Source organism: Amnibacterium sp. CER49, assembly GCF_029846255.1.
GTDB lineage: Bacteria > Actinomycetota > Actinomycetes > Actinomycetales > Microbacteriaceae > Amnibacterium.
The window spans coordinates 1,069,283-1,124,997 of record NZ_JARVWQ010000002.1 but is presented as its reverse complement, the minus strand read 5'-3'; the positions used below and the strand labels follow the sequence as shown (position 1 = coordinate 1,124,997).

The 55,715-nt window shown below is 74.3% G+C and carries 51 protein-coding genes and 2 tRNA genes (1 of these 53 cut by a window edge); 31 read left to right on the top strand and 22 right to left on the bottom strand.

Annotated features, from left to right (window positions below):
- A protein-coding gene (locus QDR37_RS15390) for a citrate synthase (RefSeq protein ID WP_279714657.1) crosses the window boundary here: on the top strand, nucleotides 1-1,129 show its 3' portion. Its footprint begins 161 nt before the window's first position; only the last 1,129 of its 1,290 coding nucleotides appear in the window; its start codon lies beyond the left edge, outside the window; the stop codon is at nucleotides 1,127-1,129.
- A gap of 99 nt (nucleotides 1,130-1,228) precedes the next feature.
- On the opposite strand, the gene dapD is transcribed toward QDR37_RS15390, so the two are convergent.
- The gene (gene dapD, locus QDR37_RS15385; RefSeq protein ID WP_279714656.1) at nucleotides 1,229-2,161 is read right to left on the bottom strand and encodes a 2,3,4,5-tetrahydropyridine-2,6-dicarboxylate N-succinyltransferase; all 933 of its coding nucleotides are present in this window, start codon (nucleotides 2,159-2,161) and stop codon (nucleotides 1,229-1,231) included.
- Nucleotides 2,162-2,219: 58 nt separating this feature from the next.
- Here dapD and dapE point away from each other — a divergent pair, with 58 nt between their 5' ends.
- The 3 genes from dapE (at nucleotide 2,220) to QDR37_RS15370 (ending at nucleotide 4,774) form a co-directional block, all read left to right on the top strand.
- Entirely contained in the window at nucleotides 2,220-3,296 is a 1,077-nt protein-coding gene (dapE, locus tag QDR37_RS15380) for a succinyl-diaminopimelate desuccinylase (protein ID WP_279714655.1), read from the top strand.
- Nucleotides 3,278-4,519, top strand: coding sequence for a hypothetical protein (locus QDR37_RS15375; RefSeq protein WP_279714654.1), 1,242 nt, complete (start codon nucleotides 3,278-3,280; stop codon nucleotides 4,517-4,519). Before dapE ends, QDR37_RS15375 begins: the two co-directional genes overlap by 19 nt.
- A gap of 87 nt (nucleotides 4,520-4,606) precedes the next feature.
- Nucleotides 4,607-4,774, top strand: coding sequence for a DUF3117 domain-containing protein (locus QDR37_RS15370; RefSeq protein WP_279714653.1), 168 nt, complete (start codon nucleotides 4,607-4,609; stop codon nucleotides 4,772-4,774).
- 35 nt (nucleotides 4,775-4,809) lie between these two features.
- Here the strand turns inward: QDR37_RS15370 and QDR37_RS15365 are convergent, their stop codons facing one another.
- On the bottom strand, nucleotides 4,810-5,433 hold the full coding sequence (locus QDR37_RS15365) for a class I SAM-dependent methyltransferase (protein WP_279714652.1): 624 nt from the start codon (nucleotides 5,431-5,433) through the stop codon (nucleotides 4,810-4,812).
- A gap of 88 nt (nucleotides 5,434-5,521) precedes the next feature.
- Between QDR37_RS15365 and QDR37_RS15360 the strand changes: the two genes are divergently transcribed.
- Complete coding sequence (locus QDR37_RS15360; RefSeq protein ID WP_279714651.1) at nucleotides 5,522-5,890, top strand: twin-arginine translocase TatA/TatE family subunit; 369 nt, start codon at nucleotides 5,522-5,524, stop codon at nucleotides 5,888-5,890.
- A gap of 13 nt (nucleotides 5,891-5,903) precedes the next feature.
- On the opposite strand, the gene QDR37_RS15355 is transcribed toward QDR37_RS15360, so the two are convergent.
- The 3 genes from QDR37_RS15355 to QDR37_RS15345 are packed head-to-tail and all read right to left on the bottom strand — an operon-like array spanning nucleotide 5,904 to nucleotide 8,891.
- Nucleotides 5,904-7,034: a P-loop NTPase gene (locus QDR37_RS15355; protein WP_279714650.1), complete on the bottom strand. Its 1,131-nt coding sequence runs from the start codon at nucleotides 7,032-7,034 to the stop codon at nucleotides 5,904-5,906.
- On the bottom strand, nucleotides 7,031-7,543 hold the full coding sequence (locus tag QDR37_RS15350; protein WP_279714892.1) for a DUF1003 domain-containing protein: 513 nt from the start codon (nucleotides 7,541-7,543) through the stop codon (nucleotides 7,031-7,033). Before QDR37_RS15350 ends, QDR37_RS15355 begins: the two co-directional genes overlap by 4 nt.
- 22 nt (nucleotides 7,544-7,565) lie before the next feature.
- Entirely contained in the window at nucleotides 7,566-8,891 is a 1,326-nt protein-coding gene (locus QDR37_RS15345; RefSeq protein ID WP_279714649.1) for a CBS domain-containing protein, read from the bottom strand.
- Between the two features lie 64 nt (nucleotides 8,892-8,955).
- Here QDR37_RS15345 and QDR37_RS15340 point away from each other — a divergent pair, with 64 nt between their 5' ends.
- Complete coding sequence (locus QDR37_RS15340; RefSeq protein WP_279714648.1) at nucleotides 8,956-9,501, top strand: general stress protein; 546 nt, start codon at nucleotides 8,956-8,958, stop codon at nucleotides 9,499-9,501.
- 35 nt (nucleotides 9,502-9,536) lie between these two features.
- Here QDR37_RS15340 and QDR37_RS15335 read toward each other — a convergent pair whose 3' ends face one another.
- Nucleotides 9,537-10,949: an aminopeptidase P family protein gene (locus QDR37_RS15335; protein WP_279714647.1), complete on the bottom strand. Its 1,413-nt coding sequence runs from the start codon at nucleotides 10,947-10,949 to the stop codon at nucleotides 9,537-9,539.
- 121 nt (nucleotides 10,950-11,070) lie between these two features.
- On the opposite strand from QDR37_RS15335, the gene QDR37_RS15330 reads away from it, so the two are divergent.
- Entirely contained in the window at nucleotides 11,071-11,856 is a 786-nt protein-coding gene (locus QDR37_RS15330) for a phosphotransferase (protein ID WP_279714646.1), read from the top strand.
- 72 nt (nucleotides 11,857-11,928) lie between these two features.
- On the top strand, nucleotides 11,929-12,801 hold the full coding sequence (locus tag QDR37_RS15325) for a PHP domain-containing protein (protein ID WP_279714645.1): 873 nt from the start codon (nucleotides 11,929-11,931) through the stop codon (nucleotides 12,799-12,801).
- Here the strand turns inward: QDR37_RS15325 and QDR37_RS15320 are convergent.
- Entirely contained in the window at nucleotides 12,798-13,472 is a 675-nt protein-coding gene (locus QDR37_RS15320; RefSeq protein ID WP_279714644.1) for a GNAT family protein, read from the bottom strand. The genes QDR37_RS15325 and QDR37_RS15320 overlap by 4 nt on opposite strands.
- A gap of 46 nt (nucleotides 13,473-13,518) precedes the next feature.
- A complete protein-coding gene (locus tag QDR37_RS15315; RefSeq protein WP_279714643.1) occupies nucleotides 13,519-15,006 on the bottom strand; it encodes a DEAD/DEAH box helicase in 1,488 nt (495 codons plus the stop codon).
- 159 nt (nucleotides 15,007-15,165) lie between these two features.
- Here QDR37_RS15315 and QDR37_RS15310 point away from each other — a divergent pair, with 159 nt between their 5' ends.
- Complete coding sequence (locus QDR37_RS15310) at nucleotides 15,166-15,891, top strand: ferritin-like fold-containing protein (protein WP_279714642.1); 726 nt, start codon at nucleotides 15,166-15,168, stop codon at nucleotides 15,889-15,891.
- A gap of 23 nt (nucleotides 15,892-15,914) precedes the next feature.
- Nucleotides 15,915-16,964, top strand: a complete 1,050-nt coding sequence (locus QDR37_RS15305) for an LLM class flavin-dependent oxidoreductase (RefSeq protein WP_279714641.1) — start codon at nucleotides 15,915-15,917, stop codon at nucleotides 16,962-16,964.
- Here QDR37_RS15305 and QDR37_RS15300 read toward each other — a convergent pair.
- Together QDR37_RS15300 and QDR37_RS15295 are read right to left on the bottom strand one after the other, a co-directional pair.
- Nucleotides 16,961-17,281 (bottom strand): hypothetical protein, encoded by a 321-nt coding sequence (locus tag QDR37_RS15300; protein ID WP_279714640.1) that lies wholly within the window; start codon nucleotides 17,279-17,281, stop codon nucleotides 16,961-16,963. The two genes, QDR37_RS15305 and QDR37_RS15300, sit on opposite strands and share 4 nt — an antisense overlap.
- 1 nt (nucleotide 17,282) lies before the next feature.
- Nucleotides 17,283-17,507 carry a DUF3107 domain-containing protein gene (locus QDR37_RS15295; protein WP_279714639.1) on the bottom strand — a complete coding sequence of 75 codons (225 nt, stop codon included), beginning with the start codon at nucleotides 17,505-17,507 and terminating at the stop codon, nucleotides 17,283-17,285.
- Between the two features lie 93 nt (nucleotides 17,508-17,600).
- Here QDR37_RS15295 and QDR37_RS15290 point away from each other — a divergent pair, with 93 nt between their 5' ends.
- Both QDR37_RS15290 and QDR37_RS15285 read left to right on the top strand, forming a co-directional pair.
- On the top strand, nucleotides 17,601-20,672 hold the full coding sequence (locus tag QDR37_RS15290) for a UrvD/REP family ATP-dependent DNA helicase (protein ID WP_279714638.1): 3,072 nt from the start codon (nucleotides 17,601-17,603) through the stop codon (nucleotides 20,670-20,672).
- Complete coding sequence (locus tag QDR37_RS15285) at nucleotides 20,665-23,850, top strand: ATP-dependent DNA helicase (protein WP_279714637.1); 3,186 nt, start codon at nucleotides 20,665-20,667, stop codon at nucleotides 23,848-23,850. The genes QDR37_RS15290 and QDR37_RS15285 overlap by 8 nt, the downstream gene beginning before the upstream one ends.
- Here the strand turns inward: QDR37_RS15285 and QDR37_RS15280 are convergent.
- Complete coding sequence (locus QDR37_RS15280; protein ID WP_279714636.1) at nucleotides 23,769-24,848, bottom strand: phosphotransferase; 1,080 nt, start codon at nucleotides 24,846-24,848, stop codon at nucleotides 23,769-23,771. The genes QDR37_RS15285 and QDR37_RS15280 overlap by 82 nt on opposite strands.
- Nucleotides 24,849-24,930: 82 nt before the next feature.
- On the opposite strand from QDR37_RS15280, the gene nudC reads away from it, so the two are divergent.
- Both nudC and QDR37_RS15270 read left to right on the top strand, forming a co-directional pair.
- Nucleotides 24,931-25,893 carry an NAD(+) diphosphatase gene (gene nudC, locus QDR37_RS15275; RefSeq protein ID WP_279714635.1) on the top strand — a complete coding sequence of 321 codons (963 nt, stop codon included), beginning with the start codon at nucleotides 24,931-24,933 and terminating at the stop codon, nucleotides 25,891-25,893.
- A gap of 13 nt (nucleotides 25,894-25,906) precedes the next feature.
- The gene (locus QDR37_RS15270) at nucleotides 25,907-27,610 is read left to right on the top strand and encodes an ATP-dependent helicase (RefSeq protein ID WP_279714891.1); all 1,704 of its coding nucleotides are present in this window, start codon (nucleotides 25,907-25,909) and stop codon (nucleotides 27,608-27,610) included.
- Here the strand turns inward: QDR37_RS15270 and QDR37_RS15265 are convergent.
- Complete coding sequence (locus QDR37_RS15265) at nucleotides 27,597-28,352, bottom strand: hypothetical protein (protein ID WP_279714634.1); 756 nt, start codon at nucleotides 28,350-28,352, stop codon at nucleotides 27,597-27,599. The two genes, QDR37_RS15270 and QDR37_RS15265, sit on opposite strands and share 14 nt — an antisense overlap.
- Before the next feature lie 63 nt (nucleotides 28,353-28,415).
- On the bottom strand, nucleotides 28,416-29,741 hold the full coding sequence (locus QDR37_RS15260) for a zinc-dependent metalloprotease (protein ID WP_279714633.1): 1,326 nt from the start codon (nucleotides 29,739-29,741) through the stop codon (nucleotides 28,416-28,418).
- Nucleotides 29,742-29,820: 79 nt separating this feature from the next.
- On the opposite strand from QDR37_RS15260, the gene QDR37_RS15255 reads away from it, so the two are divergent.
- The 4 genes from QDR37_RS15255 (at nucleotide 29,821) to QDR37_RS15240 (ending at nucleotide 34,858) form a co-directional block, all read left to right on the top strand.
- Entirely contained in the window at nucleotides 29,821-30,915 is a 1,095-nt protein-coding gene (locus QDR37_RS15255; RefSeq protein ID WP_279714632.1) for a S16 family serine protease, read from the top strand.
- Complete coding sequence (locus tag QDR37_RS15250) at nucleotides 30,912-33,812, top strand: UPF0182 family protein (protein WP_279714631.1); 2,901 nt, start codon at nucleotides 30,912-30,914, stop codon at nucleotides 33,810-33,812. The genes QDR37_RS15255 and QDR37_RS15250 overlap by 4 nt, the downstream gene beginning before the upstream one ends.
- 40 nt (nucleotides 33,813-33,852) lie before the next feature.
- Nucleotides 33,853-33,926: transfer RNA gene (locus QDR37_RS15245), tRNA-Met, on the top strand.
- Nucleotides 33,927-34,063: 137 nt separating this feature from the next.
- Nucleotides 34,064-34,858: a carbon-nitrogen hydrolase family protein gene (locus tag QDR37_RS15240; RefSeq protein ID WP_279714630.1), complete on the top strand. Its 795-nt coding sequence runs from the start codon at nucleotides 34,064-34,066 to the stop codon at nucleotides 34,856-34,858.
- Here the strand turns inward: QDR37_RS15240 and QDR37_RS15235 are convergent.
- Nucleotides 34,834-36,057, bottom strand: coding sequence for an aminotransferase class I/II-fold pyridoxal phosphate-dependent enzyme (locus QDR37_RS15235; RefSeq protein ID WP_279714629.1), 1,224 nt, complete (start codon nucleotides 36,055-36,057; stop codon nucleotides 34,834-34,836). The two genes, QDR37_RS15240 and QDR37_RS15235, sit on opposite strands and share 25 nt — an antisense overlap.
- Before the next feature lie 109 nt (nucleotides 36,058-36,166).
- On the opposite strand from QDR37_RS15235, the gene QDR37_RS15230 reads away from it, so the two are divergent.
- Together QDR37_RS15230 and QDR37_RS15225 are read left to right on the top strand one after the other, a co-directional pair.
- The gene (locus tag QDR37_RS15230; RefSeq protein WP_279714628.1) at nucleotides 36,167-37,621 is read left to right on the top strand and encodes a trypsin-like peptidase domain-containing protein; all 1,455 of its coding nucleotides are present in this window, start codon (nucleotides 36,167-36,169) and stop codon (nucleotides 37,619-37,621) included.
- A gap of 112 nt (nucleotides 37,622-37,733) precedes the next feature.
- Nucleotides 37,734-39,620 (top strand): amylosucrase, encoded by a 1,887-nt coding sequence (locus QDR37_RS15225; protein ID WP_279714627.1) that lies wholly within the window; start codon nucleotides 37,734-37,736, stop codon nucleotides 39,618-39,620.
- Between the two features lie 25 nt (nucleotides 39,621-39,645).
- On the opposite strand, the gene QDR37_RS15220 is transcribed toward QDR37_RS15225, so the two are convergent.
- Complete coding sequence (locus QDR37_RS15220; RefSeq protein ID WP_279714626.1) at nucleotides 39,646-40,404, bottom strand: hypothetical protein; 759 nt, start codon at nucleotides 40,402-40,404, stop codon at nucleotides 39,646-39,648.
- A 122-nt stretch (nucleotides 40,405-40,526) separates the two neighbouring features.
- Between QDR37_RS15220 and QDR37_RS15215 the strand changes: the two genes are divergently transcribed.
- Nucleotides 40,527-40,976, top strand: a complete 450-nt coding sequence (locus QDR37_RS15215) for a hypothetical protein (RefSeq protein WP_279714625.1) — start codon at nucleotides 40,527-40,529, stop codon at nucleotides 40,974-40,976.
- A gap of 16 nt (nucleotides 40,977-40,992) precedes the next feature.
- Here the strand turns inward: QDR37_RS15215 and QDR37_RS15210 are convergent, their stop codons facing one another.
- The gene (locus tag QDR37_RS15210) at nucleotides 40,993-41,730 is read right to left on the bottom strand and encodes an ABC transporter ATP-binding protein (protein ID WP_279714624.1); all 738 of its coding nucleotides are present in this window, start codon (nucleotides 41,728-41,730) and stop codon (nucleotides 40,993-40,995) included.
- Between the two features lies 1 nt (nucleotide 41,731).
- Nucleotides 41,732-42,541 carry an ABC transporter permease gene (locus QDR37_RS15205; protein ID WP_279714623.1) on the bottom strand — a complete coding sequence of 270 codons (810 nt, stop codon included), beginning with the start codon at nucleotides 42,539-42,541 and terminating at the stop codon, nucleotides 41,732-41,734.
- 202 nt (nucleotides 42,542-42,743) lie between these two features.
- Here QDR37_RS15205 and QDR37_RS15200 point away from each other — a divergent pair, with 202 nt between their 5' ends.
- From QDR37_RS15200 to QDR37_RS15190, 3 genes are read left to right on the top strand one after another with little or no spacing between them, the layout of a single operon-like run.
- Nucleotides 42,744-44,258, top strand: coding sequence for an ABC transporter ATP-binding protein (locus QDR37_RS15200; RefSeq protein WP_279714622.1), 1,515 nt, complete (start codon nucleotides 42,744-42,746; stop codon nucleotides 44,256-44,258).
- Nucleotides 44,234-45,805, top strand: a complete 1,572-nt coding sequence (locus tag QDR37_RS15195; protein WP_279714621.1) for an ABC transporter permease — start codon at nucleotides 44,234-44,236, stop codon at nucleotides 45,803-45,805. Before QDR37_RS15200 ends, QDR37_RS15195 begins: the two co-directional genes overlap by 25 nt.
- 41 nt (nucleotides 45,806-45,846) lie before the next feature.
- Complete coding sequence (locus QDR37_RS15190) at nucleotides 45,847-46,113, top strand: DUF3039 domain-containing protein (protein WP_279714620.1); 267 nt, start codon at nucleotides 45,847-45,849, stop codon at nucleotides 46,111-46,113.
- 21 nt (nucleotides 46,114-46,134) lie between these two features.
- On the opposite strand, the gene QDR37_RS15185 is transcribed toward QDR37_RS15190, so the two are convergent.
- A complete protein-coding gene (locus QDR37_RS15185; protein WP_279714619.1) occupies nucleotides 46,135-47,442 on the bottom strand; it encodes a nicotinate phosphoribosyltransferase in 1,308 nt (435 codons plus the stop codon).
- A 168-nt stretch (nucleotides 47,443-47,610) separates the two neighbouring features.
- Here QDR37_RS15185 and QDR37_RS15180 point away from each other — a divergent pair, with 168 nt between their 5' ends.
- The 4 genes from QDR37_RS15180 to rdgB are packed head-to-tail and all read left to right on the top strand — an operon-like array spanning nucleotide 47,611 to nucleotide 50,009.
- A complete protein-coding gene (locus QDR37_RS15180; protein WP_279714618.1) occupies nucleotides 47,611-47,775 on the top strand; it encodes a hypothetical protein in 165 nt (54 codons plus the stop codon).
- 58 nt (nucleotides 47,776-47,833) lie between these two features.
- A complete protein-coding gene (gene murI / locus QDR37_RS15175; protein ID WP_279714617.1) occupies nucleotides 47,834-48,679 on the top strand; it encodes a glutamate racemase in 846 nt (281 codons plus the stop codon).
- On the top strand, nucleotides 48,676-49,431 hold the full coding sequence (gene rph, locus QDR37_RS15170) for a ribonuclease PH (protein ID WP_279714616.1): 756 nt from the start codon (nucleotides 48,676-48,678) through the stop codon (nucleotides 49,429-49,431). The genes murI and rph overlap by 4 nt, the downstream gene beginning before the upstream one ends.
- A 2-nt stretch (nucleotides 49,432-49,433) precedes the next feature.
- A complete protein-coding gene (rdgB, locus tag QDR37_RS15165) occupies nucleotides 49,434-50,009 on the top strand; it encodes an RdgB/HAM1 family non-canonical purine NTP pyrophosphatase (RefSeq protein WP_279714615.1) in 576 nt (191 codons plus the stop codon).
- On the opposite strand, the gene QDR37_RS15160 is transcribed toward rdgB, so the two are convergent.
- Together QDR37_RS15160 and QDR37_RS15155 are read right to left on the bottom strand one after the other, a co-directional pair.
- Entirely contained in the window at nucleotides 50,006-50,686 is a 681-nt protein-coding gene (locus QDR37_RS15160; RefSeq protein WP_279714614.1) for a VTT domain-containing protein, read from the bottom strand. The two genes, rdgB and QDR37_RS15160, sit on opposite strands and share 4 nt — an antisense overlap.
- 44 nt (nucleotides 50,687-50,730) lie before the next feature.
- Nucleotides 50,731-50,813, bottom strand: a tRNA-Leu gene (locus QDR37_RS15155).
- A 117-nt stretch (nucleotides 50,814-50,930) separates the two neighbouring features.
- On the opposite strand from QDR37_RS15155, the gene QDR37_RS15150 reads away from it, so the two are divergent.
- From QDR37_RS15150 to QDR37_RS15140, 3 genes are read left to right on the top strand one after another with little or no spacing between them, the layout of a single operon-like run.
- Nucleotides 50,931-52,160 carry an ATPase, T2SS/T4P/T4SS family gene (locus QDR37_RS15150; RefSeq protein WP_279714613.1) on the top strand — a complete coding sequence of 410 codons (1,230 nt, stop codon included), beginning with the start codon at nucleotides 50,931-50,933 and terminating at the stop codon, nucleotides 52,158-52,160.
- A complete protein-coding gene (locus QDR37_RS15145; RefSeq protein WP_279714612.1) occupies nucleotides 52,157-53,014 on the top strand; it encodes a type II secretion system F family protein in 858 nt (285 codons plus the stop codon). The genes QDR37_RS15150 and QDR37_RS15145 overlap by 4 nt, the downstream gene beginning before the upstream one ends.
- Nucleotides 53,011-53,946: a type II secretion system F family protein gene (locus tag QDR37_RS15140; RefSeq protein ID WP_279714611.1), complete on the top strand. Its 936-nt coding sequence runs from the start codon at nucleotides 53,011-53,013 to the stop codon at nucleotides 53,944-53,946. Before QDR37_RS15145 ends, QDR37_RS15140 begins: the two co-directional genes overlap by 4 nt.
- A 26-nt stretch (nucleotides 53,947-53,972) precedes the next feature.
- On the opposite strand, the gene QDR37_RS15135 is transcribed toward QDR37_RS15140, so the two are convergent.
- The gene (locus tag QDR37_RS15135) at nucleotides 53,973-54,278 is read right to left on the bottom strand and encodes a GNAT family N-acetyltransferase (RefSeq protein WP_279714610.1); all 306 of its coding nucleotides are present in this window, start codon (nucleotides 54,276-54,278) and stop codon (nucleotides 53,973-53,975) included.
- 15 nt (nucleotides 54,279-54,293) lie between these two features.
- Nucleotides 54,294-55,676 (bottom strand): HNH endonuclease signature motif containing protein, encoded by a 1,383-nt coding sequence (locus tag QDR37_RS15130; RefSeq protein WP_279714609.1) that lies wholly within the window; start codon nucleotides 55,674-55,676, stop codon nucleotides 54,294-54,296.
- Between the last annotated feature and the right edge of the window lie 39 nt (nucleotides 55,677-55,715).

Sequence of the window (55,715 nt, the reverse complement as noted above, 5' to 3'; positions counted from 1 at the left end):
CTCCTCGACGGCGTCCGCGATCACCTTCATCGACGGCGACCGCGGGGTCCTCCGATACCGCGGCTACCCGATCGAGGAGCTCGCGCAGCACTCGACCTACCTCGAGGTGGCGTGGCTGCTCATCCACGGCGAGCTGCCGACCGAGCACGAGCTCGAGGAGTTCGACGCGAAGATCCGCCGGCACACGCTGCTGCACGAGGACCTCCGCCGCTTCTTCACGGCGCTGCCGCACAACGCGCACCCGATGACCGTGCTCTCGAGCGCCGTCAGCGCGCTGTCCACCTACTACGAGGACGACCTGTCGCCGCACGATCCCGAGCAGGTCGAGGTGTCGACGATCCGGCTCCTCGCCAAGCTGCCGGTCATCGCCGCCTACGCGCACAAGAAGGCGCTCGGGCAGGCGTTCCTCTACCCCGACAACCGCCTGTCGTTCGTCGACAACTTCCTCCGCCTCAACTTCGGCACCATGGCCGAGCCGTACGAGGTGAACCCGGTGCTCTCTCGTGCGCTCGAGCGGCTGCTCATCCTGCACGAGGACCACGAGCAGAACGCGTCCGCCTCGACCGTGCGGCTCGTCGGCTCGACCGAGGCGAACATGTTCGTCTCCATCGCCGCGGGCATCGCGGCCCTGTCGGGGCCGCTGCACGGTGGTGCGAACGAGGCCGTGCTCGGCATGCTCGCCCGCATCCGCGACTCGGGCGAGGGCGTCGGCGCCTTCGTCGAGCGCGTGAAGAAGAAGGAGGCGGGTGTCCGCCTCATGGGATTCGGGCACCGCGTCTACAAGTCGTACGACCCGCGCGCGAAGCTCGTGAAGGAGAGCGCCGACGAGGTGCTCGACTCGCTGGGTGTGCACGACCCGCTGCTCGACCTCGCCCGCGAGCTCGAGCAGATCGCGCTGAACGACGACTACTTCGTCGAGCGGCGCCTCTACCCGAACGTCGACTTCTACACGGGCGTCCTCTACAAGGCGATGGGGTTCCCGGCCCGCATGTTCACGGTGCTCTTCGCGATCGGCCGGCTGCCCGGGTGGATCGCCCACTGGCGCGAGGCGAACGCCGACCCGGCGACGAAGATCGGCCGCCCGCAGCAGCTCTACGTGGGCCCGACGGAGCGCCACCTCGACCGCTGACCCGGCTCCCGCGCCCGATTCCGGGGGCGTTGCGACGAAGCGGGCGCGAGACGACGCCCGGGATGTCGGGAGTCGCCCGGATCTCGGGAGGGGCCCGGGTCAGTGGAGGGCCGGGTTCAGACGGATGCCCGCGCCGCTGCGCTCCACCGCCTCGACCGCGCCCGAGAGCGAGTTGCGGCGGAACAGCAGGTTCGACAGCCCCGAGAGCTCGCGCGCCTTCACGATGCGGCCGCCCTCCCCGGGCAGCGCGACCTTCGTGCCGGCGGTGAGGTACAGACCCGCCTCGATGACGCAGTCGTCGCCGATCGCGATGCCGAGGCCGGCGTTCGCGCCGAGCAGGCATCGGCGCCCGATCGAGACGCGCTCGGTGCCGCCGCCCGAGAGCGTGCCCATGATGGACGCGCCGCCACCGATGTCGGAGCCGTCGCCGACGACGACGCCCTGCGAGATCCGGCCCTCGACCATCGAGGCGCCGAGGGTGCCCGCGTTGTAGTTGACGAAGCCCTCGTGCATGACCGTCGTGCCGGGCGCGAGGTGCGCGCCGAGGCGCACGCGGGAGGCGTCGGCGATGCGGACCCCCTTCGGCACCACGTAGTCGAGCAGCCGCGGGAACTTGTCGAGTCCCAGGATCTCGACGCCGTCGCGCCCGAGGAGCTCGCGGCGGAGCGCCGGGGCCTGCCCGGGTGCCGCGGGTCCGCGGCTCGTCCACAGCACAACGGGCAGCACGCCGAAGATCCCGTCGAGCGAGATCGTGTTCGGTTCGGCGAGCAGGTGCGACAGCAGGTGCAGCCGCAGGTAGGCGTCGGCCGTGGAAGCCGGCGGCACGTCGAGGTCGATCGCGACCCGCACCACCGTCCGCTGCACGCCGAGCCCCTCGTCGGTTCCCGACAGGCGCTGCAGGTCGACCGGCGCCGCCGCCTCCGGCGGCGCCTCGCCGAGCGCGGGGGAGGGGAACCACGTGTCGAGCACGCCGCCCGCGAGCGTCGTCGTCGCGAGGCCGAAGCCCCAGGCCTGCCGCGCGGCGTCCGTCATCCCGCCAGGCTATCGGCGGCGCCGGGAGCGCTCCGGGGCCGCTCGCTACACTTCGGCGATGGCCGGTCTCGACCTCACCCAGGACGTCGTCGGGATCACGCGGCAGCTCTGCGACGTGTTCTCCGTCTCCGGCGCGGAGGGACCGCTCGCCGACGCGATCGAGCAGGCGGTCGCGCCGCTGCCGCACCTCGACGTCCGGCGGTACGGAGACACGGTCGTCGCCCGGACCGGGCTCGGGCGGCCGGCACGGGTCGTGATCGCCGGGCACATCGACACCGTGCCGGTGAACGACAACCTGCCGACCAGGTTCCTCGAGGAGGACGGCGAGCGCGTGCTCTGGGGACGGGGCACCGTCGACATGAAGGCCGGGGTCGCCGTGCAGCTGAAGCTCGCCGCCGAGGTCGCCGAGCCGCGGAACGACGTGACCTGGATCTGGTACGACCACGAGGAGGTCGGCGAGGACCTGAACGGCCTGAACCGGCTGCTCCGCGAGCATCCCGAGGAGCTCCGCGGCGACTTCGCGATCCTCGGCGAGCCGACCGTCGCCGGGATCGAGGGCGGCTGCAACGGCAACCTCCGCGCCGAGGTGCGCACCTTCGGCCGCCGCTCGCACTCCGCGCGCGGCTGGGTGGGCGTGAACGCGATCCACCTCGCCGCGCCGATCCTCGACCGGCTCGCCGCCTACGAGGCGGCGAGCGTCGAGGTCGACGGCCTCGTCTACCGCGAGGGGTTGAACGCGGTCGGCATCCGGGGCGGCGTCGCGGGCAACGTGATCCCCGACGAGTGCATGGTGCACGTGAACTACCGCTTCGCACCGAGCCGATCGGCCGACGAGGCCGTCGCGCACGTCCGCGAGGTGTTCGACGGCTTCGACGTGCGCATCGTCGACCTCGCCGCCGGGGCGCGTCCCGGCCTCGACGCCGCAGTCGCCCGTGCCTTCGTGGAGGCGGTCGGCGCCGAGCCGCGGCCGAAGTACGGCTGGACCGACGTGGCCCGCTTCTCGGGCCTCGGCGTGCCGGCCGTGAACTACGGCCCCGGCGACCCGCTGCTCGCGCACGCCGACGACGAGCGGGTGCCCGTCGCGCAGATCCTCGCCGTCGAGGCGGGCCTGCGGGCGTGGCTGACCGGGACGTGACCGGCACCGTCGCGCCCGCTCGGGCCGCCACCGACCGCGGGACGCGGCTCGCGGCGCTGCCGTGGTGGGCGTCGGTGCTCGCCGTGTTCGCCGCGTCCCGCGTCGTCACGACGCTGCTGTTCCTCTGGGTCGGCACGCAGGCCACGAGCGCATCGCGGGCGGGCGCGCATCCGGATCTCGTCGCGCTGGGCACCGCTTGGGACGGTCAGTGGTACTGGCTCGTCTCGGAGTCCGGCTACCCGAGGACGCTGCCCACGGGCGCCTCCGGCGCGGTCGACACGAACCAGTGGGCGTTCCTGCCGCTCTACCCGTACCTGGTGCGGCTGCTCTCGTTCGGCGTGGGGCCCGCCTGGCCGCCGGTCGCCCTGATCGTCTCGACGGCGTTCGGCTTCGGCAGCGCCCTGCTGCTCGCCGCGCTGCTCCGCCGGCGCCTGCCCGACCGCGACGTGGTGTTCGCGGTCGCGGTCTTCTCCGTCGCCCCGCTGTCGTTCGTGCTGCAGACCGCGTACGCCGAGTCGATGGGCCTGTTCCTGCTGCTCGCGGTGCTCTGCCTCGTCGACCGGCGACGGTATCTCGCGGCGATCCCGGTGGTCGTCGCGCTCGCCTTCACCCGGCCGATGGCGCTGCCCGTCGCGCTCACGGTCGGTCTGCACCTCGTCGTGCGGCTCGTCACCGCCCGGCGCGGCGGGGAGCCGCTGCCCCGCCGCGAGCTGCTCTCCGGGAGCGCCCTCGTCGCCGTCGCCGCCGCGGCGGGCTTCGCCTGGGCGGCCATCGCGGCGCTCGCGACGGGCGTCCCCGACGCCTACTTCCAGACGGAGCAGGCGTGGCGGGCGCTCTGGATGCCGGACACGCCGTTCGCGTACTTCACGCCGTGGCTCTTCGCAGCCGGCTTCTGGTTCGGCCGCTTCGGCCCGTTCGCGGGTCCCCTCGTGCTCGGGGCGCTGCTCGTCGGCGTCGTCCTGCTGCTGCTCGCTCCCGCGGTGCGCCGCCTCGGCACCCTCGTGCGCCTCTGGGCGGCGTCGTACGTGCTCTACCTGCTCGCCGTGTTCTTCCCGCAGTCGAGCCTGTTCCGGCTGCTCATGCCGCTCGCGCCGCTCGCGGGCGCGGTGGTGCCCCGCCGCCTCCCGGTGCGCATCGCGGTGCTGGCGGGGTCGATCGCGCTGCAGGCGCTGTGGCTCTGGTGCGTCGACGGCCCGTTCCAGGAGTACTGGAGTGTGCCCTGATCAGGCACAAGGCCATCGGCGCATTTGAGTGTCGCGCCGCTTCCACCGATAATGGAGCGAGAGCGTTCGACAGGAAGAGGTGCTCGCATGGCGGCGATGAAACCGCGCACGGGTGACGGACCGATGGAGGCCGTCAAGGAGGGCCGCCTCATCATCGTTCGAGTGCCGCTCGAGGGCGGCGGCCGCCTGGTCGTCTCGGTGAACGACGCCGAGGCGCGCGAGCTCCGCGACGCGCTGGCGAACGCCATCGGCTGACCTGAACCTGCTTCGCTGCGGCTCGCGCCGCCGGGTCACCGGCGCACGAGCTGCAGCAGGCCGTCCCCGACGGGGTTGAGCGAGGCGAGCACGTCCTCGCGCTCCCGGATGCTCTTCAGGAGGTCGCGGTAGGCGACCGTGGCGCGGTCGCGCTTCGTCGCGTTCGGGACCTTGCCGCCCTGCAGCACGCGAGCGATGAGCACGGTGCCGCCGGGCTTCGCGATGCGGAGCGCCGCAGCGGTGTGCTCGGCGACGCCCTCCCAGCCGGCATCGACGAGCACGAGGTCGTACGCGTCGTCGTTCATCCGGGGCAGCACGTCCTCGGCCGTGCCCGTGATGAACCGCACCTGCTTCGACGGGTGCCCGGCTGCGGCGAACAGGCCACGCGCGACCTGGTGCTGGTCGAGGTCCTGGTCGATCGTCGTCAGCTGCGCCTCGCGCGCCCCGCGCAGCAGCCAGAGTCCCGAGACGCCGACGCCCGTGCCGATCTCGACGATCGAGGTCGCCGGGCGTACCGCGGCGGCGACCGCGAGGGCCGCGCCCCCGGCCGGTGAGACGGGCTCGACGCCGAACTGCGCGGACGACTCCCGCGCGTCGCGGAGGACGTCGTCCTCGACGGCGAAGGCGTCGGCGAACGCCGGGACGGGGGTGTCGGCCATCGGGATCCACCATAGGCCCGGCGCACGGGCCGCTTCCGGATGTGCGGGAAGCGGCGGGTTCGCGCGGGAAGCGATCTACGCTCGTCCCATGGGACTGGGTTTCGAGAAGCTGCTCGTGATCGGGGTGGTCGCGCTCTTCCTCATCGGTCCCGAGCGCCTGCCCGGTTACGCCGCGAAGCTCGCCTCCTTCGTCCGCGCCGCCCGGCGCATGCTCGACGACACCAGGGCGAAGATGCGCGAGGAGCTCGGGCCCGACTTCGACGAGGAGGAGTGGCGCAAGCTCGACCCGCGGCAGTACGACCCGCGGCGCATCATCCGGGACGCGCTGCTCGAGCCGGTCGACGAGGAACCGGCCGACGATCCGGTCGACGACTTCGAGCCGGAGCCCGAGCCGGTGCCGGTGCGCCGGGTCGAGGCCGGCCTCGCGTCGGCGACGTTCGACCCCGAGGCGACCTGAGGCGAGCCGGCGCCTAGGACGCGCGCGGCGCGACGGGCAGTCTCCGGCCGGCGAGCCCGCGCGGCACGGCGGCGATCCGCTCGGCGAGCGCGAGCAGCGCCGCAGCCGCGGGATCCCCGGGCTCGGCGAGCACGACGGGCAGGCCCGCGTCGCCGCCGCGGCGCAGCACGGCGCTGAGCGGCACCGACGCGAGCAGCGGCACCGGCTCCTCCGGCGTCGTGAGCCGCGCCGCGACCGCCGCGCCGCCGCCCGAACCGAAGAGGTCGAGCAGCGAGCCGTCCGCGAGGGGAGCCGGGCTCATCGTCTCGATCACGCCGGCGATCCGCTGGCCGAGCTTCCGGGCGACGAGGCCGGAGCGGACCGCGACGTCGGCGGCGGCGGGCTGCGGCGTCGTCACGACGAGCACCTCGGCGTCGGGCAGCAGCTGCCCGAGCGAGATGGCGACGTCGCCGGTGCCGGGCGGCGCATCGACGAGCAGCACATCGAGGTCGCCGAAATGCACGTCGGTGAGGAACTGGTTCAGGGTGCGGTGCAGCATCGGCCCACGCCAGGCGACGGCCTCGTCGCGCTGGGAGGGCTTCAGGAACATGCCGATCGAGATGGCCTTCACGCCGTGCGCGACGGGCGGGAGGATCAGCCCGTCGAGGTCGGTCGGTGCCGTGCCCTCGGGGATGCCGAGCAGACCGGGGATCGAGAAGCCGTGCACGTCGGCGTCGAGCACGCCGACCGAGAGCCCGCGCGCGGCGAGCGCGACGGCGAGGTTCGCGGTGACCGTCGACTTGCCGACACCGCCTTTGCCGCTCGTGACCGCGATCACCCGGGTCAGCGTGCCCTCGCCGAACGGGTTGCGACGCGCGCCACGCAGCCGCTCGGTGAGCGCGGCACGGCGCCCCGGGTCCATGACGCCGAGCCGCAGCGCCACCTCGTCGACGCCCGGCACCGCGAGCGCGGCCGCCCGCACCTCGCGCTCGATGCGATCGGCGGCGGGGCAGCCCACCACGGTGAGGCTCACGGCGATCCGCGCCGTGCGGCCCTCGACCACGACCCCGTCGACCATGTCGAGCTCGGCGATCGGCCGCCGGATCTCGGGATCCTGCACACGCCCGACGGCCTCCCGCACCCGCGCGGCGAGCGCGTCGGTCACGGGCGCTCGAGCGCGTCGGGCTCGCGGGCGGTCGTGCGGTCGGCGTCGCGCCTGTCGAGCTCCTCGAGCAGCGACCGCAGCTCGCTGCGCACGAAGTCCTTCGAGGCCATGTCGCGCACGAGCAGCCGCAGCGCGACGATCTCGCGGGCGAGGTACTCGGTGTCGTCGAGCCCCCGCTGCGCCTGCTGCCGGTCCTGCTCGACCTGCACGCGGTCGCGGTCGTCCTGCCGGTTCTGCGCGAGCAGGATGAGGGGCGCCGCGTAGGAGGCCTGCAGCGACAGGATCAGCGTGAGCAGCGTGAAGTTCTGCGCGCGGGGATCGAACTGCACCGACACCGGCGCCAGATCGTTCCAGCCGAGCCAGGCGACGACGAAGACGGTCATCCCGATGATGAACCCGGATGTCCCCATGGCTCGAGCGAAGCCCTCGGAGAACCGGCCGAAGACGTCGCGGCTCCCGCGCTGCTGGCGGCGGCGGCCGAGGCCCTTCGGCTCCTCGAGGGGATCGATCTCGCGCCGCTGACGCCGCCGGTCAGCGGGCGCGGCCACGTGCGGCCCTCCGCGGTCGGGTCAGGATGACGCCGGTGTCGGTCGTCGGACGGCGCGGCGGCGTGCGCGGCTCGTCGTCGGCGTCGCTGCTGCGCCAGTCGTCGGGCAGCAACCGGTCGAGCACGTCGTCGACGGTGACGACGCCGACGAGCCGGTGGTTCGCGTCGACGACCGGCACCTGCACGAGGTTGTAGGACGCGAGGATGCGTGACACCTCGGCTGCCGAGGTGTCGGCTCGCACCGGCTCGGTCGTGGTGTCGAGCAGCGTGCCCATGCGCTCGTGGGGCGGGTAGCGCAGCATGCGCTGGAAGTGCACGATGCCGAGGAAGCGGCCCGTCGGGGGCTCGTACGGGGGCAGCGTGATGCAGATCGCGGCGCCGAGCGCCGGCGCGAGCTCATGGCGGCGGATGAGCGCGAGCCCCTCCGCGACGGTCGCGTCGGAGGACAGCACGATCGGCTCGGTGGTCATGAGACCGCCCGCCGTGTCCGGGTCGTACCTGAGCAGCGTGCGCACGTCCTCGGCCTCGTCCGGCTCCATGAGGTCGAGCAGCGTCTCGCTCCGCTCGTCGGGCAGCGACGCGATGAGGTCGGCGGCGTCGTCCGGCTGCATCGCCTCGAGCACGTCCGCGGCGCGGTCGTCGCCGAGGGCGGCGAGGACACGGGCGCCCTCCGCCTCGGGCATCTCCTCGAGCACGTCGGCGAGACGCTCGTCGGGCAGCTCCTTCACGACCTCGAGCCGGCGCTGCTCCGGCAGATCGAGCAGCGTCGAGGCGAGGTCGGCGGCCTGCAGGTCGGCGTAGCTCTGGATCAGCTGCGCGGCGGACTGCCCCTCCGCGCCGCCGTGGCGCTCGCGGACCTCGCTCCACCTCACGAACATCGTCGCGCCCTTCGCGAACGGCGACGGGCTGGTCTTCGGGCGCCGCACGAAGACCTGCGCGACCTCCCACTCGCCTGGGCCGACCTCCTCGATCGCGACGTCCTCGATCGTCGCCTCGCCGCCCGCGCCCTCGAGCAGCACGCGGCGACCGAGCATCTCGGCGAGCACCCGCGTCTCGCTCGCGCGCTGCTCGAAGCGACGCACGCTGATGAGGCCCGTCGTGATCACCTGGCCGGAGCCGATCGAGACGATGCGGCCGATCGAGAGGAACACGCGCCGCCGGCCCGGGATCTCGACGACCATGCCGACGACCCGCGGCGGATCCGAGCGACGGTAGACGACGACCACGTCGCGCACCCGCCCGAGGCGGTCGCCCTGGCGGTCGAAGACCGCGCAGCCCGCGAGGCGGGCGACGAAGATGCGCGTACTCACGGGTCAAGGGTAGTCATAGGGCCCGCCCCGCCCCGCCTGGCGGCGCCGGTGGGATGATGCCCCCATGACCAGCACCCAGGGCCCGTTCGGCACCTCCCGTCGGGTGTCGTTCCCCAAGCCGCCGACGGGCGACATCCTCGCCACCTACGACACGTACGAGGAGGCGCAGAGCGCCGTCGACGTGCTCGCGCACGCGGACTTCCCGGTGCAGGCCGCGACCATCGTCGGCAACGACATGAAGAGCGTCGAACGGGTCACCGGCCGGCTCTCCTGGGGGCGGGCCGCAGGCGCGGGCGCGGCCTCGGGCCTCTGGCTCGGCCTGTTCCTCGGCGTGCTGTCGATCACGTTCACGCCCGCGTCGGGCATCGGGTACCTCGTCGGCGCGCTGCTCATCGGGGCGGCGTTCGGCATGCTCTTCGGGCTCGGCGGCTACGCGCTCACCCGCAACCGCCGCGACTTCAGCAGCGTCATGCAGGTGGTCGCCTCGAGCTACTCCCTCGTCGTCGACCCCGAGGTCGCGAACCGGGCGCGGAACGTGCTGAACATCCAGGCCTCGCCGGTGCCGACCGCGGTACCGGTGCGCGACCCCGACGAGCCGCCGCTCGCCTGACCCTGCAGGGGCGGCGAGCGACGGCCCCTACCCGGTCAGCGCCCCTGGCGCTCCGCGATCCACGCCTCGACGTCGTCCGCCGTGCGCGGGATGCCGGCGGAGAGGTTCTCCACGCCGTCCGCGGTCACGAGCACGTCGTCCTCGATGCGGACCCCGATGCCGCGGAAGTCCTCCGGCACGGTGAGGTCGTCGGGCTGGAAGTAGAGGCCGGGCTCGATCGTGAACACCATGCCCGGCTCGATGATCCCGTCCATGTAGAGCTCGCGGCGGGCCGCCGCGCAGTCGTGCACGTCGAGGCCGAGGTGGTGGCTCGTGCCGTGCACCATGTAGCGGCGGTGCGCCTGGCCCTCGAGGCCGTCGAGGGCCTCCTGCTCGAGCTCCGGCAGGCCCCACTCCTGCACCCTGCGGGCGATGACGTCCATCGCCGCGAGGTGCACGTCGCGGAACCGGATGCCCGGCTTCACGATCGCGAAGGCGGCGTCGGCCGCTTCGCGGACCGCCTCGTAGATCTCGCGCTGCACGGGGGAGAAGCGGCCGGACACCGGGATCGTGCGGGTGATGTCGGCCGTGTAGAGGCTCGGCATCTCGACGCCCGCGTCGAGGAGCACGAGGTCGCCCGGCACGACGGGGCCGTCGTTGCGGGTCCAGTGCAGGATGCAGGCGTGCGGGCCCGCCGCGGCGATCGTGTCGTAGCCGAGCTCGTTGCCCTCGCTGCGGGCGCGGGTGAAGAAGACGCCCTCGATCACCCGCTCGCCGCGCTCGTGCTCGGTGGCGCGGGGGAGCGCCGCGAGCACGTCGTCGAAGCCCTGCTTCGTCGCCGCGACCGCGGCGCGCAGCTCGGCGATCTCGTCGTCGTCCTTGACGAGCCGTGCCTCGGACAGGTCGCGGTCGAGGCCCTCGTCGTCGATCGTCACGTCGGCGTCGCCGGCGGCGAAGTCGGCGAGCGGCTTCGTCGCGATGCCGAGCTCGGCGCCGACCTCCTCGAGGCTCGGGCGGCGGCCGACCCAGAACTCGCCGATCGCGGCGTTCGCGTAGAACTCGTCGGTGTCGCGCCCGGCCGCGGGCTGGAAGTAGAGGGTCGCCTCGTGGCCGTCGCCCTGCGGCTCGAGCACGAGCAGCGACCCCGGCACGGTGTCGGCGCCCCACGCGGTGAGCCAGGAGAAGGCGGAGTGCGCGCGGTAGGGGTAGTCGGTGTCGTTCGAGCGCACCTTCGCGTCGCCCGCAGCGATCACGAGCCGCTCGCCCTGGTGCCTCGAGGACAGCGCGTCGCGGCGCCCCGCGGCGCGCGCGGCGAGCGGGGTCAGCGGCGGCAGCGGGCGGGGCCGGTCGGCCCAGCCGGAGGCGATGTAGCGGGCGAACGCCTCGGTCTTCGGGATGGAGGTGCGGCTCGGCGCCTCGACGTCGCGGCCCTCCGCGGGGATCGTGTCTGCGGTCTGCTCGTCGGTCATGCGGCGATTCTCGCACCGGTGCTCCGCGCGCGCCCCCGGGTCGCGGAGGGCCCCGGATCGCGCGGATCGCCCGCCCGGGGGCGTCCGCGTCCCGGGACGCGGCGCCGCTACGGTGCTGTCCGTGACGGACGCCCTCGACGACGCCGGCCTCGAGTTCGAGAGCGACTCCCTCCGGGTGATCGGCCGCATCGGCAGCACCGTCGTCCGGCGCACGGGCTGGTGGTCCGGCGCGGTGCACGACCTGCTCGCGCACCTCGAGGCGACCGGGTTCGCGGAGTCGGTGCGGTTCCTCGGCCTCGACAGCCAGGGCAACGAGATCCTCACCTACATCGAGGGCGTGAGCGGCCTGCACGCCTGGCGGCAGGTCGTGCCGGAGGAGGGCCTCCGCGAGTACGCGCGGCTCATCCGGCGCTACCACGACGCGGTCGCGGGGTACGTGCCGCCCGACGACGCCGAGTGGATGACCGAGCCGCATCCCCTGCGGGCGGGCGAGATCATCACCCACGGCGACGTCGGGCCCTGGAACACCGTCTGGCGCGACGGGCGTGCCGTCGGCCTGCTCGACTGGGACCTCGCCGGGCCCCGTCCGGCGCTCTACGACGTCGCGTACGCGCTCGAGTACAGCGCTCCGTTCCGCAGCGATGAGGACGCGATGCGCGACCTCGGCTACCCGGAGCCGCCGGACCGCGGCCGCCGGATACGGGTCTTCGCGGAGGCGTACGGGCTCGACGGGGTGGACGGCCTCTACGAGGCGGTGCTCGCCGAGCAGGAGGCGACGAGGCGCTACACCGCGGCGCTCGCCGCCCGCGGGCTGCAGCCGCACCGCGAGTGGATCGACAACGGCTTCCTCGACGCGCAGGACGCCCGCATCCGCTGGACGCGGGAGCACCGCGAGCTGTTCCCCTGACGCTCGGACGCCGCCGCCGAGCCCGTCCCGCGGGGACGGGGCGCGCCTGATGCGCGACCTACGATGAGGACCGTGCGGATCTCGGGGCGCGTCGACCTGCACGTGCACTCCCGGGTCTCCGACGGCACCGGCTCACCCGCCGACCTCGTCCGCGAGGCGCACGCGGCCGGGCTCGCGATGTTCGCCCTCACCGACCACGACACGACCGCCGGCTGGGCGGAGGCGCGCCGCGAGGCGGAGCGGACGGGGCTCGGGCTGATCCCCGGCATCGAGCTCTCGACGCGGCTCGGCTGGCGCAGCGTCCACGTGCTCGGCTACCTCGTCGACCCGCTGGACCCGGGCCTCGTCGCCGAGACGGAGCGGATCCGCGCGGCCCGGCGCAGCCGCGCGCGGCGCATCGTCGACCGCATCGGCGAGGACTACCCGCTGTCGTGGGACGACGTGCTCGCGCAGACGACGGCCGGCTCGACCGTCGGGCGGCCGCACATCGCCGACGCCCTCGTCGCGCTCGGTCTCGAGGCCGACCGCAGCGCCGCGTTCGCCGGCATCCTGCACCCGCGCACCGGCTACGTCGAGCCGCACTACGCGCCGACGCCCGTCGACGGCGTCCGGCTCATCGTCGGAGCCGGCGGCGTGCCCGTGGTCGCGCACCCCGGCGCCGCGGGCCGCGACCGGGTGCTGCCCGAGCCCGTCGTGGCCGAGCTCGTCGACGCGGGGCTCTTCGGCTTCGAGCTGCACCACCGCGAGAACACCCCCGACGGCGCGCGTCGCGTCGCGGAGCTCATCGAGCGGTTCGGCCTCGAGGCGACCGGATCGAGCGACTACCACGGCACGGGCAAGCCGAACCGGCTCGGCGAGCACGTGACGGACCCCGCCGTCATCGAGCGGCTGCTCGCTCGCGGCACCGGGACGACGCCCGTGCTGCCGCGCGCCGCGGCGTCCTAGGGACGCGGCTGGTCGAGGCCGAGCCAGGCGCGGATCGGCTCGAGCCCCTCGATCTGCACGACCTGCCGGAACTCCTCAGGACGCCTGTCCCAGCCGGTGCGGTCGAGGCGGTAGTGCTTCAGCACCGCCGCGCGGCCCTCGCGCTCGAGCACCTCCTCGCCGTTCGGCCGGTAGCCGAGCTTGCGGGTGACCGCGTTCGAGGCGGCGTTGTCCGCCCAGGCGCTCGTCGTGACGACCTCGGCGCCGAGACCCTCGAACGCGAACGTGAGGATCGCGACGCGCTGCAGCGTGCCGATGCCGCGGCCCTGCCAGTCGCGGCCGAGCCACGACATGCTCTCGGCGGTCCGGGTGGTCGGGAAGTCCTTCGCGACGAGGGTCTGCACGCCGATGAGCGTGTGGTCGAGGCGAGCGGCGAAGTCGAGCGACCACTCCTCGGGCCGGACGGTGGTCCGCAGGCCCGAGTGGTAGCGGTAGAGGTTCCGCGCGACCTCGAGGTCGCTGCCGCGCGACCACGGGGTCGCGAACGGCAGCGTCATGCCGTGGATGCCTCGGGCGGCGAGCCGGCCGAGGTCGAGGGCCGTGCGATCGTCGATGCCCGCCAGCTCGAGGTCGGAGAGGCTGATGCGCACCCCGAGCAGCGGCCAGATGTCGACGTCGGTGAGGGTCGGCATCCCGGCATCGTATCGGCGGCCGGCCTGCGCCTCGATCACGTGTCCGTCACGCCGAGGGCGTGGCGGGGCGGGGTCCGCGGCGGCGACGGCGGCGCGGCCGCTTCGGCCCGCCGTCGTGCGCGCCGGAGCCCGGCACGTGCTCGCCCGCCGCGTCGTCGCCCTCATCGGCGCCGGCCGTCGCCGGAGCCTCGGCCGACGGCTCGTCGACCGACTCCGTGCCCTCGACGCCGTGCTCCTCGGTGCCGTGCCCGTCGGTGCGGGGTCCGCGGCGGGTGCGGCGGCGGGAGCGCGCGCTCGTCGGCCGCTCCTCGCCGGCGGCGGCCTCGGGCGCCTGCGCGGCGGCCACGGGGCGCGGCACGATGCGGCCCTTCGTGCCCTCGGGGATGTCGAGATCCGTGTAGAGGTGCGGCGACGACGAGTAGGTCTCGACCGGCTCGGGCTTGCCGAAGTCGAGCGCGCGGTCGATGAGCGCCCACTTGTGCAGGTCGTCCCAGTCGACGAACGTCACCGCGATGCCGGTCTTCCCGGCCCGGCCGGTGCGGCCCGCGCGGTGCAGGTAGGCGTCGGCGTCCTCGGGGAGCGTGTGGTTGATGACGTGGGTCACGTCGTCGACGTCGATGCCGCGGGCTGCGACGTCGGTGGCGATGAGCACGTCCTTCTTGCCGCTGCGGAAGCTGTTCATCGCCCGCTCGCGCTGCTCCTGGCTGAGGTCGCCGTGCACGGCGGCGGCGGCGAACCCGCGCTCGCCGAGCTCGTCGACGAGCTTCGCGGCGGCCCGCTTCGTGCGGGTGAAGATGACCGTCTTGCCGCGGCCCTCGGCCTGCAGGATGCGGGCGATCACCTCGTCCTTGTCGAGCGCGTGGGTGCGGTACACGACGTGGCGGATGTTCGCCTGCGTGAGGCCCTCGTCGGGGTCCGTCGCGCGGATGTGCACCGGCCGGTTCATGAAGCGGCGGGCGAGCGCGACGATCGGGCCCGGCATGGTGGCCGAGAAGAGCATCGTGTGGCGGTCCGCGGGCGTCTGCGCGAAGAGCTTCTCGATGTCGGGCAGGAAGCCGAGGTCGAGCATCTTGTCGGCCTCGTCGAGCACCATCTCGCGCACGCTCGACAGGCTGAGGAGGCGCTGCCCCGCGAGGTCGAGGAGGCGGCCGGGCGTGCCGACGACGATCTGCGCGCCCGCCTTCAGCTGCTCGACCTGGCCCTCGTAGGCCTTGCCGCCGTAGATGGCGGCGACGGTCGTCGGACGGTTCGAGGTGGCCATCACGAGGTCCTCGGCGACCTGCACGCAGAGCTCGCGCGTGGGGACGACGACGAGCACCTGCACGCCGGGCTCCGGGTCGTGCCCGAGGCGCTGGATGATCGGCAGGCCGAAGCCGAGCGTCTTGCCCGTGCCCGTCTTCGCCTGGCCGATGATGTCCTGCCCCGAGAGGCCGAGGGGGATGGTCTGCGCCTGGATCGGGAAGGGCTCCACGATGCCGCGGGCGGCGAGGGCGTCGACGAGGTCGGAATCGATGCCGAGGTCTGCGAAGGTCAAGAAGATGTGCCGATCGGTCGTGCTGAAGGGGCTCCAGCGGCGAGCGGCGGCGGGATGCCGGCCGCGGATACGCGCCGAGAGACGTCGTGACCGGCGCGAGCGGCACCGCTCCTCGGCGGCGCCGGGCGGGAGTCTACCGGCTGCCAATATGCTGATGCGGTGATCTGGCCGGGACGGGGGCGTCCGCGCCCGCAGGCGTTCCGGAGCCGGAGACGCCGCGAGCAGCGCGTCGACCGGCTGCCCCTCGGCGACCTGCGGCCCGAGCCCGTCGCCCTGCTCGGCCGCACGGCCTACCTGCAGCTGTCGCTCTTCGAGTTCGCGACGACGCTCGCCGGACGGGCGACGGAGCTGAAGGACCGCGAGGCGATCACCCGCATCGCTGCAGCGCTCCTCGAGCGGCACACCTCGATCGTCACGATGCTCGAGGACCACGGCGTCGACGGCGCCACGGCGATGCAGCCCTACACCGACGAGATCGACCGCTACTGGCGCCGGCTCGGCGAGACGGCGTGGATCGAGGCGGTGCTCACCCTGCACCTCGCGACCGGCATCCTCGACGACTTCTTCGCCCAGCTCGGGGCGGGGCTCCCCGGCCGCGACGGCGAGCGCTACCCGGCGCTGCTGCGGCGCGACATCGGCCACGAGGTGCTCGCGGGGCTGCTCGCCGACGCGATCGCGCAGGACCGGCGGACGACCAGCCGGCTCGCCCTGTGGGGCCGGCGCCTCGTCGGCGACACGCTGCTGCTCGCCCGGAGCGCCCTCGGCGCCGCCCGCGACACCTCCGGCGTGCCCGCCACGACGGACGAGCGCCGTGTCGAGCCGGTGCTCACGGAGCTGATCGCGGCGCACACGCGCCGCATGGACGGGCTCGGGCTCACGGCCTGAGCCACAGCAGGAGGCGTTCCGCCATGGACGGCATCGAGTTCGGCATCGACACCTTCGGCGACGTGACCCGGGCGCGCGACGGCGCCCCCTCGAGCGAGGCGCAGGTGATCCGCGACGTCGTCGAGGAGGGCGTCGTCGCCGAGGAGTCCGGCCTCGACGCGATCGGGCTGGGGGAGCACCACCGCGAGGACTTCGCGATCAGCGCCCCGGACGTCGTGCTGGCGGCGATCGCGGCGCGCACCTCGCGGATCCGGCTCGGCTCGGCCGTCACCGTGCTGAGCTCCGACGACCCGGTGCGGGTGCACCAGCGGTTCGCGACGCTCGACGCGATCTCGAGCGGCCGCGCCGAGCTCACGCTGGGGCGCGGCTCGTTCACCGAGTCGTTCCCGCTGTTCGGGTACGACCTCGCCGACTACGAGCGGCTGTTCACCGAGAAGCTCGACCTCTTCGCGCACCTCCGGCAGGGCGGCCCGGTCACGTGGTCGGGCACCGTCCGCCCGGGCCTCACCGGCCAGGAGGTGTTCCCACGCCCCGAGCACGGGCCCCTGCGCACCTGGATCGGCGTCGGCGGCAGCCCCGAGTCGGTGGTGCGCGCCGCGCAGTACGGCCTGCCGATGATGCTCGCGATCATCGGCGGCGACGCGGCCCGGTTCGCGCCCTACGTGCAGCTCTACCGGCAGGCGCTCGACCGGCTCGACCTGCCGCAGCTGCCCGTCGGCGTGCACTCCCCGGGCCACGTGGGCGAGACCGACGAGCAGGCCCGTGAGGAGTTCTTCGCCGACTACCGGGTCATGCGCGACCGCATCGGACGCGACCGGGGCTGGGCGCCGATGACGCGTGAGGAGTTCGAGGGCGAGGTCGAGCACGGCTCGCTCTACGTGGGCTCGCCGGAGACCGTCGCCGCGAAGATCGCGCGGACGGTGCGGATCTTGCGTGTCGGCCGGTTCGACCTCAAGTACTCGGCGGGTCCGCTGCCGCACGCGACGATGGTGCGCTCGATCGAGCGCTACGGCACCCTGGTGGTGCCGCGCGTGCGCGAGCTGCTCGCGGAGCCCGCGGCGCCGGCGGCCTAGGCGCGCTCCGGCCGGGCGGGCACCGCCGCGCCGCCCTTCGACACGGCGGCGAACAGGGCGTCGTCCGCACGGCGCCGGGAGCGGCCGACGAGCACGCCCGCCGCCGCGACCGACAGCAGCGCTGCGACGCCCGAGACGAGCACGACGAGCGGGTCGGGGCGCACCCCGGCCCAGGTCAGCACGACGCAGACGATCGAGGCGGCCGAGCCGCCGATCGCCGGCAGCAGCGCGTAGCCCTGCAGCGCCTTGCCCGGCACGACCGCGCGGGCGACGAGACCGAGTGCGAGTCCGATCAGGACGGCGACGAGCAGCGACACGTCAGGCGACGAAGCCGACCCGGCGGGTCTTCTCGCTGCCGACCTCGACGTAGGCGAGCGAGGCCGTCGGCACGATGTAGAGCCGGCCGCCCTCGTCGGTGAGCGTGAGGTGCGACGAGCCGTTCTCGATGGCCTCGGCGACCTTCTGCTGCACGGCGGCGGGCGTCTCGCTGCTCTCGAACCCGAGCTCGCGGGGCGAGTTCTGGATGCCGATGCGCACCTCCATGGCGCTCCTCCTTCTCTGCGCCGCGAACCGGATCGCGACACGCACCCATTATCGGGCGGCCGGTGTCGGAGCCCGCTCCTAGCCTCCCGGTTCGTGGAGTCCCGCCCGATCGTCGATGCGAGCCAGGTGCTCGACGCGAGTCAGCGCGCGGTGCTCGAGGTGCCGGTCGGCGCGAGCGCGGTCGTGCTCGGCGCACCCGGCACGGGCAAGACCACGACCGCGGTCGAGCTCGTCGCCCGGCGCGTGCTCGAGCAGGGGCTCGCCCCGCAGGAGGTGCTCCTGCTCGCGCCGCGGCGCCCGCAGGCGGCCAGGCTGCGCGACCGGCTGCTGCTCCGGCTCGGCCTGCCGAGCACCGGGCCGCTCGCTCGCACGCCGGCGTCCCTCGCGTTCGACATCGCCCGCCGGGCGGCTGCGCTCGAGTCCCGCGAGCCGCCGGTCCTGCTCGCGGGCGGCGAGCAGGACGCGCTGATCGCGCAGCTGCTCGAGGGGTCCGAGGTCGTCTGGCCCGAGCGGCTCGGGCCCGACGTGCGGGGGCTGCCGGGGTTCCGCAGCGAGCTGCGCGAGCTCTTCGCCCGCGCGACCGAGCGCGGCCTCGACCCCGAGGGGCTCGCCGGCCTCGGCCGCGAGCGCGGCCGGCCGGCCTGGGTCGCCGCGGCCGGCTTCTGGGACGAGTACCTGCGGGTGCTGCCCGAGGTGCATCCGGAGGCCTACGACTCGGCCGAGCTCGCGGCGCTCGCGGCGGCCGCGATCGACCGGGGCGCCGCGGGCGAGGTCGCCGACCGGCTGCGCCTGCTCGTCGTCGACGACCTGCAGGACACGGGCGAGGGCACGGTCGGGCTGCTGAACGCGCTCGCCGCCCGCGGTGTCGCGATCGTCGCGTTCGGCGACCCCGACGTCGCCGCCGACACCTTCCGCGGCGGCGAGCCCGACCTGCTCGGCCGGTTCGGCGAGCGCGTCGGCGTCCAGGCCTCCCGGCTCCGGCTCGACACGGTGCACCGCCACCCGGCCGCCCTCCGCGCGTTCGTCTCCACCGTCACGGAGCGCATCGGCACGGCCCTCGCGGGGCCGCAGCGCGAGGCCGCCGCGCGCGAGCCGGGCGGCGAGCCCGTCGCCGCGCTCGAGGCCGCCGGGGCGGGCGAGCTCGCGGTCTCGATCGCGCACCTGCTCCGCGATGCGCACCTCGAGCGCCGCGTGCCCTTCGCCGAGATGGCCGTCGTCGTGCGCTCCGGAGCGCTCGCCGAGCCGCTCGCACGCGCCCTCGAGGCCTCCGGCGTCCCCGCGTCGACCGCGAACCCCGGCCTGCCGGTCGCCGCCGAGCGGGCGCCCCGCGCCCTGCTCGACGTCGTGGCCGCCGGCATCGGGGTGCAGGAGCTCACGCCCGAGAGCGCGGTCGACCTGCTCACGGGGCCGTTCGGCGGCCTCGACCGCCTCACGCTCCGGCGCCTGCGGCTCGCGCTCCGCGTCGAGGAGGTCGCGGGCGGCGGCACACGCTCAGCGGGCGAGCTGCTCGTCGAGGCGCTCGCCGCGCCGGGCCGGCTCGCCACGATCGACGCGGCGTTCGGCCGGCGCGCGGCGCGGCTCGCCGAGACCCTCGCCCAGGTCCGCGCCCGTGCCGCGGACGGCGCCTCCGCCGAGGAGCTGCTCTGGCTCGTCTGGGAGCGCAGCGGGCTCGCCGGACCGTGGCGCGACCGGGCGCTCGGCAGCGGCATCGGCGCCGCCGAAGCCGGACGCGACCTGGACGGCGTCGTCGCGCTGTTCACCGCGGCGGCGCGCGCCGCCGAGCGGTCGCCGAACGACCCGGCCTCGGGGTTCGTCGCCGCGCAGCGCGAGGCGCAGGTCGCCGACGACACGCTCGCCCCCCGCGGCATGCGCGACGGCGTGCTCGTCGCCACCCCGAGCGCGGTCGCCGGCCTCGACTTCGACACGGTCGTGATCGCCGGCCTGCAGGACGGCCTCTGGCCGAACCTGCGGCCCCGCGGCTCGCTGCTCGGCGTCGGCGACCTCGTGCGCACGCTCGGCGCGGGCGACGCGCCGCTCGGCTTCGCCGACGAGCGCCGCGCCGCGCTGTCGGACGAGCTGCGCCTCTTCGCCCTCGCCGCGTCCCGCGCCAGGCGGCGCCTGGTCCTCGCCGCCGTCGCGAACGACGAGGAGTCGCCGAGCGTGCTGCTCAGCCTCGTGCCCGAGCGGCTCCGGGTGGCGCCCGGGCGGCAGGCGCCGAACGCGCTCCGCCCGCTCGTCGGCGCCCTGCGCCGCACCCTCGTCGCCGGCCCCGACGACGAGCGGCACGAGGCGGCCGCCGCGCTCGCCCGCCTCGCTCGAGAGGGCGTCGCCGGAGCCGCGCCCGCCACCTGGCACGGCCTCGCGGCGGCGTCGACCACCGCACCGCTCGTCGCCGACCCGGCCGAGCCCGTGCGGGTGTCGCCGTCGAAGCTCGAGCAGTTCGAGCGCTCGCCCGTCGACTGGTTCGTCGACCGGGTCGCCGGTGGCGAGCCGCTGCTCGCCGGGGCGATCGGCACGATGCTCCACGCGATCCTCGAGCACGCGGGCACGGCGGGCGAGGCAGAGCTGCTCGCGGCGCTCGAGGGCCGCTGGAACGAGCTCGACTTCGAGGCCGACTGGATCGGCGCGAAGGAGCGGCGCCTCGCCGAGCGCATGACCCGCGCCATCGCCCGCTACCTCGCCGACCGCCGCGGCGACGGGGCCGAGCTGCTCGGCGGCGAGACCGCCTTCGAGTTCGCCGAGGGGCGCGCGCTCGTGCACGGCTCCATCGACCGCATCGAGCGCGACCGTGACGGCCGGGTCCGCGTCGTCGACCTGAAGACGGGGTCGAAGCAGGCGACGAAGGCCGAGGCCGCCGATCACGCGCAGCTCGGGCTCTACCAGCTCGCCGTGCTCACCGGCGCCGTCGAGGGCGTCCCGGTCGGCGCCCCGCACGCCGGCGCGGCGCTGCTCTACGTGCGCGGCAAGACGCAGAAGGGCTACACCCTCGTGCCGCAGACCGAGCTCGACGAGGCCGCCGCCGAGCGGATGCGCCTGCGCGTGCGCGAGGCCGCCGAAGGCATGGCGGCGGCCACGTTCGAGGGCCTCGTCGAGCCCGAGGTGCGGCACGGGTCGTCGTCCTTCCGGGCCCTGCTCGCGCGGATCCCGGAGGTGTGCGGTGAATGAACCGATCCCCGCGGCGCTGATCGCCGACCGGCTCGGCATGCACCGCCCGACGCCGCAGCAGCAGGCCGTCATCGAGGCGCCGCTCGGCCCCGCGCTCGTCGTCGCGGGCGCCGGCAGCGGCAAGACCGAGACCATGGCGATGCGGGTGCTGTGGCTGCTCGCGAACGGGCTCGTCGAGGCGCCGCAGATCCTCGGCCTCACCTTCACCCGCCGTGCCGCCTCCGAGCTCGCCGAGCGCATCCGCCGCCATGTCGGCCGCCTGCACGCGGCCGGGCTGACGCACGGCTACGACCCGTTCGACCCGCCGACCGTCTCCACCTACAACGCCTTCGCGAACTCCATCTACCGCGACCACGCGGCCCTCATCGGCCGCGAGTCGGGCGGCGTGGTGCTCGGCGAGGCATCCGCCTGGCAGCTCGCGCGCCGCGTCGTGCTCGAGGCGACCGAGCCGTCGATCGGTGACCTCGACCTCGGCGTCGACCGCCTCACCGAGCTCGTGCTCGACCTCGCGAACGGCGTCGGTGAGCACGCCGCCGACCCGCAGGCGGTCCGGGCGTACGCCGAGACCTACGGCGCCGCCCTCGCCGCCCTGCCCGTCACGAAGGCGCGGCACGAGACCGAGCTGGCCGCGGCGCTGCGACCCGCGGCGACCCTGCCGGTGCTGCTCGAGCTCGTCTCCGCGTTCCGCGAGCGCAAGCGCGCGCAGGGGGCGGTGCAGTACGCCGACCAGGTCTCGCTCGCGCTCGAGATCGCGGGCCGCTCCGACGAGCTCGTCGCCGACTTCCGCGCCCGCTACCGGGTCGTGCTGCTCGACGAGTACCAGGACACCTCGGTCGTGCAGACGCGGCTCCTCGCCCGGCTCTTCGAGGGCGGCGCGGTCATGGCCGTCGGCGACCCGAACCAGTCGATCTACGGCTGGCGCGGCGCCTCGGCGGCGAACCTCGAGGGCTTCGCCGCCGACTTCGGCGGCGGCCGCGCGGTCGCGGACTACGCGCTCTCCACGAGCTGGCGCAACGGCACCGCGATCCTCGACGCCGCGAACCTCATCGCCGCGCCCCTCGCCGCGGCGTCGCGGGTCGAGGTGCCCCGGCTCACCGCATCGCCGACGGCGACCGACCGCCCCATCGAGACCGTGTTCGCCGAGACCCTCGACGACGAGGCCGACGCCGTCGCGCGCTGGTTCGCCGACGCGCTGCGAGCCGACGGTCCGGCGCCGAGCGCGGCGCTGCTCATGCGCTTCCGGCGCACGCTGCCGACGTTCCTCGCCGCGTTCCGCCGGCACGAGGTGCCGTACCACGTGCTCGGCGTGGGCGGCCTGCTGCAGGAGCCCGAGGTGGCCGACCTCGTGAGCGCGCTCCGCGTCGTGCACGACGCGCAGGCCGGTGCCGAGCTCGTCCGCCTGCTCGCCGGATCGATGTGGCGGATCGGCCCCGCCGACCTCGTCGCCCTGCAGCGCCTCGCCCGCTGGCTCGAGCAGCGCGACTTCACGCAGCAGCGGCTCGACAAGCAGGTGTCCGACGTGCTCGGCCGCTCCTTCGCCGAGGGCGAGAGCGCCTCCCTCGTCGACGCGCTCGACTTCCTCGCGACGCACGACGGGCACGGCCTCGAAGCGGGCTTCAGCCCCGACGGCCTGCCCCGCCTGAAGTCGGCGGGACGCCTCTTCGCCGAGCTCCGCAGGCGGTCGTCCGGCGACCTGCCCGCGTTCGTCCGGCTCACGGTCGAGGCCCTCGGGCTCGACATCGAGGTGCTCGCGAACGAGAGCCGTACCGGGCTCGCGCCGCTGCAGGCCTTCGACGAGGCGCTGTCCGGGTACCTCGCCGTCGCCGAGGGCGCGACCCTCGGCGGGTTCCTCGGCTGGCTCGCGGCGGCGGAGCAGAAGGAGGACCTGTCGCCGCGCACCGAGCCACCCGAGGCGGGCACCGTGCAGGTGCTGACGATCCACGGCTCGAAGGGTCTCGAGTGGGACCTCGTCGCCGTGCCCCGGCTCGTCGACGACGAGCTGCCGGCGAAGCCGAAGTCGCGCAAGGGCTGGCTCACCCCCGGCGTGCTGCCCTGGGAGTTCCGCGGCGACGCCGCCGAGCTGCCCCTGTTCGGCTGGCGGGGCCTCGCCGACCGCGGCGAGCTGAAGCAGGAGCTGTGCCGGTACGAGGACGCGGTCGGGGCGATGCTCCTCGCCGAGGAGCGCCGGCTCGCGTACGTCGCCGTCACCCGGGCGCGTCACGCGCTGCTGCTCTCCGGCTCGTTCTGGGGCACGCAGCGCACGCCCCGGGGTCCGTCCGTCCACCTCGCCGAGCTCGCCGCCGCGGGCCTCATCGCGCCGCTGCCCGATGCCCCCGAGTCCGACGAGCGGCCGGAGGGCGCGCCGCCCGAGCGGTTCCGCTGGCCCGCCGACCCGCTCGGAGCGCGGCGGACGCGGGTCGAGCGGGCGGCCGCCGCGGTCGCCGCCGCCGACCCGGACGACGCGGGCCGGTGGCTGCGCATGGTCGACGCCCTGCTCGCGGAGCGGGCGGAGCAGCTGGCGGGCGGCGCGCCCGTGACGATCCCCGACCGCATCCCCGCGTCGCGCTTCAAGGACTGGATCGACGACCCCGCCTCGGTGCTCGCCGCGCTCCGCCGCCCGATGCCGGAGCGCCCGTACCGCGCCACCCGGCTCGGCACGCTGTTCCACGCCTGGGTCGAGCAGCGCGCCGGTCTCGCCGCCGCGGACGAGCTGGTCGACGCCCTCGCGGGGGAGCGCGACGTCGAGCCCGAGGTCGGCGACGACGTGGTCGGCCTCGACGAGCTGCGGCGCCGCTTCGAGGCGAGCGAGTGGGGCGGGCTCGAGCCGCTCGAGGTCGAGACCGAGATCCAGGTGCCGTTCGAGGGGCACGTGCTCGTCTGCAAGCTCGACGCGGTCTACCGTCGCGGCGACCGCATCGAGATCGTCGACTGGAAGACCGGGGCACCGCCGACGTCACCCGCCGATCTCGAGCTGAAGCAGTTCCAGCTCGCCCTGTACCGCCACGCGTACGCGGTGCGCGAGGGGCTCGACCCCGAGGCGATCGACGCCGCGTTCTACTACGTCGCCGCGGATCAGGTGATCCGCCCCCAGCGCCTCTACTCGGCCGACGAGCTCCGCGAGCGCTGGGCGGCTGCCGCCGGCAGCACGAGCGGACCGGTCCTCTCGAGCACGGTCTGACGCTGGTCCTCGAGCATCTGCTCCACCTCCGCGACCGACAGCACCGGGGGAGCCTCGTGCCCGAGCGAGCCGGCGGCGTCGGCGCGGACCCGCGCCGTGAGGCCCTCGAGCATCCGCACCGCGTCGTCGATCACCGCGGCGCTGCCGCTGTCGACGCCGTGCAGCAGCCAGCGCGCCAGCTCGAGCTCGCCGTAGAGCATCGCCCGGCGCGACAGCTCGCGGTCGGCGGTGCCGTGCCGCGCCGCCGCGTAGGCGGCGAGCACGTCGGCCGCCGCGCCGGCGCCGGGCAGGGCGAGCGCCCACGCGAGGTCGCGGGCCGGGTCGCCGACCTCCAGCCCGGACCAGCCGAGCATCCCGACGACGTGCTCATCGGGCGCGCCGCGCTCCGCCGTGAGCAGGGCGTCCGCATCGAGGGCGCCGTGCACGACGACGGGCTGGAAGCGCCAGAGCGCCGCGTCGCCCGCCGCGTCCCGCCAGCGGGCGAGCAGCTCGCCCGGCACCCGTCCGGTCGCGCCGGCCCGCTCGACGAGCTCGCGGGCGGTCCGCTGCGTGTCACCGGGGCCGAGCACCGGCAGCCCGGCCTCGCTGACGACGGCGGTCGGCAGGGCGTGCACCGCGGCGACGGCCGCGCCGAGCGACACGGCGAGATCGCTGCCGGCACGCACACCTGCGAGCCGCAGGCGCCCGCCCGGCAGGTAGCGGGTGACGACGGTGAGCGGGTGCTCGCCGACGCCGCGCACCTCCGGCACCGAGAACGGCAGCCGGCCCCGCGCGCCGGGCGTCAGCGCCTGCAGGGCCCGCACCTCCGCCCGGAGCCGTGCGGCGGCGGCCGTGCTCGTCGGCACGCGGACGACCGCGGCCCCGCCGTCCGCGTCGGTGACGAGGGCCGCGTCGAAGAGCCCGGCACCGCCGCCGGTGAAGGCCTGCGCGACCGTCGCGTCGAGTCCCGGCACGGCGCTCGTCGCGAGCGCGGCTAGGGTGAACCGGTTCCTGGCCATGGGTTCAGGCTAGGGACGGCCCGCCGCCCGCCCGACCGGATGCCCGGCGTGTCGGGCGCACGAGGGGAGGGGCCGAAGCGCTATGCGCACGTCGTTCACCGATCGTCTGCCGCTGTCGCGCAGCACCATCGACCGCGACGCCGTCGGCCGTGACCGGCCCGGCGCCCTCGATGCCGCCTGGGGCGACGAGGCCACGCGCGTCGTCGTGCTGAGCCGCGGCCGGGCGCTCCTCACCGCGCGCGAGCCGCACCCGGCGCTCGCGCTGCTGCCGCCGTCGGCGGTGCCGCGCCCCGACCTGCTGCTCTACCTGGGCCGCCTGCTCGAGGACGGTCCGGACGCCCCGGCCGGCACCGTCGTGCTCGCCGCGGAGCTGCCGGAGCACGCGGCGGCCGCGCTCGGCGTGCCCGACGAGCGCTGGGCCGACCTCCGGCTCGACGGCGCCGCGATGGACGCCCGCGACGCCGGTCTCTTCACCGAGGCGCTCGGGCTCGCGAACTGGCACCGCTCGCACGCGCACTCGCCGCGCTCGGGGGTGCCCACCGTGCCCGGCCGCTCCGGCTGGGTGCGCTACCCGGAGGGCTTCGACGAGGAGTCGAGCGGCGAGCACGTCTTCCCCCGCACCGACCCCGCCGTGATCGTCGGCGTGATCGACCCGGACGACCGCCTGCTGCTCGCCTCGAACGCCGCCTGGCCCGAGGGCCGCTACTCGGTCGTCGCCGGCTTCGTCGAGCCGGGGGAGTCCTTCGAGATGGCGGTGCGCCGCGAGGTGCACGAGGAGACCGGTGTCGAGGTGGCCGACATGACCTACCTCGGCTCGCAGCCGTGGCCGTTCCCCGCATCGATCATGGTCGGCTTCCGCGCCGACGCGGTCGCCGGCACCGAGCCGACGCCCGACGGCGAGGAGATCCGGCACGCCCGCTGGTTCACCCGCGACGAGCTGCGCGAGGCGCTCGGCGACGGCTCGCTGCTGCTGCCCGGCCGCACCTCGATCGCCCGGGCGATCATCGAGCAGTGGTACGGGGAGGAGCTGGAGGCGGACTGGTGAGCGACCGATGACCATGACCCCGGCCATCACCGACGCCGACGCCCTGCTCGCCGGCCTCGACGAGCAGCAGCGGCAGGTCGCCACCGCCTTGAACGGCGCGGTCTGCGTGCTCGCGGGCGCGGGCACCGGCAAGACAAGGGCGATCACGCACCGCATCGCCTACGGGGTCGCGACCGGCGTCTACCCGCCGAAGCGCGTGATGGCGCTCACGTTCACGAGCCGCGCGGCCAGCGAGCTGCGCACCCGCCTCGCCGCGCTCGGCGCCTCCGGGGTCGCGGCCCGCACGTTCCACTCCGCTGCGCTCGCGCAGCTGAACTACTTCTGGCCGCGCCTGCTCGACGCCGTCGCGCCGAGCGTGCTCGACAAGAAGGCGCGACTCGTCGCCCAGGCGGCCGAGACGCTGCACCTGCGCCTCGAGCCGGCGGCGCTGAAGGACGCGGCCGCCGAGATCGAGTTCCGCAAGACGAGCGCGCTCTCCCTCGCCGAGTACGCCGAGCGCGCCGGCGAGCGCCCGCTCCCGGACGGCGTCGACCTCGACCGCATGGTCGCGCTGCAGGAGCGCTACGAGGTGCTGAAGGACGAGCGGCGCATGATCGACTTCGAGGACGTGCTGCTCGCGACCGCCGGCATGATCACGAGCGAGCCGCAGGTCGCCACCGAGGTCCGGGAGCAGTACCGGTTCTTCACGGTCGACGAGTACCAGGACGTCTCGCCCGCCCAGCAGCTGCTCCTCGACGCGTGGCTCGGCGAGCGCTCCGACGTCTGCGTCGTCGGCGACGCGAGCCAGACCATCTACTCCTTCGCCGGCGCCCGCGCCGAGTACCTGCTGCGCTTCGGCGAGCGGCCCGGCGGGGCGACCGTCGTCCGGCTCGAGCAGAACTACCGCTCCGTCGACCAGGTGGTGCAGACGGCGAACACCCTGATGCAGGGCCGCCGGGGTGCGCTCGTCCTCTCCGCGGTGCGCCGGCCCACGGGCGCCCGGGAGCCGGCCGTGCAGCTTCGTCGCTACGCCTCCGACCTCGACGAGGCGGCGGGCATCGCCGCCGACATCTCGGCGCTGATCGCCGCCGGCACGCCCGCCTCGCAGATCGCGGTGCTGCATCGCATCAACTCGCAGTCGGCGCTGCTCGAGCAGGCCTTCGCGGACGCGAAGGTGCCCGTCCGGACCCGGGGATCGCTGCGCTTCTTCGACCAGCCGGTCGTGAAGCAGGCGCTCCTGCTGCTCCGCGGCGCGGCCGCGGCGCGGCTCGAGGAGCCGCTGTTCAAGTCGGTGAGCGACGTGCTCCGCGAGCTCGGCCACACGCACCACGCGCCGGCGGGCCCCGGGGAGCAGCGCACCCGGTGGGAGCTGCTCGACGCGCTCGCGACGCTCGTCGAGCAGGCGCCTGCCGGCGCCACGCTGCAGGACTTCGTCACGGATCTCGTCGAGCGGGCCGCCGCCCAGCACGAGCCCGCCGTGGAGGCGGTGACGCTCGCGACCCTCCATGCCGCGAAGGGCCTCGAGTGGCCGGTCGTGTTCCTGCCGGGACTCGCCGACGGCCTGCTGCCGATCTCGTACGCCACCACACCGGCGGCGATCGAGGAGGAGCGCCGCCTGCTCTACGTCGGTCTCACCCGTGCCCGCGACCGCCTGCGGCTGTCGTTCGCGGCGACCGGGGCGAACCGAGCGGGCGAGCGGCGCCCCTCCCGGTTCCTCGCGGAGCTCAGGCTGCCGTAGCGGGGAACCGGCAGGCGCACCGGCGGTGCCACGGCCGGCGCAGCCGCTGCGCGGGACCGGAGGCGCGCAGCCGCACCGCCCGGCCCTCGAGCCCGGTCGGCGTGCCCGCGGCGGCCGCGCGCAGCGCCGCCGCGACGACCCCCACGGTCTCGAGCACGAGCAGCGGCAGCGTCGCGGTCCGCGCGGGCGGCCGGGCGAGCAGCTGCCCGGCGATGGCCGGCCAGCGCGGCTCCGCGTCGAGGCGGTGCTCATCGGCGCAGCGCAGGCACGGGGTGACGCCGGGCACGACGAGCGGGCCGACGACGACCGCCTGGTCGGCGAACACGACGGGCAGGTGCGGCACGTCCTCCGCGAGCCAGCGGATCGAGCGGGCCGGCGGCAGGACGTGGTGCGCGGTGAGGAGGGCGAACCGCTGCGGCAGCGGCGGGAGCGCGGCGAGCGGCCCGAGCGCGGCCGCGAGGTCGTCCGGGCCGTCGACGAGCAGGCCGCCCCGCGCCGGCCCGGATGCCTCGAGCGCCGGCGCGACCGCGGCGAGCAGGTCGTCGACCGCGCCGGGCGGCAGGTGCCGCCGGTCGGCGAGGTCGTCGAGGTGCTCGCGGTCGGCGCCCTCGACGAGCGCGTCGACCAGCACCTCGGTGCCGGCGGTGACGTGCGGGAGCACCGCGAGCGGCGGATCCCACCCGAGCTGGAGCGAGGTGGGGGTGCGCCAGAGCGGTGGCGCCGCCGGGTCGAGCCGGAGCATGCGCGGCAGTGTGGCCGCAGCGCGCCGTCGCCGCCCGCGCTCTCCACAGGTCGCGCGCGGAGCTCAGACCGGCGGGTCGTCGTCCCCGCGGAGCAGGTCCGCGATCTCGCGGTCGACGTCGTCCTGCGGCTCGCCGCCGCCCGTGAGCCGAGCGACGAGCCGGTCCGGGTCGTCGATGTCCGCTCCCGTGGGCAGCAGGTCGGGATGCGTCCAGAGCGCGTCGCGGGCCTCGATGCCGGCCGCCTCGGTCACCCGGCGCCACATCGCCGCGGCCTCCCGCAGCCGTCTCGGCCGCAGCTCGAGGCCGACGAGCGTCGCGAACGCCTGCTCGGCGGGACCGCCGGTCGCCCGCCGGCGCCGCACGGTCTCGGCGATCGCCCCGGCACGGGGGAGCCGGGTCACCGCGTCGGCGGTGACGACGTCGACCCAGCCCTCGACGAGCGCGAGCAGGGTCTCGAGCCGCGCGAGGGCGGCGAGCTGCGCGTCGGTCTTCGGCGGGATGAGCTCGCCGGTCGAGAAGGCGTCGCGGAGCCGGTCCATGTCGGTCGGGTCGAAGCCCTCCGCGAACGACTGGATGCGCTCGACATCGACCGAGAGGTCGCGCGAGAAGTCCGCGATCGCGCTCGTCAGGTTGAGTCGCAGCCAGCGGGCGTTGCGGAACAGCCGGGCGTGGGCGAGCTCGCGCACCGCGAGGTACAGCGTCACCTGCTGCTCGTCGAGGTCGAGCCCGGCTGCGAACGCGGCGAGGTTCTGCGGCAGCAGCGCCGCCTGGCCGTCCGGCAGCAGCGGTACGCCCACGTCGCCGCCCGAGACGACCTCGGTGGCGAGGTCGCCGACGACGGCGCCGAGCTGCGCGGCGAAGATCGTGCCGCACACGCTCTTCAGCATGCGGCCCGCGTCGGGGAGGCTGCCCGCGACCTCCTCGGGCAGCTGCTCGGTGAAGACGGTGGTGAGCGACGCGGCGATCCGCTGCGCGACCGGCTCGGCGAGCTGGCTCCAGAACGGCATCGTCGCGCGGATCCACTGGGTGCGGGTCAGCGCGCGGGGCGCGTCCGGCAGGGCGCCGAAGCGGCTCGACTCGTCGAGCCAGAGGTTCGCGACGGTGAAGGCCTGGTCGACCGCTGCGGTCTGCCTGTCCGTGGCGGAGAGCGTGGCGGCGCCGGCGGCCGCGACGGCCTGCTCGGTGGCGATGTTCCAGTCGATGCCGCCGTCGGCGTGCTGCATCGCCTGCCGCAGCTGCGACATGAGGCTCTCGAGGCCGGCGGCGCCGCCCGGCACCCCCATCGCCTTCGCGAGCTCGGCGGCGTCGGGGCGCTCGCCGCCCGACAGCATGCGTCGCAGGAGCTCCTGCAGGTCCGGCTCGGACCCCTCATCCGACTGCTCGGCCATGCATCTACGCTACCGACGTGCCGCCTGGTCGGGGAACCGCTGTCCGCCGCCCCGCTCGGCGGCCGCGCGGACCGCGGGCGTGAGGGGCCGGCTCCGGCGGGTGCCGCTCCGCGCGGTGCTCGCGGTCGTCGCGCTGCTGCTCGTGCTCGTCGTGGCGTTCCTCCCGTCGCCGTACGCGATCGAGCGGCCGGGTCCGGTGTTCGACACGCTCGGCACCACGGAGATCGACGGGGTCCGCACGCCGCTCATCAGCGTGCCCGGGCGGCGCACCTATCCGACGACCGGCTCGCTCGACCTGCTCACCGTCTCGGTGCTCGGCACGCCGACCGCGGGGCCGCCGTGGCTCGATCTGCTCGCGGCGTGGGCGGACCCGGCGCAGGCCGTGGTGCCGCTCGCCGAGATCTACCCGCCGGGCCAGACGCAGCGCCAGGCCGACCGCGAGGGCGTCCAGCAGATGAGCGACTCCCAGCGCAGCGCCATCGCCGCGGCGCTCACCCACCTCGGCTACCCGGTGCGGGGCACGGTGCGGGTCGAGGAGGTCGCGCCGGGCACGGCCGCCGCCGGCGTGCTCCGTCCCGGCGACGTCGTCCGGCGCTACGCGGGTACCGACGTGCACGACGCGTGCGGGCTGCAGGACCTCGTGATCGCGCACGGCACGAGACCGGCGGCGCTGTCGCTCGAGCGCGCGGGCGCCGCCCGCACCGTGACCGTGACGCCGCGCCGCGTCTCGGCCGGCGGCATCACCCGGCCGCTGCTCGGCGTCGTCACCTCGGCCAGCTACCGCTTCCCGTTCGCGGTGCACCTGAGGATCTCGGACGTCGGCGGCCCGAGCGCCGGGATGATGTTCGCGCTCGGCATCGTCGACGAGCTGACGCCCGGGCCGCTGACCGGCGGCCGCACCATCGCCGGCACGGGCACGATCTGCGGCGACGGCACGGTCGGGCCGATCGGCGGCATCGTGCAGAAGATGGCCGCAGCCAGGCGGGCTGGCGCCACCGTCTTCCTCGCGCCCCACGGCAACTGCGACGAGGTCGCGGGGCACATCCCGGCCGGGCTCTCGGTGTACTCGGTGAAGTCCTTGAGCGGGGCCCTCGACGTGCTGAAGACCCTGACCAGCGGCCGGTCCCGCGCGGGCCTGGCGACCTGTCGTTCGTCGGTAGGCTCCTCCGGGTGACGACGCCAGCAGCAGCGCCGGCACGACGTCGACGTGCGGCTCTCGCCATCACCTTGGGCGTTGTGGTGGTCCTCCTCATCGGGTTCTTCCTCTTCGCGGGCCTCTACACCGACGTGCTCTGGTTCACCCAGCTCGGCTACCAGACCGTGCTGTTCACGGAGTGGCTGACCATCGCGTCGCTCTTCGTGGTGGGGTTCCTCGGCATGGCCGTGCCGGTCTTCGTCTCGATCCAGCTCGCCCATCGGCTGCGGCCCGTCTACGCGAAGCTCACCGCCCAGCTCGACCGCTACCAGCAGGTCATCGAGCCGCTGCGCCGGGTCGTCATGTTCGGCGTGCCCGCCGTCGTCGGCCTCTTCGCCGCGGTGTCGGCGGCGACGCGCTGGCAGCCCGTCCTGCTCTTCCTGCACGGCGGCGCGACGAACACCCAGGACAAGCAGTTCGGCATCGACACGGGCTTCTACCTCTTCCAGCTGCCCGCGCTGCACGGCCTCGCGGCCTTCGTCTCCGCGGTGCTCGTCGTCAGCTTCCTCGCCGCCGTCGCCACCGCGTACCTCTACGGCGGCATCCGCGTCACCGGCCGCGAGCTGCGGGTGTCGCGGGCCGCGCGGGCGCAGATCGCGCTCACGTTCGCGCTGTTCCTCGTCGTGCAGGCCGCGAGCCTCTTCCTGGACCAGTACACGACCCTCTACGACTCGAGCACCGGCGACCTCATCACCGGCGCCGCCTACGCCGACGCGCACGCGGTGATCCCGGGCCGGCTGATCCTCGCCGTCGTCGCCCTGATCGTCGCTGGGCTCTTCGTCTTCACCGCCTTCGCGGGGCGCTGGCGCCTGCCGGCGATCGGCATCGTGCTGCTCGTCGTCTCGGGCGTGCTCGTCGGCTCGATCTTCCCGTGGGCGATGTACAACCTCTACGTCCACCCGAACGGCGCGAGCCTCGAGAAGACGTACCTGCAGCACAACATCGACGCCACGAAGGCGGCGTACGGCGTGGGCGGCGTCCAGCAGATCCCGTACAACGCCACGACGAGCGCGCAGCCCGGGGCGCTCCGCTCCGACGCCGAGACCACGGCGAGCATCCGCATCATCGACCCGAACGTGGTCTCGCCGACGTTCGGGCAGTTCCAGCAGTTCAAGCAGTACTACCAGTTCCCCGCCGACCTCGACGTCGACCGCTACACGATCGGCGGCAAGAGCCAGGACGCGGTCGTCGCGGTGCGGGAGCTGAACCTCGACGGCCTCGGCAGCGGCAGCACGGCCTTCAACGACGCGTTCGTCTACACGCACGGCTACGGCTTCGTCGGGGCCTACGGCAACAAGCGCTCCGCCGACGGCACCCCGCAGTTCTTCGAGTCGAACATCCCCACCACGGGTGCGCTCGGCTCCTTCGAGCCCCGCGTCTACTTCGGCGAGTCCGAGCCGCCGTACTCGATCGTCGGCGCCCCGAAGGGCACGAAGCCGATCGAGATCGACTACGCCACCGGTAGCGGCGCGGGCGGCTCGCAGGCCTCGACGACCTTCACCGGCAGCGGCGGCCCGTCGGTCGGCTCGTTCTTCAACCGGCTGCTGTACGCGCTGAAGTTCCAGTCCGACCAGATCCTGCTGTCGACGAACGGGCTGAACGCGAAGTCGCAGATCCTCTACGACCGCGACCCGCTGACCCGGGTGCAGAAGGTCGCGCCGTACCTCACGCTCGACCGCAACCCGTACCCCGCGGTGGTGGGCAGGAAGCTCGTCTGGATCGTCGACGGCTACACGACGTCCTCCTACTACCCGTACTCGCAGCAGGAGAGCCTCTCGGCGGCGCTGTCGAACTCCGCGGACAGCGAGACGCCGTACGCGACCGACCAGGTGAACTACATCCGCAACTCGGTGAAGGCGACGGTCGACGCGTACACGGGCAAGGTGACGCTGTACGCGTGGGACACGCAGGACCCGGTGCTGCAGGCGTGGCAGAACGTCTTCCCGTCGACGGTGCAGCCCCTGTCGCAGATGTCGGGCGCACTCATGGCGCACGTGCGCTACCCGGAGGACCTCTTCCAGGTGCAGCGGTTCATCCTCGGCCGGTACCACGTCACCGACCCGACGGCCCTCTACCAGTCGGACGACGCCTGGCGCGTGCCCGCGGAGCCGACGCAGTCGACGTCGACGTTCCTGCAGCCGCCGTACTACCTGACGATGCAGATGCCGGGTCAGTCGTCGCCCGCGTTCACGCTGTACTCGACCTACATCCCCGCCCAGAACACCGCGAACGCGAAGGGCAACCTCACCGGGTACCTCGGGGTCGACGCGGACGCCGGCACGGCGGGCGGCACGAAGCGGCCCGACTACGGGCGGCTGCGGCTGCTCGTGCTGCCGCGCAACGGCGCGACCGTGAACGGGCCGGGCGTCGAGCAGAACCAGTTCAACGCGAACACCACCGTCTCGACCACGCTGAACCTGCTGAAGCAGGGCGGCAGCCGGGTCGACCTCGGCAACCTGCTCACCCTGCCGGTGGGCGGCGGCCTGCTCTACGTGCAGCCCGTCTACGTGAAGAGCTCGAGCGAGACCTCCTACCCGGTGCTCCAGAAGGTCATCGCCGGGTTCGGCTCGAAGGTCGCCTTCGCCGACACCCTCGACGAGGCGCTGAACACCCTGTTCGGTGGCAACTCGGGTGCGAGCGCCGGTGACACGAACGTGTCGGGCGGCGGCGGATCGTCGAGCTCCGGCTCCGGCTCCGGCTCGTCCTCGACCGGCTCGAAGGGCACGCCCGCTGCGGTGAAGCAGGCGCTCGCCGATGCCGCGAAGGCGCTGCAGGACCGCCAGAACGCCTACGCGAAGAACGACCTCGTGGGCGCCGCGCAGGCCGACCAGCGGCTGCAGCAGGACCTGCAGCGGGCCATCCAGGCCGGCGGCTGACATCCCGGCTCCTCCCGCCCGTGGTAGGCTTCAAGGGCATCGCGGGGTGGAGCAGTTCGGTAGCTCGCTGGGCTCATAACCCAGAGGTCGTAGGTTCAAATCCTGCCCCCGCAACTCGGATGCGAAGGCCCCGGACCACGGTCCGGGGCCTTCGTCGTTCCCACCCCGGCACGGGCGTCTGCACGCGGTCGGGACCTCTGCATGCGTCCCGACGGCGTACGAGGCCGGTGGGGCGCGCGTAGCGTTGCGGCGTGCCCCGCGTCGCCGTCGCCCAGTTCGCACCCGGTTCCGAGCCGGAGGCGAACGCCGGTGCCGTGGCGCGGCTCGCCGCCTCGGCGCGCGACGACGGCGCCGACCTCGTCGTGCTGCCCGAGTACAGCTCGTTCTTCGAGCCGCGGATGACGAAGCGCTTCGCCGACGCCGCGCAGCCGCTCGACGGGCCGTTCACCGCCGCCGTCGTGCAGGCCGCCGGCGAGCTCGGCATCACGATCGTCTTCGGGCTCGTCGAGCGGGGCGGTGGCGAGCGGTTCCGGAACGCCGCGGTCGCCGTCGACGGGAACGGGGTGCGGGCGGTGTACCGCAAGACCCACCTCTACGACGCGTTCGGCGCCAAGGAGAGCGACCGCGTCGAGGCGGGCGACCTCGATCAGGACGCGACGTTCGGGCTCGGCGGGCTGACGGTCGGGCTGCAGACCTGCTACGACCTGCGCTTCCCGGAGGTCACACGGCGCCTCGCCGACGCCGGCGCGCAGCTCGTGCTCGTCCCGGCCGACTGGGTGCCGGGACCGCGCAAGGTGCATCACTGGCGCACCCTCGTCACGGCCCGCGCCATCGAGAACACGCTCTACGTCGCGGCGGCCGGGCAGGTGCCGCCGAGCGGGGTCGGTACGAGCCTCGTCGTCGATCCCGCGGGGGACGCCCTGGCCGAGCTCGGCGACGCCCCGGGCACGGCGGTCGCCGACGTCGAGGAGGACGTCGTCGAAGCGGTCCGGCGGGTGAACCCCGCGCTCGCGCTGCGCCGCTACGCGGTCACGCCGCGCGGCTGACCCGCGACGAGCGCACCGAGGCGCAGGGCGGCCTCGGCGAGCACCGGCTCGCTCTTGCAGAACGCGAACCGGACGAGCGAGCGCGCGCGGTCCCGCAGGTCCGGTCCGCAGAACGCCGAGACCGGGATGCCGACCACGCCCGCGAGCCGCGGCAGCTCGCCGCAGAGCACCGCCGCGTCGTCGAAGCCGAGCGGCGCCGCGTCCGCGACCACGAAGTAGCCGGCCCTCGGCGGGGCCACCGCGAAGCCGGCGGCCTCGAGCGCGGGCACGAGCAGGTCGCGGCCGCGCTGCAGCCGCTCGGCCAGCGCCGCGAACACGGGGTCCGGCAGGCCGAGCCCGATCGCGATCGCGGGCTGGAACGGTGCGCCGTTCACGTAGGTGAGGAACTGCTTCACCGCCGTGATCGCCGAGACGAGCGGCGCCGGGGCCGTGAGCCACCCGATCTTCCAGCCCGTCGTGCTGAAGGTCTTGCCGCCGGAGGAGATCGTCACCGTGCGCTCGCGCGCGCCCGGCAGGGTCGCGACGGGCACGTGCCTCGTGCCGTCGAAGAGCAGGTGCTCGTACACCTCGTCGGTGACGACGAGCGCGTCGTGCCGCTCGGCGAGCTCCACGATCCGTTCCAGCACGGCGTGCTCGAGCACCGCGCCCGTCGGGTTGTGCGGCGTGTTCACGAGGATCACGCGCGTGCGGTCGCTGATCGCGGCGGCGAGCCGGTCCGGGTCGGGCTGGAAGTCCGGGAACTCGAGCGGGACGGTCACGTGGCGGGCCCCCGCGAGGGCGATGAGGGCGCCGTAGGCGTCGTAGTACGGCTCGAACGTCACGACCTCGTCGCCGGGCGAGACGAGCGCGAGCAGGGTCGCGGCGAGCGCCTCCGTGGCGCCCGCGGTGACGAGCACGTCCGTGTCCGGATCGACCTCGAGGCCGTACCAGTGCCGCTGGTGCGCCGCGATCGCCTGGCGCAGGGGAGCGGTCCCGCGGCCGGGCGGGTACTGGTTCAGGCCCGCGCCGATCGCCTCGCGCGCGGCGTCCAGCACCTCGGGGGGCCCGTCGTAGTCGGGGAAGCCCTGCCCGAGGTTGATCGCGCCTGTCGCGAGCGCGAGGGCGCTCATCTCGGCGAAGATGGTCGTGCCCGGAATCCCGTCGGGCCCGAGCAGGTTGGCTCCCTGCGCGGCCCTGCTCCACGGTCCCCGTACGTCCATCGCTCGACGATATCCGCCGCGCGGCGGACGAGTCGTAGGGGTGTGCAAGACGGTTCATAAGAAGCCCACAGGCCGGAGCGCGACGCTGGACCGCATCGGAAGGAGCACCATGACCGACTTCCCCGACCGGCACGACGACGACCGGCCGGCCCGCGTGGACCAGGGCCGCGAGGTCCCGGCGTCGGCGACGGAGCGCGAGGACACGCGCCCGTACGAGCGCGACGTGTTCGCGGCCGAGGAGGCGCCGGGCGCTGCGAGCGCGGCCGACGAGCCCCGCTCCGCCGCAGCGGCCCCCGCGGCCGAGGATCCGGTGGACCGCGCCGAGGGATCCGCCTTCCGCCGGTCCGACCGGCGCGGCCTGCTGCTGCCCGTCGCCGCCGTGGCCGTCGTCGCCGCGGTCCTCGGTGGTGCCGCGGGCGCCGGCATCACGGCGCTGGCGCAGCCGCACGACAGCGCCCTCACGAGCTCGACGGGCGGTTCCGCCGCCCAGAGCATCACCATCAACAACGCGAAGAGCGCCACCGTCATCTCCGCCGTCGCCGCGAAGGCCTCGCCGTCGGTCGTCACGATCTCGGTCAACGCGTCGAGCGAGTCGGGCACCGGTTCGGGCATCGTGCTCTCGTCGGACGGCTACGTGCTCACGAACAACCACGTGGTCACCCTCGACGGCGCCTCGTCGAACGGCACGATCTCGGTCACCACCTCGAACGGCCGCATCTACAGGGCCTCGATCGTCGGTACGGATCCGCTGAACGACCTCGCCGTCATCAGGCTGACCGGCGCGAGCGGCCTCACCCCCGCCTCGTTCGCCGACTCGAGCCGCTTGAACGTCGGCGACACCGCCATCGCGATCGGCGCCCCGCTCGACCTCCCGGGCACCGTCACGACCGGCATCGTCAGCGCCCTCGGACGCAGCATCAGCATCCAGTCCTCCGCGGTCCCGAACAACGGCGACGGCTCGAACGGCGGCGGCGACAACGGCCCGTTCAACTTCTGGAACTTCGGCGGCGGCTCGTCCGGCGGTAGCGGCAGCGGGACCACCTCGAGCGGCACCATCTCCCTCGCGGTGATCCAGACCGACGCGGCGATCAACCCGGGCAACTCCGGCGGCGCGCTCCTCGACGCCTCGGGGCAGGTCATCGGGGTGAACGTCGCCATCGCCTCGACGGGCTCCGGCTCGGCGACCTCGAGCCAGTCCGGCAACATCGGCGTCGGGTTCGCGATCCCCTCCGACGTCGCGAAGCGCATCGCGGGCGAGCTCATCGCGAAGAAGAAGGCCACGCACGGTCTCCTCGGCGCCTCGGTGGGCGACTCGACGCAGTCGAGCAGCAGCACCGTCGCCGGTGCGCTCGTCGAGAAGGTGACGAGCGGCGGGGCGGCGTCGTCCGCGGGGCTGCGTCAGGGCGACATCGTCACCCGGTTCAACGGCGTGCCCGTGCAGAGCGCGACCGACCTCACCGCGCAGGTCCGCGCGCTCGCCGGCGGCTCGAGCGCGCAGGTCACCTGGGTGCGCGGCGGCGAGACGAGAAGCGCGACCGTGACGCTCGGCACGTACTCCGGCTGATCCCACGCTCCCGTCGGCCCGCCGCTTCCGTTCCGGAGGCGGCGGGCCGACGTCGTTCCGCGGAGCGGCACCTTCCTAGACTCGGGTCCGTCCGGGGCGGAAGGGGACGAGCATGCTCTCGATCGGTGCGCAGGCCCGTGCGGCCCGGGCGTTCGTCGACGCCCACCTGCTGGCGACGGGCGCGCCGGTCGATGACGACCTCCGCGCACGGCTCGACCGGTACCTGCCGGTGCTGCTGCCGCTCTTCGCCGAGCTCTACGGCGCCCGCGACGACTGCCTGGACCACCTCGCCGCGCTCGTCGAGCTCACGGCGCGCAGCTGGGCCGATCGCGCGCCCGACCTGAAGGCGATCGACGTCGCCCGCGAGACGGACCCCGAGTGGTACCTGTCGAACCGCATGCTCGGCGGCGTCTGCTACGTCGACCGCTACGCGGGCGACCTCGAGGGCGTGCGCGCCCGCATCCCGTACTTCCGCGAGCTCGGCCTCACCTACCTGCACCTCATGCCCCTCTTCGAGGCGCCGGAGGGCGGGTCCGACGGCGGGTACGCGGTCTCGAGCTACCGGCGCGTGAACCCGGCCCTCGGCGACATGGACCAGCTGCGCGGGCTCGCCGCGGACCTGCGGACCGCCGGCATCTCGCTCGTCGTCGACTTCATCTTCAACCATACGAGCGACGAGCACGAGTGGGCGAGACGCGCGGCCGCGCAGGATCCCGAGTACGAGGGCTACTACTGGATCTTCCCCGACCGCACGATGCCGGACCTCTTCGAGCGGACGACGCGCGAGATCTTCCCCGACGACCATCCGGGGTCGTTCGTGCAGCTGCCGGACGGCCGGTGGATCTGGTCGACCTTCCACTCGTTCCAGTGGGACCTGAACTACTCGAACCCGGCGGTGTTCCAGGCGATGGCGGGGGAGATGCTCTTCCTCGCGAACGTCGGCGTCGACGTCCTCCGCATGGACGCGGTCGCGTTCATCTGGAAGCAGGTCGGCACCCCCTGCGAGTCGCTGCCGCAGGCGCACACCCTGCTGAAGGCCTTCAACGCCGTGTGCCGCATCGCGGCGCCGTCGCTGCTGTTCAAGTCCGAGGCGATCGTGCACCCCGACGAGGTCGTGGAGTACATCGGCCGCGACGAGTGCCAGCTGTCGTACAACCCGCTGCAGATGGCGCTCACCTGGGAGGCGCTCGCCACCCGCGACGCCCGTCTGCTGAGCCAGGCGCTCGAGCGGCGGCACGCGATCCCGGCCGGATGCGCGTGGGTCAACTACGTGCGCAGCCACGACGACATCGGCTGGACCTTCGCCGACGAGGACGCCGCCGAGCTCGGCATCGACGCCGCGGGCCACCGGCGGTTCCTCAACGCGTTCTACGTCGGGCGCTTCCCCGGCAGCTTCGCCCGCGGCGTGCCCTTCCAGGAGAACCCGCGCACCGGCGACGCGCGCGTCTCCGGCACCACCGCCTCGCTCGCCGGCCTCGAGGCCGGGGAGCCGGGGGCCGCGCAGCGCATCCTGCTGGCGCACGGCATCGCGCTCACGACGGGCGGCATCCCGCTCCTCTACCTCGGTGACGAGGTCGGCCAGCTGAACGACCTCGGCTACCTCGACGACCCGGATCTCGCGGGCGACAGCCGCTGGGTGCACCGCCCGCCGTACCCCGCCGACCGCTACGCGCACCGGACCGACCCCGACAGCGACGCCGGCACGATCTACCGCGGCATGCGCCGCATGATCGGCATCCGCCGCGACCTGCCCGAGCTCGCGGGCGGGGTGCTGGTCGGCTTCGCGACGCACAACCCGGCGGTGCTCGGCTACCAGCGCCCCGGGCGGGACGGCACCCTGCTCGTGCTCGCGAACGTCTCCGACGGGCCGCAGACGGTGGCCGCGGAGGTCTTCGCGGCGCAGCCCGCGTCGGCGACCGACCTGCTCACCGAGAGCGACGTCGCGCTCTGGACCGACGTCGAGCTCGGCCCGCTCGAGTTCCTCTGGCTCGAGGTCTGAGCCGGGCCGACGGCCTCCGCGCGGGTCAGGCGGGCGCCGCGCCCGGCTCGGGCTCGATCGCCCGGCGCCGCGGCTCGACGGTGATCTGGTCCGGGAAGGTGGGCGGCGGCGGCCCGAACGCGTCGCGCGCCGCGGCGATGATCTTCCGGCCCGCGAGGTGGTTGCCGGTGCCGCCGACGACCGCGCCGATGCCGAACGGCACGGCCCGGAGCACGATGCTCGCCCCCTGCCGCGCCGCGAAGCGGCGCACGAAGCTGCGGCGGATGCGCTGCGTCAGCCGCTTCAGCAGCTGGGCGGGCAGCCGCTTCGTGACGAGCTCGCCCCAGTAGGCAGACCGGCTCGGCCCGCTGCCGGACGCCTCGTTCGCGAACTGCTGCACGAGGGTGGCGCCCGTGTCGCCGAGCATCAGCGCCATCACGAGCGCCTTCGAGCGCTCGGGGTCCTCCACGGCGATGCCGTGCAGCTCGGCCACCGACTGGGCGAACAGCGCGCTCGCCTCGAGGAACCCGGCGGTCTCGACGCCGGAGAGCGCGATCGACGCGGCCGTGCCCACGCCGGGCAGCGCCGCCGCCGCTCCGGTCGCCGCGCCACCCGTCGTCACCGCGGCGAGGTAGCGCTGCTCGAGCACGTGCAGGATCTCCTCGGGGGGCGCCTCCGGGCGCCCGCGGCGGATCGCCCGCAGGTGGGCGAGCACGGCGGGACGCTGCACCGACAGCAGCCGGTCGAAGCCCTGCCTGGCCCAGCGCTGCCCGAGCTGGTCGTCGAGATCGGAACCCTTGCGCATGTCCGGGAGCATAGGAAGCCTCCCTTGGCTCCCGCCGACCGTGGTCGCGTCGCCGCCTTCGGGCGGCTGCGCCGGTGCTAGCGTCGGCCGGTCCCGCCGCCCCCGACCTCAGCAGGAGCCCCGTGCCGATCGCCTACTTCGCCGAGCGCCAGACCGACGTGTTCGTACCGGCGCTCGCCGCGCTGCTCGTCGCGACGGTCGCAGTGGTGCTCCCCGTCGTGTTCGCGCCGCTGCTCGCCAGGATGCGCAGCCGCCGGGCGCTCCTCGCGATCGCGGGAGCGGTCGCCGCCGTCGCGCTCGTCCTCACCGTGGTCGAGGGGGCCGCCGGCTTCGCCGCGCTCGGGGAGCAGCGCGACAGCGTGCAGCGCGACATCGCCGGCCGCTACGGCCTGACGCTCACACCGGGACAGGTCGCCAGCCTGCTCGACGGCGGCAAGGTGAAGGTCGTCTCGGCGGGTCCCGGCACCGACACCGCGGTGCGCACCCGCACGGTCGAGCTGCACGCCACGGGCACGGACGACGACTACGCCCTCGTCGAGGGCAAGCGGGGGGAGCTGCCGCAGCGCGCGTGACGCGTCGGCCCGCTCGCTACTTGCCGTAGTCGGCGGTGTACCGCTGGAAGGCCTCGTCGATGCCGCCGTCGAACTGCAGCGCGCCCTTGTCGAGGTAGAGGCCCCGGCTGCAGAACCGCTTCAGGTCGCCGTCGTTGTGCGACACGAAGAACAGCGTGCGCCCCTCGGCGAGCATCTGCTCGATGCGGGCGTAGCACTTGTTGCGGAAGGCGCGGTCACCGACAGCGAGCACCTCGTCGACGAGGAGGATCGGCTCGTCCATCCGCGACACGACCGAGAACGCCGCCCGCACCTTCATGCCGCTCGACAGGTGCTTGTAGGGGGTGTTCACGAAGTCCTTGAGCTCGGCGAACTCGATGATCTCGTCGAACTCCGCGTCGATCTGCGCCTTGCGCTTGCCGTGCAGCCCGGCCGACAGGTACACGTTGTCGCGCACGGAGAGGTCGTCGACGAAACCGCCCGTGATCTCGATGAGCGGCGCGACGCCGCGGCGCACGTTCACGGCGCCCTCGTCGGGCAGCATCACCTCGGCGACGAGCTTCAGGAGCGTCGACTTGCCCTGGCCGTTGCGGCCGACGACACCGATCGCCTCGCCCGGCTGCACGTCGAACGACACGTGCCGGAGCGCCCAGAACGTGTCGGGCGCCGCCCGCCGCTCCCGGTCGGCGAACAGGTCCTTGAAGCTGCGGCTGCGCTGCCGGTTGCGCTTGAAGCGGATGCCGACGTCCTGGACGGAGATGACCGGTGCGGCCATGTCAGATCTCCTTCAGCACGCGCGGGACGCTGCGCCGGAACACGACCGCGCCGATCGCGAAGAGGATCAGCGAGGTGATCGCCGACTGCAGCACGTACAGCCAGTCGAGCACGTCGGGGAAGAAGCAGGCCCGGTACAGCTCGAGGAAGCCGACCACCGGGTCGAGGCCGTAGAGGAAGTGCAGGACGGGGTTGCCGAACCGCAGCGAGTACAGCACGGGAGCCGCGTAGAAGAGGAGCCGGGTGACGAGCTTCACGATGCGCTCGAGGTCGCGGAGGAAGACCGACAGCGGCGCGATGATGAAGTTGAGCCCGACGGTGAGCACCACCTGCAGCACGAGGGCGAGCGGCAGGTACACCACGGTCTCGAGCACCGGGGCCTTCAGGGTGATGAGCGCGAAGAACGCGATGACCGGCAGGCTGATCAGGAACTCGATGCCCTTGCTGCAGATCTGCCGCAGCACCCAGATGCTGCGGGGGATCTTCACCGAGCGGATCAGCTTCGCCTCCTGCCGGAAGGCGCGCGTCGCGTCGGAGATGTTGCCGCTGAACCACGTCCACGGCAGCAGCGCGATGAGCATGAAGACGATGTACGGCTCCTTGCCCGCGCCGCGGTGCGGGAAGACGAAGGTGAAGACCACCCAGTAGATCGCCGCCATGAGCAGCGGGTCGATGATCGACCAGAGGTAGCCGAGGGCCGACGTCGTGTAGCGGACCTTGAGGTCCCTCGTCGTCAGCAGCCAGAGCGCGTGCCGGTACCGGCCCCAGTAGCCGGTGGGCTTCGACGGCGCCAGGGACGGGGAGGCGGTCACGGCAGCGGTCAAAGGGGTTCCGTTCGTGGCGGTCGGACGGGCCGAGGTGACGTCGAGCCGGGGGGTCGGCTCGAGGGGCGGACGATCAGGCGCTCCGCGGGGGGCCATGGTAGTCGACGGCCCTGGAGCGGCCCGGGCGCACACGCGCGGGGGTGTGGATCGTCACGGACGCGCGTCACGGACGGTTGGTAGCGTTCCGCGGGTGACCGAGCCGACCGAGGACGACGCCCGCCCCGCCGCGGCCCCGCCCGAGGCGGCCGCGCAGCCGCCCGCCGCGGCGGAGCCCGCAGCCCCGAAGCCGCGCACGGCGAAGACCCGCACGACCACGCCGCGCACGACCGCCGGCAGCCCCCGCACCACGAGGTCGCGCGCGGCCGACGGCCCGGCGTCGACGGCGAAGCCGCGCACCCCCGCGACGCCGCGCACCCCCGCCAAGCCGCGCGCGGTGCGGCCCGCCGCGGCTCAGCAGGCCTCCGAGACGGTGCGCGCGCCGAAGGGCGCGGCGCGCGGCGAGGCCGCGGAGGCGACGACCCCGCTGCCCGTCGTCGACGAGGCGGGTGCGCCCGTGCCCGCGCCCGACGAGACGCGCGCCGAGACCCTGCACGCGCCCGCCTCCCCGGCACCCGAGGCCCCGTCCGGCGCGGACGGCACCACCGAGCTCCTGCCGGCACCGGCTGTCGCGCAGCCTGCGCAGGCCGCGCAGGCCGCGCAGGCCGAGCAGCCCGAGCAGGCCGAGCAGGCCGACTCCGCCCCGTCCGCCGACGGCACCACCGAGCTGCTGCCGCAGGTCGCCCCCGACGCCGACCGCACCCTGCTGCTCCCGGCCGTGCGACCGGCCGCGGAGCCGACGCCGGAGCCTGCCGCCGCGGTCGCCGAGCCGGCGGTCCTCGAGCCCGCCGCGCCCGAAGCCGCCGAGGTCGCCCCGGTTCGTCAGCCCCTCGCCGAGCGCTTCCGCTCGCAGCCGGTGCTGCAGATCCACGGCCTCACGAAGCGCTTCGGCGACAGCGTCGCCGTCGACCGCATCGACCTCGTCGTCCAGCCCGGCTCGTTCTACGGCATCGTCGGCCCGAACGGCGCCGGCAAGACCACCACGCTCTCCATGGTCACGGGCCTGCTCCGGCCCGACACGGGCAGCGTGCAGGTGCACGGCATCGACGTGTGGCGCGAGCCCGAGCGCGCCAAGCGCGCCATCGGCGTGCTGCCCGACGCGCTGCGGCTCTTCGACCGGCTCTCGGGCGCGCAGCTGCTGCACTACTCCGGGGTGCTCCGCGGCCTCGACGCCGCCACCGTGAAGCGCCGCACGGCCGACCTCGTCGCCGCGTTCGGGCTCGAGGACGCGACCGGGCGCCTGGTGGCCGACTACTCCGCGGGCATGACGAAGAAGATCGCGCTCGCCTGCTCGATGATCCACTCGCCGCGCCTGCTCGTGCTCGACGAGCCGTTCGAGTCGGTCGACCCCGTCTCGGCGGCGAACATCGTCGAGATCCTGCAGCACTACGTCGCGGCGGGCGGCACCGTCGTGCTGTCGAGCCACGGCATGGACTTCATCCAGCGGGTCTGCGACCACGTCGCGATCATCATCGCGGGCAAGGTGCTCGCGGCGGGCACGACCGACGAGGTGCGCGGCGAGCAGACGCTCGAGGAGCGGTTCGTGCAGCTCGCGGGCGGCCGCAAGGCGACGGAGGGGCTCGAGTGGTTGCACAGTTTCTCCGACTGAAGCTGCAGCTCACCGCCAACCTGTTCCGCCGCAACCCGTGGCAGGTCGTCGGCATCGTGATCGGTCTCCTCTACGGCATGAGCATCACCGTGCTCGCGGTGCTCGCGCTCGTGGGTCTCCGCTTCGCGCCCGTCGCCGTCTCGGCGCCGATCGTCGTGATCGGCGGCTCGCTCACGACGCTCGGGTTCCTCGTCGTGCCGCTGCTGCTCGGGGTCGACGACACCCTCGATCCGCGGCGGTTCGCCCTGTTCGGCCTCGACCGGCGACGGCTCGCGCTGTCGCTCGGCGTCGCGGCGCTCGCCGGGATCCCCGCGCTCGTGATCGCCCTCGTGGCGCTCGCCGCGGTCGTCACCTGGTCGTCGTCGCCGGCGGCCGCCTTCGTCGCGCTGCTCTGCGCACCGGTCACCGTCGTGCTCTGCACGCTGCTCGCGCGCATCAGCGCAGCCGCGGCCGGGCTCCTGCTCAACACGCGCCGCTCCCGCGAGGCGATCACCGCGATCGTCGTGGTCGGCGTGGTGCTCGTCTCGCCCGTGATCCTCGTGCTCGGCAACCTCCGCTACGGCGCCGCGGGGGCGCACGGCGCCGCCGTGCTCGCCACGGTGCTCGGCTGGACGCCGCTCGGCGCCTCCTGGGCGGCCCCTGCGACCATCGCGGCCGGCGACGCCGCCGGGCTGCTGCAGCTGCTCGAGGCGCTCGTCGTCGTCGGCCTGCTCTGGCTCGCCTGGGAGGCGCTCGTCGCCCGCACGCTCGTCACGCCCGCCCGCCGCGGCCGCGCGCAGGAGTTCGCGGGCCTCGGCTGGTTCGGGCGCCTGCCGGCGACACCGCTCGGCGCGGTCGCCGCCCGCAGCCTCACGTACTGGGCGCGCGATGTCCGCTACCGCGTCGGTGTGCTCGTCGTGCCGCTGACGCCCGTGGTCGTGCTGCTCGTGCTCGGGTTCGTCGGGGTCCCCGCGAAGGCCCTCGCACTGCTGCCGGTGCCGATCGTCGCCCTGTTCCTCGGCTGGCTCTCGCACAACGACATCGCCTACGACAGCACCGCGATCTGGCTGCACGTCGCCGCCGGCGTCCGCGGCCGCGACGACCGGCTGGGGCGCCTCGTACCGGTGATCGTCGTCGGCGGTCCGCTCCTCGTCGCGGGCTCGATCGTCTGCGCGCTGCTCTACGGCGACGCGACGGCGGCGTTCGGGCTGATCGGCGTCGGCGGCGGGCTGTTCCTCACCGGTCTCGGCCTCGGCTCCGTCACCTCCGCGCGCCTGCCGTACCCGGTGCCGCAGCCCGGCGCGTCCCCGTTCCAGCAGCCGAACAGCTCCGCCGGCGTCGCCGCGGCGGTGCAGTCGCTGCTGTTCCTCGGCCAGCTGGTGCCGGTGATCCCCGCCATCGTGCTCGCCGCGCTCGGACTCGCGGGTGGGGGCGACGGATGGTTCGTCGCCTCGTGCGTCGTGGGCCTCGCGGCAGGCGGCGTCGTGCTCGGCTTCGGGCTGCACCTCGGCGCGCGCGTCTTCGAGCACCGCGGGCCCGAGATCCTCGCCGCCGCCCTGCGCGCCTGACGGGCGCCGCCTCGGGCCGGCCCGGGCCTAGGCTTCCGTGCATGCCTCGCGACTCCACGACGGACCCGACCGGCGGCACCTCGACGCTCGACCGCGAGCTCGAGCAGCTGCTCAACGACGAGCAGGTCGAGGACGGCGACCACGACCGCTTCGCGCACTACGTGCAGAAGGAGAAGATCGTCGAGTCCGCCGTCACCGGCAAGCCGGTGCGGGCGCTCTGCGGCAAGGTCTGGGTGCCGGGTCGCGACCCCCAGAAGTTCCCGATCTGCCCGGACTGCAAGAAGATCTACGACCGCCTGCAGGACTGACGTCGGATCCGGCCGGGCGTCTCAGGGGCCGGCGACCACGACGGTCGGCAGCGCGGGATCGCCCCGCGACAGCCGCGTCGCCTCCGGAGGCAGCTCGGCGACGGCCACGGCGTGGTGGCGCCGCGCGGCGAGCGCACCCGACGGGCCGAGCGCCTCGGGGTCCGGCACGCCGTCGGTGACGAGCCGCGCGACGAGCGGCCGCCCGTCCGGCACGTCCGGCTGCTCGGCCGCGACGACGACGCGCTCCTCGCTCGCACGGCCGCCCTCGCCGAGCATCCGGAACGCCCACTTCCTGCCGCCGGTGCCGGCCTTCTCGGCGGAGCGCTTCGCGACGCTCACGAGCGTGCCGTCCTCGTCCTCGCGCGCGACGAGCTTGTAGACGAGGCCGGCGGCGGGATGCCCGGAGCCGGTGACGAGCGCCGTGCCGACGCCGTACGAGTCGACCGGCATCGCGCCGAGCGTGGCGATCGCGTACTCGTCGAGGTCGTTCGTCACGACGATGCGAGTGCCCGTCGCTCCGAGCGAGTCGAGCAGGCGCCGCACCTCGCGGACGACGACGGTCAGGTCGCCGGAGTCGATGCGCACCGCCCCGAGGCCGGTGCCGCCGGCCTCGATCGCGTGCCGCACCCCCTGCTCGATGTCGTAGGTGTCGACGAGCAGGGTGGTGCCGGTGCCCATCGCCGCGATCTGCGAGGCGAACGCCGCCCGCTCGTCGTCGTGCAGCAGCGTGAACGCGTGCGCGGCCGTGCCGGTCGTCGGCACGCCCCAGCGTCGCCCCGCCTCGAGGTTCGAGGTGGCGGCGAAGCCCGTGATCCAGGCCGCGCGGGCGGCGGCGACCGCGGCGTCCTCGTTGGTCCGGCGCGAGCCCATCTCGACGAGCGGGCGACCCGCCGCCGCGGAGACCATGCGGGCGGCCGCGGTCGCGACCGCGCTGTCGGCGTTCAGCACAGAGAGCAGCAGGGTCTCGAGCAGCACCGCCTCGGCGAACGTGCCCTCGACCGTGAGCAGGGGCGACCCGGGGAAGTACAGCTCGCCCTCGCGGTAGCCGCTGATCGTGCCCGAGAAGCGGTAGGCGGCGAGCCAGTCCAGGGTGCCCCGGCTGACGACGCCGGCCTCGTCGAGCCAGGCGAGCTCGTCGTCGCCGAAGCGGAACCGCTCGATCTCCTCGAGCACGCGGCCGACGCCGGCGAGCACCCCGTAGCGGCGGCCGCCGGGCAGACGGCGCCCGAAGACCTCGAAGACGCTCCGCCGCAGCGCCGTGCCGTCGGCGAGGGCGGCGTCGAGCATCGTGAGCTCGTAGCGGTCGGTGAGCAGCGCGGTACTCGTCACGGGCGGTAAGCCTAGGGATCGGCCCTGCGCCGAAGTCCCGTGATCGGGGGCTGGGGGAGCGGGACGCGCCGCCCGTAGCCTCCTTGGAACGCCGCGCTCCCCACGCGGCGTCCGGACGCGGCCACCCACTCGCGCTCGGTCGCCCCTGCCCGGAAGGTCCCCGACCCGATGACCCCGCCGACGGTCGCCCTCGCGCACGCCGCCTCCCCGCTCCCCGCCCACGCCTTCGAGCTCTCCGACTGGATCCCCGCCGGGGTCGTCGCCGTCGTGCTCATCGCCCTCGCCGTCGCGCTCGTCACCGTGTCGCGGCAGCACTCGCGCGACACCGACTGAGCGTGCCCTCCAGGGCGCCCTGCGGGCGCCCTGGCGCCGCGGGCTAGGCTCGACGGTCGTGAACGATGCGCCGCTCGGGGTCTTCGACTCCGGTGTCGGCGGCCTCACCGTCGCCCGCGCGATCCTCGACCAGCTGCCGAACGAGGCGGTGCTCTACGTCGGCGACACCGCCCACTCCCCGTACGGGCCGAAGCCGCTCGCCGACGTCCGGGCGTACGCGCTCGCGGTCATGGACGACCTCGTCGCCCAGGGCGTGAAGCTGCTCGTGATCGCCTGCAACACCGCCTCCGCCGCCGTCTTCCGCGACGCCCGCGAGCGGTTCACGCACGGCGCGGGCATCCCCGTCGTGGAGGTCGTGCTGCCCGCGGTCCGCGCCGCGGCTCGCGCCACGAGGAACAACCGCATCGGCGTCATCGGCACGGTCGGCACGGTGAACTCGCGCGCGTACGTCGACGCCTTCGTCGCGAACCCCGCGATCGAGGTCGTGCAGGCCGCCTGCCCCCGCTTCGTCGAGTTCGTCGAGGCCGGCATCACGAGCGGCCCCGAGCTGTTCGCGGTCGCCGAGGAGTACCTCGCGCCGCTGAAGGCCGAGGGCGTCGACACCGTGCTGCTCGGCTGCACCCACTACCCGCTGCTCTCCGGCGCGATCCGCCGCGTGATGGGGCCGGGCGTCCGCCTCGTCTCGAGCGCGGAGGAGACCGCGAACGACGTCTACCAGGAGCTCGTCGAGCACGACCTCCTCCGCACCGCGACGACCCGGCCCCGGCACGTGTTCGAGGCCACGGGGGAGAGCGCGACGCCCTTCCTCGCGCTCGCGAGGCGCTTCCTCGGACCCGAGGTGCCCGACGTCGACCTCGTCCAGACCGGGGCCATCCCGATCCAAGCCCTCCGGAGGAACCGATGACCGAACGCCGCGACGGCCGTGCCCCCGACGAGCTGCGCCCCGTCACCATCGAGCGCGGCTGGAGCAGCCAGGCGGAGGGCAGCGCCCTCATCTCGTTCGGGGGCACGAAGGTGCTCTGCACCGCCTCGTTCACGAACGGCGTGCCCCGCTGGCTGCAGGGCAAGGGCCGCGGCTGGGTGACCGCCGAGTACGCCATGCTGCCGCGCGCGACGAACGAGCGCACCGACCGCGAGAGCGTGAAGGGCCGCATCGGCGGTCGCACGCACGAGATCTCCCGGCTGATCGGTCGCGCCCTGCGGGCCGTGGTCGACACGAAGGCGCTCGGCGAGAACACCGTGGTGCTCGACTGCGACGTGCTGCAGGCCGACGGCGGCACCCGCACCGCGGCGATCACGGGCGCGTACGTGGCGCTCGCCGACGCGATCGAGTGGGCGCGCGAGAAGCGCTTCGTCGGCCAGCGCTCGCGGCCGCTGCTCGACTCGGTCGCCGCCGTCTCGGTCGGCATCATCGACGGCACCCCGATGCTCGACCTCGCCTACACCGAGGACGTGCGCGCCGAGACCGACATGAACGTCGTCGCCACCGGGCGCGGCCTCTTCGTCGAGGTGCAGGGCACGGCCGAGGGGGCGCCCTTCGACCGCGGCGAGCTCGACCGCCTGCTCGACCTGGCGCTCGGCGGCACCGCGACGCTCGCCGCGCTGCAGCGCGAGGTGCTCGGCGTCGCCGAGCCCGTCGTGCCCGGCGAGGCGTGATCGTGGCGCGCTTCCCGCGGATCGTGCTCGCGACGGGCAACGCGCACAAGGTCGCCGAGCTGCGCGCGATCCTCGAGCCGCTCCTGCCCGGCGTCGAGCTGGTGCCTTACGGCGGCCCGTCACCGGTCGAGGACGGCGACACGTTCGTCGCGAACGCGCTGATCAAGGCCCGTGCGGCCGCGCAGGCCACGGGCCTCCCGGCGCTCGCCGACGACTCGGGAATCGCCGTCGACGCGCTCGGCGGCGCGCCCGGCATCCACTCCGCGCGGTTCAGCGGCACGGGTCGCGACGACGACAACCGCGCCCTGCTGCTCGAGCGCCTCCGCGGCGCCGAGGACCGCCGCGCGCGGTTCGTCTGCGCCGCCGTGCTCGTCGCAGGGGAGGAGCGTCTCGAGGCGGAGGCGGTCTGGCCCGGCGTCGTGCTCGAGGCGGAGCGCGGGGAGGGCGGATTCGGCTACGACCCGCTGTTCGAGCCGGACGGCCTCGGGGTCTCGGTCGCGGAGTTGACCCCCGAGCAGAAGAACACCCGCAGCCACCGCGCCCAGGCGTTCCGCCGCCTCGCCGAGCAGCTCGACTAGTCGGAGGTGGCGCTGTCCGCCTCGGCTCGGCGGGCCTTGCGCCGGTTGCTCAGCACGTGGAAGAGCGTCGGACCGAGGCTCAGCACCACCGCGGCGAGCAGGATGATGTCGATGTAGTGCTCGACGAAGCGGGCCACCGGTGGGATGTAGCCGAGCAGGAACCCGAGGAACGTGACCCCGAAGCCCCAGATGGCGGCGCCGATCACGTTGTAGGTGGAGTACTTCTTCGGGTTCATCCGGCCGACGCCCGCGGCGATGGGCGCGAAGGTGCGCACGATCGGCACGAAGCGGGCGAGGACGACGGCGATCGCGCCGTACTTGTCGAAGAAGCGGTTGGTGCGATCCACCTGCTCCTTGCTGAACAGCCCGGACTCGCGCCGCTCGAAGATCCGCGGGCCGGTCTTGCGGCCGATGTAGAAGCCGAGCTCGCCCCCGAGGAAGGCAGCGACCGCGATCGCGGGAGCCGCGATCCAGATGCTGATGCCGAGCCCATGGGCGCTGTCGCGGGACAGCAGGCCCGTGATGATGAGCAGGGTGTCGCCGGGGAAGACGAACCCGATGAGCAGGCCGGTCTCCGCGAAGACGAGCACGCAGACGCCGATGAGTGCGAAGGGGCCGAAGGCGTGGATCAGCGAGGTCGGGTCGAGCCAGGGAATCAACGCGTTCGGTACCGGCACGGCGTCTCTTCCTCGTGGTTCGTAGCGTCCGTCGCGCTCGCTGGTGGTGCGGAAGGAGGGACTCGAACCCTCACGCCGAAGCACAGGAACCTAAATCCTGCGTGTCTACCCATTCCACCACTCCCGCGCGGAGCGGGGCCAGTGTAGCGACGGCATGCGTCCAGCACGGGGACGCGCGACCCTGCCCGCCGGCCTGTGGACAACGACCGCGCCGGCGACACGCGTCTCGGCACACTGACCCCTCATGGGCGACCCCGTGCAGACCATCACCGAGACGGTGCGGCAGCGCGCGCGCCGCGGCGAGCTCGGCGGCGGGCCCGAGGAGGCGATCCGCGAGGAGCTGCGCCGGTACGCCGAGCACGCCTTCGCGTCGATGGCGCCGCTCATCGCCGACGAGCGGCAGGCGGAGCGCCGCATCGCTGCCGAGCTGACGGGCTTCGGCCCGCTGCAGCCGCTGCTCGACGATCCGGACGTCGAGGAGATCTGGATCAACGGGCCGACGCGGGTCTTCGTCGCGCGGAACGGCGTCTCGGAGCTGACGACGGTGCTGCTCACGGAGCAGGAGGTGCGCGACCTCGTCGAGCGCATGCTCGTCACGAGCGGCAGGCGCGTCGACCTGTCGAGCCCCTTCGTCGACGCGTCGCTGCCCGACGGGTCGCGGCTGCACGTCGTCATCCCCGACATCACCCGACGGCACTGGGCCGTGAACATCCGCAAGTTCTCCGACCGGGTCACCGACCTCGACCGGCTCGTCGAGCTCGGCTCGCTGCCCCGCCAGGCGGCCGACTTCCTGCGCGCCGCGATGCTCGCGGGCACGAACGTGCTCGTCTCGGGTGCCACGCAGGCGGGCAAGACGACGCTGCTGAACGCGCTGCTCGCGGCCGGACGCCCGTCGGACCGCATCGTCACCGTCGAGGAGACGTTCGAGCTGAAGCTGCCGGGCCGCGACGGCGTCGCGATGCAGTGCCGGCAGCCGAGCCTCGAAGGCACGGGCGAGGTCACGCTGCGACGCCTCATCAAGGAGGCCCTCCGCATGCGGCCCGACCGCCTCGTCGTCGGCGAGGTGCGCGAGGCCGAGGCGCTCGACCTCCTCATCGCCCTGAACAGCGGCATCCCGGGCGCCTGCAGCATCCACGCGAACTCGGCGCGCGACGCCCTCGCGAAGCTCTGCACCCTGCCGCTGCTCGCCGGCCGCAACATCGACAGCGCGTTCGTCGTGCCCACGGTCGCGGGCGCGGTCGAGCTCGTCGTGCACTGCGAGCTGCAGCGGGGTGGCGCGCGACGCGTGACCGAGATCCTCGCGCCGACCGGTCGGCTCTCCGCGCCGGCCGCCTCCGGCGGCGTGATCGAGGCGAGCCGGATCTTCGCCCTCGACGGCGGCGTGCTGCGCGCGACCGGTGCCCTGCCTGCCCGCACCGAGAAGCTCGTCACCGCAGGCATCGACGTCGCCGACCTCCTCGGGACGGGCCGGTGATCCCGGTCCTCGGCGCGCTCGGCGGATGCGGGCTGCTCCTGATCGTCTCGCCGCTGCTCTGGCCGCGGCGTGCCGAGCGGAAGCGCGCCCGGTCGGGCGAGCGCGTCGCCGAGCGTCTCGCCCGCGCGGGGCTGCCCGCCGTCGCTCCCGGGCTGTTCGTGACCGTGTCCGTGCTGCTCAGCCTCGCCGCGGCCGCGGTCGCCTACGCGGCGACGAGCCTCGCGCCCGTCGCCCTGCTCGCGCTCGTCGTGGCCGGCCTCGCCCCGTGGAGTGCGGCGGGCTGGCGGGCGAGGGCGCGGCGCCGGGCGGTGCGGGGGCTCTGGCCCGAGGTCGTCGACCACCTGCTCGGCGCGATCCGGGCCGGACGCCCGCTGCCCGACGCGATCGCGGGGCTCGGCGTGCACGGGCCAGGACCCCTGCGCGACGGCTTCCAGGTGTTCGAGCGCCGATGGCGCGAGACGGGCACGGTCGGTGTCGCGCTCGACGCCGCGAAGGCGCACTTCGCCGACCCGACCGCCGACCGCCTGCTCGAGGTGCTCCGCATGGCGAGGCAGGTGGGCGGCACCGAGCTGCCCGCGATCCTCCGCGACCTCGCCGTGTCGCTGCGCCAGGACGTCGCGCTCCGCGCCGAAGCCGAGGCCCGGCAGTCGTGGGTGACGAGCGCCGGCAAGCTCGGCCTCGCCGCGCCTTGGCTCGTGCTGCTCCTGCTCGCGACCCGGCCGGAGGCGGCCGCCGCCTACGGCACGCCCGCCGGCACCGTGCTCATCCTCGCCGCGGCGGGCGTCACCGGCGTCGCCTACCGGGTGATGCTCGCGCTCGGCCGGCTGCCCGAGGACCGGCGGTGGTTCACGTGAGCGGCACCCTCGCGCTCGCGGCAGCGCTCGGCGCGCTGCTCGGACTCGGGCTCTGGAGCCTCGCGAGCCGCCTGCCCAGCCTTGCGCGTCCGCGTCTCGCCGCTCGGCTCGCGCCCTTCCTGCTCGACGTCTCGCCCGAGGCGCGACGCATCGTCGACCGGGCGAGCGCCGACCCCGTGCCGGTGCTCGGTGTGCTCGCGGCGCCCGCGCTCGACCTGTTCCAGCACACCTTCGGCGGCCTGCTCGGCGGCACCGGGCGCACCGCACTGCTCCTGCGTCGCGCGGGGAACGACCTGACGATCGAGGCCTACCGCCTTCGGCAGCTGCTCTGGACGCTCGGGGGCGCCGCGGCCGCAGAGGCGCTCGCCGCGCTGCACGGCGTCACGGCCGGCGCCGTTGCGCCGCTGGTCGCCGCGCCGCTGGTCGGCGCGGGCGCGGGCCTGCTGCTCCGCGACCGGCTGCTCGTCCGCGCAGCGGGGCGGCGCACCGCGCAGATGGAGAGCGAGCTGCCGACCGTCCTCGAGTTCCTCGCGCTGTGCCTCGCCGCGGGGGAGGGCGTGCACGACGCCCTGCGGCGCGTCGCCGACGTCGGCTCCGGGCGGCTGGCGGCCGAGCTGCGCCGCGTCCTCGACGAGGTCGGGGTCGGCGTGCCGCTCGCCACCGCGCTCGCCCGGCTCGCGGACGACCTGCGGGTGCCGTCGCTCACCCGCTGCCTCGCCCATGTCGTCGGCGCGCTCGACCGTGGCTCGCCGCTCGCCGAGCTGCTCCGGGTGCAGGCCGTCGACGCCCGGGAGGAGTCGCGACGTGCCCTGCTCGAGTCGTCGGGGAAGAAGGAGATCACGATGCTGCTGCCGCTCGTGTTCCTGATCCTGCCCGTCACGGTCGCGTTCGCCGTCTGGCCCGGCTTCGTGGTGCTGCAGACCCAGCTCTGAGCCAGCGGCTTCGGCGGCGCCAGGACTCAATCGAGGCGGAGTCGGATCGCCTCGACCTCGACCTCGATCCCGCGCCCGCGGGCGAGGATGCGCTCCCTGCCGATCTCCCGGAACCCGTTGCGGCGCAGCACGGCCAGCGATCCGAGGTTGTCGACGAGCGTGCCTGCGAGGAGCGGGCGTTCGGGCACCTGCGCGAGCAGCAGCGCGAGCGCCTGCGAACCGATCCCTCGCCCCCAATGCCCTCGGTCGATCCAGAAGGTCACCTCGGGAGCGTGTCCGAATCGCCGTCCACGAGCGACCTGAGCGCGACGCTCATGCCGGGATGCTGTCACGGCGGGGCGCCGACGTCACGCCGCTTCGGCTGGTGGCCGTCCGCGCACGTGCCGGCGGTGGCGTTGCATCCGGTGCTTCGGGAGCGGGTCGCCCTGCCAGAGCTGTGGCACCAGGTACCGCTCGTGGTGGTGGATGACGATCTGCCATCGACTGAGCGGTTCGTGGATGAGGTGGTGGTGGTGGCTGCACAGCAGCACACCGTTCTTGAGATCGGTGGCGCCGCCGTCGCGGTTCCACCAGCGGATGTGGTGCGCCTCGCACCACGCGCCGGGTGCCGTGCAGCCGGGCCACGCGCAGCCGCCATCCCTGGCGACCAGCGCCTTCTTCTGCGCCGCTGAGAACAGGCGGGTCCTCCTGCCGAGCGCCAGCGGTTCCCCCGAGAAATCGGTCACGAGCAGCCGCGACGCACCCGAGCACTGCAGCCGCTTCACCGTCGGCACCGAGAAGCGCGCCAGGACGCCGTCCGGGTGGCCGGCGCCCTGCCGCCGCTCGAGCTCGTCGATCGTGATCACGGTGATCACCTCATGCGGGCTCGCCAGCGATCCACCGGTGCCTTCCTGCTCGGCGCGGACGCCCGCGCGGAACGCCGACCAGAGCGCATCGGAGTCGTGCTGAGCGCGGGTGCGGCCGTCCTGGGCGGCCTCGTGCCATTCGAGGTCCTCCCCGTCGTCCGGATTGCGCACGAAGGTGGTGCCGCGGCGGTGCACGTTCAGGAACGCCTCGATCTCGGCGCGGGTCTGCGCCGAGATCACCGCGGACAGGGTCGACGAGCCATCGGCACGGACGCGACCGAGCTTCAACGCCTCCTTGCGCCGCTGCTCCCGCTCATCCGGCTCCGCCCCGTCCGGATCCAGCGCCTGCGTCCACATGTGTGCCACCACCGCGAGCACGTCCACCGGGGCGGTGCGGGCGGTATTCGTCAGCGACGCCTCCGCCTCATCGAGATCCTCGTCCGCAGCCCGGCGACGGGCTCCATCGAGGGCGGCGAGGATCATCCGAGCCGACTCGAGCGGGACGCCGCCGTCCTGGACAGCGGCGGACAGCATCGGCGCGCGGCCCGGCAGCGGCTCATCGGTGAACGACCACCGCGACGCCAACCCGGCGCCGAGCGTGATGCGTCGCTTCGCTTCGCTGGTGCTGATCAGCAGCCGCTCCGCCAGGAGCTCCTTGCCGCCCTTCTGCTCCTCACGAGCCGCGAGGCTCTCGGACCCGAGCGCGGGCCGTGACCGGTGCTCGACCTCCGCTGCCGCGGCGATGCGGCGGGCGTCGACCAGCCGGCCGAGCTCCTCCCACGCCACGGCGTCGGACAGCAGATCCCGGTCGGAGTCGCATCGATCGGGAGCCGAGAGGGCGCGCGCAGCGGCAGTGAGCCGCCGCACCGCCGTACCTCGTTCCATACCTGCATCGTGTCAGAGGGGTCCGACACTCCTCCGTAG

Coding starts and splice junctions, on each gene's coding strand:
- dapD (WP_279714656.1), bottom strand. CDS start 2,161: ATGACGGACGCCGCGCGGCAGGCCTGGGGCTTCGGCCTCGCGACGACG.
- dapE (WP_279714655.1), top strand. CDS start 2,220: ATGGCCGGTCTCGACCTCACCCAGGACGTCGTCGGGATCACGCGGCAG.
- QDR37_RS15370 (WP_279714653.1), top strand. CDS start 4,607: ATGGCGGCGATGAAACCGCGCACGGGTGACGGACCGATGGAGGCCGTC.
- QDR37_RS15365 (WP_279714652.1), bottom strand. CDS start 5,433: ATGGCCGACACCCCCGTCCCGGCGTTCGCCGACGCCTTCGCCGTCGAG.
- QDR37_RS15360 (WP_279714651.1), top strand. CDS start 5,522: ATGGGACTGGGTTTCGAGAAGCTGCTCGTGATCGGGGTGGTCGCGCTC.
- QDR37_RS15340 (WP_279714648.1), top strand. CDS start 8,956: ATGACCAGCACCCAGGGCCCGTTCGGCACCTCCCGTCGGGTGTCGTTC.
- QDR37_RS15335 (WP_279714647.1), bottom strand. CDS start 10,949: ATGACCGACGAGCAGACCGCAGACACGATCCCCGCGGAGGGCCGCGAC.
- QDR37_RS15320 (WP_279714644.1), bottom strand. CDS start 13,472: ATGCCGACCCTCACCGACGTCGACATCTGGCCGCTGCTCGGGGTGCGC.
- QDR37_RS15305 (WP_279714641.1), top strand. CDS start 15,915: ATGGACGGCATCGAGTTCGGCATCGACACCTTCGGCGACGTGACCCGG.
- QDR37_RS15295 (WP_279714639.1), bottom strand. CDS start 17,507: ATGGAGGTGCGCATCGGCATCCAGAACTCGCCCCGCGAGCTCGGGTTC.
- QDR37_RS15280 (WP_279714636.1), bottom strand. CDS start 24,848: ATGGCCAGGAACCGGTTCACCCTAGCCGCGCTCGCGACGAGCGCCGTG.
- nudC (WP_279714635.1), top strand. CDS start 24,931: ATGCGCACGTCGTTCACCGATCGTCTGCCGCTGTCGCGCAGCACCATC.
- QDR37_RS15270 (WP_279714891.1), top strand. CDS start 25,907: ATGACCCCGGCCATCACCGACGCCGACGCCCTGCTCGCCGGCCTCGAC.
- QDR37_RS15265 (WP_279714634.1), bottom strand. CDS start 28,352: ATGCTCCGGCTCGACCCGGCGGCGCCACCGCTCTGGCGCACCCCCACC.
- QDR37_RS15260 (WP_279714633.1), bottom strand. CDS start 29,741: ATGGCCGAGCAGTCGGATGAGGGGTCCGAGCCGGACCTGCAGGAGCTC.
- QDR37_RS15235 (WP_279714629.1), bottom strand. CDS start 36,057: ATGGACGTACGGGGACCGTGGAGCAGGGCCGCGCAGGGAGCCAACCTG.
- QDR37_RS15230 (WP_279714628.1), top strand. CDS start 36,167: ATGACCGACTTCCCCGACCGGCACGACGACGACCGGCCGGCCCGCGTG.
- QDR37_RS15225 (WP_279714627.1), top strand. CDS start 37,734: ATGCTCTCGATCGGTGCGCAGGCCCGTGCGGCCCGGGCGTTCGTCGAC.
- QDR37_RS15220 (WP_279714626.1), bottom strand. CDS start 40,404: ATGCGCAAGGGTTCCGATCTCGACGACCAGCTCGGGCAGCGCTGGGCC.
- QDR37_RS15210 (WP_279714624.1), bottom strand. CDS start 41,730: ATGGCCGCACCGGTCATCTCCGTCCAGGACGTCGGCATCCGCTTCAAG.
- QDR37_RS15190 (WP_279714620.1), top strand. CDS start 45,847: ATGCCTCGCGACTCCACGACGGACCCGACCGGCGGCACCTCGACGCTC.
- QDR37_RS15180 (WP_279714618.1), top strand. CDS start 47,611: ATGACCCCGCCGACGGTCGCCCTCGCGCACGCCGCCTCCCCGCTCCCC.
- rph (WP_279714616.1), top strand. CDS start 48,676: ATGACCGAACGCCGCGACGGCCGTGCCCCCGACGAGCTGCGCCCCGTC.
- QDR37_RS15150 (WP_279714613.1), top strand. CDS start 50,931: ATGGGCGACCCCGTGCAGACCATCACCGAGACGGTGCGGCAGCGCGCG.
- QDR37_RS15130 (WP_279714609.1), bottom strand. CDS start 55,676: ATGGAACGAGGTACGGCGGTGCGGCGGCTCACTGCCGCTGCGCGCGCC.